Annotated in this window: 28 protein-coding genes and 3 pseudogenes; 15 read left to right on the plus strand and 16 right to left on the minus strand. The window is 50.6% G+C overall.

The features are described 5' to 3' along the window. Positions 1 to 232, minus strand: a 232-nt coding sequence (locus tag K2G43_RS08225; protein ID WP_300154077.1) for a hypothetical protein, incomplete at its 3' end; no start/stop codon positions are given. A 163-nt stretch (positions 233 to 395) separates the two neighbouring features. On the opposite strand from K2G43_RS08225, the gene K2G43_RS08230 reads away from it, so the two are divergent. Both K2G43_RS08230 and K2G43_RS08235 read left to right on the plus strand, forming a co-directional pair. Beyond that, entirely contained in the window at positions 396 to 2,549 is a 2,154-nt protein-coding gene (locus K2G43_RS08230) for an alpha-galactosidase (RefSeq protein ID WP_297641496.1), read from the plus strand. Between the two features lie 89 nt (positions 2,550 to 2,638). Next, on the plus strand, positions 2,639 to 4,312 hold the full coding sequence (locus tag K2G43_RS08235; RefSeq protein ID WP_297641494.1) for a glycoside hydrolase domain-containing protein: 1,674 nt from the start codon (positions 2,639 to 2,641) through the stop codon (positions 4,310 to 4,312). Positions 4,313 to 4,511: 199 nt separating this feature from the next. Here K2G43_RS08235 and K2G43_RS08240 read toward each other — a convergent pair whose 3' ends face one another. Genes K2G43_RS08240 through K2G43_RS08250 form a run of 3 tightly spaced genes read right to left on the minus strand, consistent with a single transcriptional unit; the run spans position 4,512 to position 10,363 of the window. Continuing rightward, positions 4,512 to 6,758: a glycoside hydrolase family 95-like protein gene (locus tag K2G43_RS08240; protein WP_300154081.1), complete on the minus strand. Its 2,247-nt coding sequence runs from the start codon at positions 6,756 to 6,758 to the stop codon at positions 4,512 to 4,514. A 31-nt stretch (positions 6,759 to 6,789) separates the two neighbouring features. Continuing rightward, positions 6,790 to 8,241, minus strand: a complete 1,452-nt coding sequence (locus K2G43_RS08245) for a sialate O-acetylesterase (RefSeq protein ID WP_300154083.1) — start codon at positions 8,239 to 8,241, stop codon at positions 6,790 to 6,792. A 52-nt stretch (positions 8,242 to 8,293) separates the two neighbouring features. Continuing rightward, positions 8,294 to 10,363: a S9 family peptidase gene (locus K2G43_RS08250; RefSeq protein WP_300154123.1), complete on the minus strand. Its 2,070-nt coding sequence runs from the start codon at positions 10,361 to 10,363 to the stop codon at positions 8,294 to 8,296. A gap of 224 nt (positions 10,364 to 10,587) precedes the next feature. Between K2G43_RS08250 and K2G43_RS08255 the strand changes: the two genes are divergently transcribed. Then, entirely contained in the window at positions 10,588 to 12,615 is a 2,028-nt protein-coding gene (locus K2G43_RS08255; protein ID WP_300154085.1) for a polysaccharide lyase family 8 super-sandwich domain-containing protein, read from the plus strand. 6 nt (positions 12,616 to 12,621) lie between these two features. Here K2G43_RS08255 and K2G43_RS08260 read toward each other — a convergent pair whose 3' ends face one another. Both K2G43_RS08260 and K2G43_RS08265 read right to left on the minus strand, forming a co-directional pair. Beyond that, positions 12,622 to 14,415, minus strand: a complete 1,794-nt coding sequence (locus K2G43_RS08260; RefSeq protein WP_300154087.1) for a heparinase II/III family protein — start codon at positions 14,413 to 14,415, stop codon at positions 12,622 to 12,624. 592 nt (positions 14,416 to 15,007) lie between these two features. After that, positions 15,008 to 15,181 (minus strand): annotated as a pseudogene (locus K2G43_RS08265) (ATPase); the annotation flags it as partial. Between the two features lie 361 nt (positions 15,182 to 15,542). On the opposite strand from K2G43_RS08265, the gene K2G43_RS08270 reads away from it, so the two are divergent. Continuing rightward, a complete protein-coding gene (locus K2G43_RS08270; protein WP_300154135.1) occupies positions 15,543 to 15,713 on the plus strand; it encodes a hypothetical protein in 171 nt (56 codons plus the stop codon). A 203-nt stretch (positions 15,714 to 15,916) separates the two neighbouring features. Continuing rightward, positions 15,917 to 16,117 carry a DUF5053 domain-containing protein gene (locus K2G43_RS08275; RefSeq protein WP_366525013.1) on the plus strand — a complete coding sequence of 67 codons (201 nt, stop codon included), beginning with the start codon at positions 15,917 to 15,919 and terminating at the stop codon, positions 16,115 to 16,117. Between the two features lie 116 nt (positions 16,118 to 16,233). On the opposite strand, the pseudogene K2G43_RS08280 reads toward K2G43_RS08275, so the two are convergent. After that, positions 16,234 to 16,587: pseudogene (locus K2G43_RS08280) on the minus strand (Abi family protein); the annotation flags it as partial. Positions 16,588 to 17,162: 575 nt separating this feature from the next. Between K2G43_RS08280 and K2G43_RS08285 the strand changes: the two are divergent. From K2G43_RS08285 to K2G43_RS08330, 10 genes are all read left to right on the plus strand, one after another. Further along, the gene (locus K2G43_RS08285) at positions 17,163 to 20,360 is read left to right on the plus strand and encodes a TonB-dependent receptor (protein ID WP_300154090.1); all 3,198 of its coding nucleotides are present in this window, start codon (positions 17,163 to 17,165) and stop codon (positions 20,358 to 20,360) included. Between the two features lie 18 nt (positions 20,361 to 20,378). Further along, entirely contained in the window at positions 20,379 to 22,097 is a 1,719-nt protein-coding gene (locus tag K2G43_RS08290; RefSeq protein WP_300154093.1) for a RagB/SusD family nutrient uptake outer membrane protein, read from the plus strand. A 112-nt stretch (positions 22,098 to 22,209) separates the two neighbouring features. Then, a complete protein-coding gene (locus tag K2G43_RS08295) occupies positions 22,210 to 23,481 on the plus strand; it encodes a glycoside hydrolase family 88 protein (RefSeq protein ID WP_300154129.1) in 1,272 nt (423 codons plus the stop codon). A 107-nt stretch (positions 23,482 to 23,588) separates the two neighbouring features. Then, positions 23,589 to 24,851 carry a DUF2264 domain-containing protein gene (locus tag K2G43_RS08300; RefSeq protein WP_300154096.1) on the plus strand — a complete coding sequence of 421 codons (1,263 nt, stop codon included), beginning with the start codon at positions 23,589 to 23,591 and terminating at the stop codon, positions 24,849 to 24,851. A gap of 637 nt (positions 24,852 to 25,488) precedes the next feature. Then, complete coding sequence (locus K2G43_RS08305; protein WP_300154099.1) at positions 25,489 to 29,493, plus strand: two-component regulator propeller domain-containing protein; 4,005 nt, start codon at positions 25,489 to 25,491, stop codon at positions 29,491 to 29,493. A 182-nt stretch (positions 29,494 to 29,675) separates the two neighbouring features. Continuing rightward, a complete protein-coding gene (locus tag K2G43_RS08310) occupies positions 29,676 to 30,761 on the plus strand; it encodes an aminoglycoside phosphotransferase family protein (RefSeq protein WP_297641478.1) in 1,086 nt (361 codons plus the stop codon). Then, complete coding sequence (locus K2G43_RS08315) at positions 30,752 to 31,483, plus strand: carbohydrate-binding family 9-like protein (RefSeq protein WP_300154132.1); 732 nt, start codon at positions 30,752 to 30,754, stop codon at positions 31,481 to 31,483. The genes K2G43_RS08310 and K2G43_RS08315 overlap by 10 nt, the downstream gene beginning before the upstream one ends. Before the next feature lie 301 nt (positions 31,484 to 31,784). Beyond that, positions 31,785 to 33,287 carry a glutamine synthetase family protein gene (locus tag K2G43_RS08320; protein WP_300154102.1) on the plus strand — a complete coding sequence of 501 codons (1,503 nt, stop codon included), beginning with the start codon at positions 31,785 to 31,787 and terminating at the stop codon, positions 33,285 to 33,287. A 246-nt stretch (positions 33,288 to 33,533) separates the two neighbouring features. Next, positions 33,534 to 35,465 carry an Ig-like domain-containing protein gene (locus K2G43_RS08325; RefSeq protein WP_297641474.1) on the plus strand — a complete coding sequence of 644 codons (1,932 nt, stop codon included), beginning with the start codon at positions 33,534 to 33,536 and terminating at the stop codon, positions 35,463 to 35,465. Positions 35,466 to 35,490: 25 nt separating this feature from the next. Then, positions 35,491 to 36,279 (plus strand): DUF3108 domain-containing protein, encoded by a 789-nt coding sequence (locus K2G43_RS08330; RefSeq protein WP_363316927.1) that lies wholly within the window; start codon positions 35,491 to 35,493, stop codon positions 36,277 to 36,279. A gap of 106 nt (positions 36,280 to 36,385) precedes the next feature. Here K2G43_RS08330 and cysS read toward each other — a convergent pair whose 3' ends face one another. The 9 genes and pseudogenes from cysS to K2G43_RS08375 all read right to left on the minus strand — a co-directional run. Next, positions 36,386 to 37,861, minus strand: coding sequence for a cysteine--tRNA ligase (cysS, locus tag K2G43_RS08335; RefSeq protein WP_297641469.1), 1,476 nt, complete (start codon positions 37,859 to 37,861; stop codon positions 36,386 to 36,388). A gap of 120 nt (positions 37,862 to 37,981) precedes the next feature. Further along, positions 37,982 to 38,728 (minus strand): glycosyltransferase family 2 protein, encoded by a 747-nt coding sequence (locus tag K2G43_RS08340; RefSeq protein ID WP_300154107.1) that lies wholly within the window; start codon positions 38,726 to 38,728, stop codon positions 37,982 to 37,984. Beyond that, positions 38,721 to 39,986: a glycosyltransferase family 4 protein gene (locus K2G43_RS08345; RefSeq protein ID WP_297641465.1), complete on the minus strand. Its 1,266-nt coding sequence runs from the start codon at positions 39,984 to 39,986 to the stop codon at positions 38,721 to 38,723. Before K2G43_RS08345 ends, K2G43_RS08340 begins: the two co-directional genes overlap by 8 nt. Beyond that, entirely contained in the window at positions 39,983 to 40,564 is a 582-nt protein-coding gene (locus tag K2G43_RS08350; protein ID WP_297641463.1) for an ORF6N domain-containing protein, read from the minus strand. Before K2G43_RS08350 ends, K2G43_RS08345 begins: the two co-directional genes overlap by 4 nt. Positions 40,565 to 40,624: 60 nt before the next feature. Next, entirely contained in the window at positions 40,625 to 41,536 is a 912-nt protein-coding gene (locus K2G43_RS08355) for a glycosyltransferase (RefSeq protein WP_297641461.1), read from the minus strand. 15 nt (positions 41,537 to 41,551) lie between these two features. After that, positions 41,552 to 42,487 (minus strand): glycosyltransferase family 2 protein, encoded by a 936-nt coding sequence (locus K2G43_RS08360; RefSeq protein WP_300154112.1) that lies wholly within the window; start codon positions 42,485 to 42,487, stop codon positions 41,552 to 41,554. Next, positions 42,484 to 43,398 (minus strand): beta-1,6-N-acetylglucosaminyltransferase, encoded by a 915-nt coding sequence (locus K2G43_RS08365; RefSeq protein ID WP_300154115.1) that lies wholly within the window; start codon positions 43,396 to 43,398, stop codon positions 42,484 to 42,486. Before K2G43_RS08365 ends, K2G43_RS08360 begins: the two co-directional genes overlap by 4 nt. Beyond that, positions 43,395 to 44,840, minus strand: a complete 1,446-nt coding sequence (locus K2G43_RS08370; RefSeq protein WP_300154118.1) for a lipopolysaccharide biosynthesis protein — start codon at positions 44,838 to 44,840, stop codon at positions 43,395 to 43,397. The genes K2G43_RS08365 and K2G43_RS08370 overlap by 4 nt, the downstream gene beginning before the upstream one ends. Before the next feature lie 102 nt (positions 44,841 to 44,942). After that, positions 44,943 to 45,203: pseudogene (locus K2G43_RS08375) on the minus strand (methionine--tRNA ligase); the annotation flags it as partial.

The following is a 45,203-nucleotide window of genomic DNA, read 5'->3' on the forward strand; positions in this document are numbered from 1 at the left end:
GGGAGTGGAGTTTGTCCGAAGAACGTCCGAAGCCGAATAGGCCCTGGTAGGGGTGGGATAGGATGCAGATAGGAAGAACCGCGGTGGGGAGGGAAAAGGACGTTTTTTCGGCGGAACACGCCGGCTGCGAAAAGAAGAAGGAAAAATAGTTTACATTCGAAGAGGGGTGGGGTGTACGGTTCGTGCCACTCTTATGCCTGTTGGCAATTGGGCATTCCGATTGCGGAATCAAACGTGTTCTTTTTTAAAAAGTTTCGCAAGCATTTTGTCTTTGCTCATTTGTTTTTCGTATCTTTGCAACAAATGTTGGTTGACCGGTTATTCTGATTTCCTTTTATAGTTGTCAACATAGAAAAACAATCGCGTGAAAATCTATATCAAATAATGAACTAAACATGAAGAAAGTACTACTCTTGCAATGCCTTTTCTGCCTGTTGTGTATCGTGAAGGCAACCGCTGATCCGGTTGTCAAAATCCAGACAAATGCCGTTGAACTGATTTATAAAGTTGCCGATGACGGCCGTTTGTATCAATGCTATCTGGGCAAGCGGCTGCACCACGATTCGGACATCGCCTATCTGCCGCAGGGTGGGGAGGCATACATCACGCACGGAATGGAGGACTATTTTGAGCCTGCCCTTCATATCGTGCACAACGATAAGAACCCCTCTACGCTGCTGAGATACGTCAATCATACGGAGAACGCTCCTGAGGCGGGTGTCAAAGAAACGGTCATCACGCTGCGCGACGACCAATATCCGGTCACGGTGAAGCTGCATTATGTGGCGTACGAGCAAGAAAACATCATCAAGACATTCACCGAAATCAGCCATCAGGAGAAGAAACCCGTGTCGTTGGAGAAGTATGCTTCCTCTATGCTGCACCTGAACCGTTCCCGATACTTCCTTACGGAGTTCTCAGGCGACTGGGCAAGCGAAGTGCGTGCCACGGAGCGCGAGCTTGATTTCGGCAAGAAGGTGGTCGATACGAAACTGGGAACACGCGGCAATATGTTCTGCTCTCCGTTCTTCCAGCTTGCCATGGACGGGAAGTCCCGGGAGAATGAGGGCGAGGTCTTGGTAGGCACACTGGGATGGACGGGCAATTTCCGTTTCGTTTTCGAGGTGGACAATGCCGGGTGCCTGCGCGTCATCTCGGGCATCAATCCTTATGCTTCGCAATACAGCTTGAAGCCGTACGACATCTTCCGCACGCCCGATTTCTACTTCACTTACAGCTTCGACGGTAAGGGTGAGGCGAGCCGCAACTTCCACAACTGGGCACGTAAGTATCAGGTGAAGGACGGCGACCGGTCGCGCATGACATTGCTCAACAATTGGGAAGCCACTTACTTCGACTTTGATGAAGAGAAGCTGATAGGGCTGATGGATGATGCCGTGACTCTGGGCGTGGACATGTTTCTGCTGGATGATGGTTGGTTTGGCAACAAGCATCCCCGCAGCAGCGACCATCAGGGACTTGGCGACTGGACCGAGACCCAAGACAAGTTGCCCAACGGTATCGGCCGCCTGACACATGCAGCCAAGGAGAAAGGCATCAAGTTCGGTCTCTGGATTGAACCGGAGATGGTGAATCCCAAGAGCGAGCTGTATGAGCGGCACAAAGATTGGGTGATACATTTGCCCAACCGCAAGGAGTATTACTTCCGCAACCAGATGGTGCTTGACCTGAGCAATCCGAAGGTACAGGACTACGTGTTCGGCATTGTGGACGGACTGATGACGAAGTATCCCGACATCGCTTTCTTCAAATGGGACTGCAACAGCCCTATCACCAACATCTATTCCGCATACCTGAAGGAGAATCAGACGCATCTCTATATCGACTATGTGCGCGGACTCTACAAGGTGTTGGAGCGTGTGAAGGCTAAATATCCTAAGCTGCCGATGATGCTTTGTGCCGGTGGCGGCGGCCGTTCGGACTACGAGGCACTGAAATACTTTACAGAGTTCTGGTGCAGCGACAATACCGATCCGGTGGAGCGGCTTTACATCCAATGGGGATTCTCGCAGGTGTTCCCGTCCAAAGTGATGTGCGCCCATGTCACGACCTGGAACAGCAGCAGTAGTGTGAAGTTCCGCACCGATGTCGCCATGATGTGTAAGTTGGGATTCGACATCAAACTGACGGATATGAACCGTGACGAGGTGGCCTATTGCCGCGAGGCTGTGAAGAATTACAATAGCCTGAAAGGCGTTGTGCTGGATGGTGACCAGTATCGCCTGGTTTCTCCGTACGATGGCAACCACACCTCTACGATGTATGTGGCTAAGGACAAGGCGCGTGCGGTGCTGTTTGCCTTCGACCTCTTCCCCCGCTATGCCGAGAAGATGCAGCCGGTACGCTTGCAGGGACTGGAGGCGGACCGCATGTATCGTGTCAAGGAAACCAATCTGATGCCCGGCACCCGTTCTTCCCTCAGAGGAAACGAACAGCTCTTTTCCGGTGAGTATCTGATGAACGTCGGGTTGCAGGTGTTCACAGGAAGAAAGATGAACAGTCGTGTGATTGAGGTTGTGGCGGAATAACGGGAATGACTTTTTTTTGATAGTCTTAGAAATAGAATGTATCTTTGCAACATTCAAGATGTTTCACTTAATAATTATTTAGGAATACCATGAAGAAATTATTCTCATTTTCTCTATTCGTATTTTTTCTCTCCCTCTGTCTGAATGTGACGGCCGGAGAACCTCCATTCAAAGTAGCTTGGAGCACTACCGACTATCTGGTGGACAGAACCGCATGCCCGTCTCCCTTCGGAACAGGCAAGTCGCAACAATTTACGGCATGGCGTGGCGAACGCCTGCATGGCAAGATTCTGGTCTGGTCTTCCGAAAAGGACGGTGAGATCAGCTTCTCCGTGGAAGAGCCGCAGCAGAACCATTGGGTGGACGACTCCACCACCGGCTTCCTGCGTTACGTGATGACTGATGAACTGAACAAGGACGGGAAAGGCGGTTGCGGATACCGTCCGGACAAGACGCAATATGACTCGTCGCTGGTTGCCGACCGCATAGAGCCGATACGTGCGATGCGCTATGAGGCCAAGACCGTGCAGCCGGTGTGGATTACGTTCGACGTGCCCCATGATGCCGCTCCCGGTCTCTATCGGGGAACCGTTTCGGTGAAGCATGATGGCCAAGTGTGCGCCGTGCTGCCTTACTCCATTCGTGTCATCAACCGCACCATGCCTGCGGCATCGAAGCGGAAGTTCCATCTGGACCTCTGGCAGAATCCGTTCGCTGTGGCACGTATGGCAGGTGTCCCCTTGTGGAGTAAGGAACATTTTGACGCGATGCGTCCGCTGATGGAACGGCTGGCAAAGGCCGGACAACGGGGCATCACCGCCTCCATCACCCATAAGCCGTGGAACGGACAGACGTATGACTACTTCGTAAACATGATTACCGAGATAAAGCGTGCGGACGGCACGTGGATGTACGACTATACGGTGTTCGACCGTTGGGTGGAGTTCATGCGCTCTTGCGGTGTAGGCCCTTACATCTATTGCTATTCCGTCATCCCCTGGGAACTGACTTTCCGCTACTATGACCAGAAGAGCAACGCGATGGTGGATCGCAAGCTGGCTGTGAACAATCCCGAGTTCGACGAATACTGGGTCAGCAAGCTGAAAGCTTTTGCCGCCCACTTGAAGGAAAAAGGCTGGTTCAACCAGACCATCATCGCCATGGACGAGCGTCCCAAGGAGAGCATGGAGGCTGCCTTGCGCGTGATTCGCAAAGCCGATGCCGACTACAAGATTTCCTTGGCGGGTAATTACCACAAAGAGCTGGAGGACGAGCTGTTCGACCTCTGCATCCCTTACGACAGCAAATACCCCGAAGGAGTGGTGGACGCACGCCGGGCGGCAGGGAAGATTACCACTTTCTACACCTGCTGTAGCGAGGCGTTCCCCAATACATTCACTTTCTCACAGCCCATCGAGGCTTCCACCTTCGGATTGATAGCCGCCGAACGCAACCTGGACGGCTACCTGCGTTGGGCATACAACAGCTGGGTAGCTTCGCCCAATGAGGATACCCGTTTCACGGCTTGGGCAGGCGGTGATACCTACATTGTCTATGCGCTGAACCAGTCGTCCGTCCGCTTCGAGAAGCTGATAGAGGGCATACAGATGTTTGAGAAGATACAGGTGCTGAAGTCTGAGCGGGGTAAGGCGCGTGCCATCGGCAAGCTGTTGGAACCGTTCGCTTACGACAAGCTGAAGAAGGGCGACGCTTCGTTGCAGAAGAACGTTCAGAAGATGAACGCTTATTTGAACAGTAAATAACGCCGGTCCGATATCGCATCAGTAACATTACAAGTGGCCCGTCATTGATAAAACTTCTATCAATGGCGGGCTTTCTTTTTGTTGCTGATTGAGTTCCACCAACAGGTATTATGAATGTCATGATAGGCGAATAGTCACTCTCAAAATGCCGGATGGCACGCAGACGATGCGCTTCATCTGCGTGCCATTCGTTTCTGTTTCAGCCTAAAGCAATTGTCTCTCCGGCTTTCATCTCTTTCTCCTCCACCTTGTTCGTAAAAGGATTAAAGATTTTCAGTTTTCCTCCCTTTTCGGAGCGGACTACTATCTTGCTTACTTTGCCCTTTTTGTAGTCGGCACTGACGATGAAAGCCCCCATGGCCCTCATGTTGCGGAACGAGGCATTCTGCCATGATTCGGGAATGGCAGGAAACACGTTGATGATGCCGGTGTGACTCTGCAAAAGCATCTCCTGGATGGCGGAAGCAAATGCAAAATTACCCTCCAGCGTGAAGGGACGGTACGTGAAGCCGGAATACCCTTTCTTCAGCTGGTCGCCGTTCAGGTGGAAGCTGTTAGGCGAGCAGAATGCCTTCGCAAAGATGTGCAACGCACGTGCCGCCGCATCCCCGTCAAAGACTCTGGCGTGCAGGTTGGCAAGCCAGGTATAGGTGTAGCCTACCCATCCGCCTACACCCACCTCTTCAAAATGGTGGATGGAACGCTTGATAAGCCGCTCCGCCTCTTTGCCTTGCGATACATCCAGCAAACCAAGAGGATGAATGGCCAACATGTTGGAAAGGTGGCGATGTGTGTATGGCAACGGATAATGGGGAGCGATGGTCAGTCCGGTAGCGTCTTTGGCAAAATCGGGCCATTCGGAGAGTTGCTGCTGCCAGTACTCCGCTTCCTCAGTCAAGCCTAAACTTTCGGCCATTTCGGCGGCAGCCTTATAAGTAAACCGGATGCAGGCCAGATCATAGTTCGTAGTCTCCTTGAACCAAGCATTTATGCCGTTGTCGTTGATTTCCGGCGAGCTGGATAGCGGCAACTTGCGTTTCCCGTCCTTCCCCTTCACCGAAACATGCTCAAAATAGCGTGCCACCTCTTTCACCCAAGGATAAGCCCTCTCTTCGAGAAACAGCTTGTCTGCCGAATACTTCCATTGCAGGTAAAAGTGATGCGCCAACCAGCCGCCTGCCGTGGGCGAGTGGGAGTATTGGTTCCAGCCACCGAGATTCTTCCCTTCGAGCGTGGCAATGCAGGGCACATTCATGCCTTCCACGCCAAAGAACTGGCGGGTAAACGCCTCGCTGTTCTCTTTTATTTTCCAAAGCCAGTCCGTAAAGACTTCCGATTCCTCCAGGTGATTGGACGCATAGCCGGGCCAATAACTGAGCTGGGTATTGAGGTCGTTGTGGAAGTCGCCCCGCCAAGGCGGTGTTTGTCCGTTGTCGGCAGTCCATACAGCTTGCAGGCAGATGGGAGGCGCGTCCTTGCGGGAAGCGGAACCGAATTTATACATTTCCAGGTACCATTGGCGTTCCAGCACCGGGTCGGGCAGGCTGATTTCGCATTGCTCCCAATAATTCTTCCACCAGTCCGTGTGTTCGCGCAGGGCGGTGGCGAAGTCTTTCACACCGGCTTTCATCGCTTTTCCGGCAGGCGTCGGTTCGCTGTACCAAGTGCCGGTGGTGGTCAGGCAGTAGCTCCCTTCCAGGGTTTGCACGTCCGGCGTGCTCCATCGCAGGGCGACCTCATACGAAACATCTCCGTATGCTTTTTGCCGGTAGCCGATTTCTCCTGCCTTGCGTACAATCTTCCCATTCTTATATCCCAGACGGGAGAGGGAGTTCTGATTCTCTTTTTCCCCTTCGGGCAGTTCAAATTGAGGCGATTGCAGATGGACGGATAACGTGTCTGGCAGGTGGGAGAAGCGGAAATAGCCCCTCTTGTCCACCGCGTTGTTGAAGAAGCGCCCTACAACGCCATTCTTCCAAGTGATGGTACATACGGCGGTATGTACATCCAGATGCACGCTTGCCACCTCTCCCAGCTTGGCGACAGGTATTTCGATAGCCCCGGCAGGAATTTTGGTCGGAGCGATGTCCTTGCCTGTGCGTGCGTCGATGATGTCATATATAGGCTGCATGTCTCCTTTCTCCACCGCATCGCAGACGAATTTATAGCTATAGTCAGGGCCGCTGAACTCTTTCACCGGGCGCAAGTCCCACAAATCGGCACGGTCCAGTGCCAGGCGCAAGTTGCCGTCCTTCTGCCAAATCAGTGTGCCCGAAATGCCGTTGCCCAGCGGAATAGCCTCGTCCCAACGGGTAGGTATCTGTGAGAAGTCCAAACCATGCTTGCGGTTCGGTTGTTGCCCGTTTGCTTGACTCACCGCAAACAGCACAAACAAAAGTATTGCCAGGCGGTGTATTCCGTTCGTTTTCAAAAAAGATTTTTTCATGTTTGATTGATTGAGATTGATGTTAGATTATTTATTCACCACATAAGTCCACACGCTCTATCCACATATCCGCCATGCGGCTGTGTCCGGCCGGCGTTGGATGAATCCCATCCCAAATCCAATACGTGTTTTGGGAGGTAGGCCGATTCTTCAAGAGCTCATCGAACATGGTATGGTAGGGAAGGTATATCGCCTGATAATCATGCGCAATCCGCTCTACGATAGCCGCACAATGGCGCACCATATTGTCTCGTTCTGCAAAGTTCTTGCTGTTTCGCATAGTGCCGGTATTGGCTACAAAAGGTGCTGCCAATACAATCTTCAGCTTCGGATTCGCTTTCAACGAGCTGTCCAGCAAAACACGATAGCGCCTTTCCCAAGCCTCAAAATCAAAAGGTTCTTTCTTTCCGCTTCTCAGATAATGATGTATGTCATTCGTGCCAATCAAGACAGAGAGGACATCCGGATGCATCTCAATCGCATCTTCTTTCCATCTCTTCTCCAAATCCGACAATGTATTTCCACTGATACCCCGGTTAAAGAAACGATACTCTTTCTCCGGATAATTCCCTTGATAATGGCTGGCGCACAAATACATATAACCGCTTCCATAGATGTGGTTCATATCCCACAGGTTGCGTTGGGATGAAGGCTTCGGACCACCTGCAGCTCCCCAGTTGCCATCCGTAATGGAGTCGCCGATGAACAATATCCGAGGTCCGCTTGCATGTTCCAGCACCTTCTGCGCATACCGTTCTCCTAAAATGATTTGACTGCTTGTACAGAAATGAGGGTCCGATTGGTCAATCAAGGGCAACAAGCCTTCCGAAGAGACACAAACGGCATTCGGAATAAAATCACTGATACGCCGAATCATGTCGTTGAAAGTGCGATTCCTTTCAGCTGCCTGCTCATCGGGTGCCCAAGACGCAATCTCTCCCACCACAAAGAAGAGGTCGGGCATATTCAGGTCTTTACGGAAATTGGCTACCAATTCTTTGATGGTTTCTTTATAGATTTCCGGTTGGGCGCAGTCTGTTTCTCCTTGATGCCAAAGAACGGCCTTCAACGTCCCGTGTTTCATGGCCGACCGGATGCGCGACAAAGCTTCTTCGTAGTAGCCGTCTTTTGCTCCCTTCTTCCACGAATGGATAGAAGAGCCGCCACGCGCATTGACTACCAGCCCTATTGGGCGTCCTGTCTTAGCCACCATTGTTTTGGCAAAGCTGTAAGCAGGCCCCACACCTTGCATCTTTATATCCTTCCGGATGGTGGAATAGCGGTTCAGCGGATTTGCCGCCTTCTCAAATTCGTTGCGGGCATTGAACAGATAGACATCTGTAAGGGTGTCAGATACTTCTTCTGTCAAGGTTCCCCGACCGGCCATATTGGATTGGCCGATGCAGAGGTACAAATCATAGTCTTGTGCCCATATTCCTTGGGACAATAGAAGGAATAGGAATGCATTGATAATTCTTTTCATGTGTTTTTTATTTATTAGTTTTTTCTATCTAAGTTATCCTATTGGTAAGCTATCACCATTCCGGCACCTCCTGCCCCAAAAGGTTTTCTACAAAAAAGTCGTGAATCTTGTGCATTTCGAATGCGCCGCCCAGACTGTGCGATTTTCCCGGCAGATAAAGCTGGTCGAAGTTCTTGTTGGCTTTCATCAGTTCACTGACTACCTGCAAGGTGGAGGCCGGGTCCACATTGTCATCCAGTTCGCCGTTAATCAGCAGCAGTTTGCCTTTCAGCCGCCAGGCGTTGTCCACGTTGGACGAGGCGCTGTACGATTCGTCTATCGGATAGCCCATCCATTGCTCGTTCCACCAGATTTTGTCCATCCGGTTGTCGTGGCAACCGCACAACGACACGGCGACTTTATAAAAATCGTTGTGGAAGAGTAAGGCGGCCATTGCGTTCTGTCCTCCGGCAGACCAGCCGTAGATGCCCACACGGTTGATGTCCATGTAGGGATATTGCTTGGCAGCCGCCTTTATCCAGGCTATGCGGTCGGGGAATCCGGCATCCTTCAGGTTCTTCCAGCAGACATCGTGGAAGGCCTTGGAGCGGTTATAGGTTCCCATGCCGTCGATTTTCACCACAATAAATCCCAACTCCACCAATCGCGAACAGAGGTGGTCGGTAGCGCGGAAGTATTTCTCCACGTGAGAGTCGTGAGGACCGGCGTAAATCATCTCGACCACCGGATAGGACTTGGAAGCGTCGAAGTGGGAGGGGCGAAGAATTTTCCCCCAGATATCCGTCTTGCCATCTCTGCCTTTGGCATGGAACACTTCCGGCATCTGCCAACCTGTACTTTCCAGTTCACTGATGTCGCATCTTTCCAGTTCTGTCACCACAGAGCCGTCTGTCGCTTTCCGCAACACGGACAGATAGGGCATGTCTGCCCGCGAATAGGCATCCACCAGATAGCGGCGGTCGGCAGAAGCGGTCACTTGGTGGTTGGCAGGTTCGGGAGTCAGATCCTTGAAACCTGTGCCGTCTATGTTGATGCGGCAATAGTGCAGATGATAAGGGTCTTCGCCGGCATTGAATCCGGAGGCGTTGAAGTAGATGACTCCGTTTGCCTCATCCACAAAGTCCACATTGCGGACCACCCACTCGCCTTTGGTAATCTGACGCTTCACCTGCCCGTCGTTTCCAAACAGGTATAAGTGCCGCCAGCCGTCGCGTTCGGACATCCAGAGCATCTCTTTACCATCCTTGAGGTCGTGACGGTAGCACTGGTAGTAATAGATGAACGTGGAAGAACGTTCATCCACCAGATGGGTGATTTTCCCGTCAAGGGCATTGACCTCGCCGACGATGTATCGCTGATGTCCCCGTTGGTTGAACTCGAAAGTAAAGGCACGGCTGTCAGCCCGCCAGCCGGTAAGGTAAAGTTCGTACTGACGGGTGTACAGGTCTGTATCCAGTGGAATCTGCTTCCGGGCGCTCCAGTCGAAAAGGACGGGCAACGATACAGGCAGCACATCTCCTGGTTTCGCATAATCGCGCCATTGCAACACAGGCTGCACTTGCGTGCCGGGACGAGATTCCAACAAGGGGATGCGTCGCACCTGTGCATCGCGCACCTTCATGGTGGCAAGCTTGCGCGAATCGGGCGACCACATCAGCCGGTCGCTGTAATATTCCCCTTGTGTGCCGTCCATCGTAAGGGCAACCACGCTGTCCGGTTCTGTCCGCTTGCGGACAAACACATTGTTGTCTTGTATATAAGCCTCCCAAAGGCTGTCGGGAGAGGCGACCGTCCGCGGACGTTTATCTTCCGGCTTCCATGCTCTTTCTGTCTGTTGTTTCTGTGTCAGTTCTTCGGCCAACGCTCTGTCTTTTCCTTTCAGGAAGGTGGAAAGCGTTTCCTTGTCCGGGGCTTTCCTCTTTTTTCCGGTCCCGGCATCTACCAGATAATAGGCAGTACCTGTTTTTTCCCGATTCTGATACCAGAAGTAATGTGAGTCACGAAGCCAGACAGGACGCACTCTCGATGAATAGACATGATTTTCCAGTTGCAGGATAGTGTCGGCCCGTTGGTAGTCTGCTTTTGTAAGCTGTGCTCCAGCCGTGTTTGGCAAGGCCAGCATTCCCAGGCACAAAGCCCGGAGTAGAAGTTTTTTGTATTCTCTTTTCATAGCATTTCAAAAAAATCTTTTGCAAGCAAAAATAAGCAAAAAGTAGGGAAGGATAGGGGAAGTATTGTCTATTTTAGGAGTATTTTGCGTCTTGCATTTGAAATTTAGGTGCTGCTTCACTCGCAGTTCGCTTTTAATATCTAATTTTGCAGACATAATCCATAACCGTGCAATCCATGAAGACATTCATTCAAACACTGTATCTCGTTCTCTTTTTCTGCTTATATAGTCCGATGTCACTTCAGGCGCAAGCTGCCGATAATCCGATAGCCTTTATCAAACAGAACTATCGGAACGCCCTTGTCAACAAGAGCCCGGACAAAGCCCCCCTGATAAAAACATTGTCGGCTATTCCTCCCGAGGAAGAGGTTAGCGACCAAAGTGTTATCGAACTGCAACAGCAATATCCCATCTCTCCCGAAGAGGTCGCTCTTCTGGTGCAAACCCTTGACAAAAACGGTTCTTGGACAGATATCAACTACAATGACACCAAACGCTCAGGCTGGGAACCCAAGAAACATGCCGAACGCATCCTGAAACTAACCAAGTATTACTATCAAAAGAAGGAAACATTACCGGCTGCCGAGCTTTCTCAAATCAAGGACGGCATCCACCGGGCAATGGGTTTCTGGTTTGACAACCGACTGGTATGCAAGAACTGGTGGTATAATGAAATAGGCATACCATTGACCTTGGGGTCTGCTTTCTTACTATTCGAGCAAGAGATGAACGAACAAGAACGGCAGGCAGCCATCGAAGTCATGCAGAACGCCAAGTTCGGCAGAACCGGACAGAACAAGGTATGGCTGGCAGGCAATGTCCTGATGAGGGCTTTGCTGCAAAACGATTGGGAGTTGGTGAAGGAGGCACAGGCGGCCATCAGCTCGGAAATTGTATTGGGACGGGAAGAGGGCATCAAGACAGACTGGAGCTTTCACCAGCACGGACCTCAGCAACAATTCGGCAATTATGGGCTGGCATATATCTCCAACATGAGTTTCTATTCGGAAGTGTTCGCCGGTACGCCGCTTGCCTTCTCGCAAGAGCAGCAAAAGATTCTCACTTCGCTGCTGCTCGAAGGCTTCCAGTGGATTGTATGGCGAGGCTATTGGGATGTCAATGCCATGAACAGGCAGTTGTTCAAGAATGCGGACATCGACAAGACTTTCTACCTGTCTTTTGCGGCAAGTTCGTTGCTGAAGGGCAGCGACCCCATAACCGCCGGGAAAATAAGGGAAATGATTCAACGCAACTCCCTGTCGAACACCGCTCCCAACTCCTTTGTCGGGAACAAACACTTCAGCGAATCGGACTACACCCTTCACCGCACCCCTCGCTGGATGGCCTCCTTGCGCATGGCCTCCGACCGCGTCATCGGTACCGAACTGATAAACGAAGACAACCTGAAGGGCTATTACATGGCGGACGGTGCCCTGTACACCTACATACGCGGCGATGAATACCACAACATCTTCCCCTTCTGGAACTGGCGAAGAATTCCCGGCATCACGACCTACGAAAGCGACGCCCCCATTCCCGACCCTTATCACTGCGATGCCCGCAACAGAAGTTCCTATGTAGGCGGAACAAGCGGCGGAAACAACGGCATCACCGCCATGCAGCTGAACAGGAACGGACTGACAGCCCATAAGGCCTGGATATTCACCGAAAACTATGTGCTCTGCATCGGAGGGAATATCCATTCCGACAGCACCGCCACCCTTATGACCTCCATCGACCAACGGTTCAGACGCGGCAAAGTATGGTCTTGCTCCGACAAACGCTTTTTTCATGACAACACCGGATATATCCTGTTGCAAGCTGATACCTGTGTGGCTCTGACAGAGCGGAAACAGGGGCAATGGCACGACTTCATGGGTATGTACAAGCCGATGATGCTTGAAGATGACATATTCTCCATCTACATCAAGCACCGCAAGGACAAGCCTGCCGGCTATGCCTATCTCGTCCTGCCCGGAAGCAGCAAAAAGCAGACCCAAGACTTCCGGATAGATGACATCCGCATCCTTCAGAACGACGAAAAGATGCAGGTCGTCATCATCGGGAAATGGTGCTATGCCGCTGTTTACAAAGAGGCAAGCATAAGGATATCCGAGAAGGAAGAGATAGACATCGCACAGCCGGGAACTTATATCATAGATATGGAGAGCGGGGAGTGCAAGGGCGAGCCGTTCATTCTATAAAAGCAATCACAGCTTTCTGCTACTCATCCGTACCGTCACCTTTCCTTCTGCCTTTTCAAACGGGCATTCCGCTTCGAGCATCGTGATGCCCTTGATGGTTTTCTCTCCCTCATACGTATTCTTGGCGGGATAGGTCTTGAATACGGCACCGGCGGGAGCGACAATCTGTATATAGAAGTGCTTGCCGTCCCTCGTCAGGTGGGCTTTGTTGCCTTTCACCTCCACCTGCGCTTTCGTGCCGGCTACCCACGACACGATGGAGTTCGCATCAAGCAGTTCCACTTCGTCCTCCACTTCCATCGTGCGGTCATCCAGCAGCGTAAACTTGCGATAGGCGCTCTTCGCTTTCTCCTTATATACTTCACACAGGTTCAGCTTGGCGGAAGGCTGCTTGGCTTCGGGATGTTCTTCACAGACAAAGGCGTGTCCGGCAGCATACTGCAAGCTGTGGTCTATGTTGATGACATTGTGCGAGAAGTTGTTGTTGCGGAAATACTTCCAGCGCTGTCCGCCGGGCTTTCCGTCCCAGAATCCGGGCAGGTCGTAGTCATCAGCACCGAGGTCTTCCGTCCAGAGCACCCCGTCGCTCTCAATGATAAACGTGCCGCAATCCATCTGCTGGTGCGCCTGGTTGGGCAGTCCGCCTTTCGCCGCCAGATAGACGGAACCTTTCTTGCTACGGTCGCCATTGAACACCACAATGTCGTTTATCTTGTTGTGATATACTTCCAGGACAGGCACGGCACTTGCTCCTTTGGAAGATGCTGCATCAAACCAAGGCAGGGAGAGGAAGAAAAGCTGGTCGAACATTCTGGCTCCATGCAGCGCTTTTGCCACTTCGTTGCGGTTCCATGCTGCCACTTCGGGCTGACCGAACAACTTGCTATAAAAGAAATAGGCGGGACCGCCGAAGGACTCATGTCCGATGCCTGCATTGCCGAAGTAGAACGGATGTCCCGATGGTGTCAGTGTCCGAATCTGGTAAAGCGCCGTTCGCGAGATGCCCGGCAACTCCGCGATTTTTCCCTTATCGCCTCCGTTGTCCATCACGGCTTTCAGATACATGGAAAGATAGCGGTTGGTATATCCCCAATAGGCCGGTCCCTCGTAGCAGACACCGTCCGGTGCGAACAGTTTCAGGCAGTTGGGCATGTACTTGGCAGCGTTCTCCAAGATGGTCTCGGTTTCCTGCGGATAGTCCTCTGCTACGGCCAGCGCACCCAGCACCATGCCGGTGTTACACACCACGTTCCAGTTGGTCTCACGCTTTGCCCAGCTTCCCGGACCTCCCTTTTCATATTCACGCAGCACGCGGTAGATGGCGTTCTTATAGATGCTTGCCTTGACCAGTTGCTTGGTGGTATGCGGAAGCTCGGCGAAAAGCCAGTCGTAGGCGATGGCTACGGCGGCGGTCATCTCTGCGGTGTCCAGGTAGTGGGCGGGATGCCAGTCGGGAAAGCTGCACACCCACACTAACGTCTCGTTGGCAGCATTCAGGTATTTGCGGTCGCCATAGAGCCGATAGGCTAGTGACAAGGTTCCCAGCCGATAGACGTATGCACGCGAGGTCCACAACAGGGCACCATATTTATCCAGTTCGTAAGGCAATTGTGGTGCTTCCATGATAGAGTCGGCTTGCTGCTTCAGGTAAGAAGCCAGGTCGCCCGCCAGCGGGTCGGTTTCCATAAGACGCTTCACTTCGGAAGTCTCGGCTTCGGTAAACAATAGACGCGGATGCTCCGGCAAGAAACGTTGTTGGCCATAGACCACGCAAGCGGCAAACAACATCCACAGAAACATCAGACTTTTCCTCCAGAGCAAGGAAGTCAAAAATACATGTTTTAATGCAACAGGGATAAATTTATAATTCATGATATAAATAAATTAGGTATATTCAATAGCACAAAAATAGGCATATAATATGGATTCCACGGACATATATCATCTATTTGAGGGGAGTTTTTGTACAATCTGTGAGTTTTAAGGGGATTCTTACCTTGATTTGGGCCTGTTTTTACCTTCCTGCTCCTACAGAAATAATCACTAAAGTAGCGACTTTAATTCGTTAGACAGATGTTGACCGTTCGTTATGAATCCGTTTTCCGTTCGTTAGACAGCTGTTTAACGAACAGGAAATAGTTATATAACGAATTAAAAAAGGCATTTTCACTGCTTAAAAAAGGCGATAGGGATAGATAATGAAGCTGTTTTGGAGGTAAGTTTACGTACATTCTATGAAATGCAAGGCATGTTTTGCAGGTGCATTTCATGAATTTGCACTGTGGATAGTGCAAATATTGCGATAAATTGCACTATTCATAGTGCAAATGAGCCTATTTATATCTATAAATGATAAATCATGGAAAAAATTTCCTGGTACATCGGAAGTCAGTTAAAGCCTGCTCCTTTGCAGCCAAAGCAGAAAGAATTGGTCGTAAACCTGATAGACCCCTTTGTCATACGTGATGAAATCCTTTTCCAACAACCCTTTGGCTGCTGAGGAGGCGGAGCTTGCAGATTGCAGCTTGTATTTGCGTACAAAATCACCGCCTGATATGGCTTTGGCTTAAATATAGGGGAAATTTCATGATTATCATAAAATGACGATTGTGCGCAGCCCGATTTCATTCTATTCAATTTTAAACAGCTCTTTTCTTCATAATCTATACGTTTACCTTCACAAAAATGTGGAAAATCTTTCAGTATATTGAAAGATTTTCCGGAATATTCCTTGTGTATGGGTATATTTTCGCAAATGCAATTGTCAAAGTAGTACCTGTATGAAATGTGATGAGGTGGTCGTGATTCTTACTTCTGTTGAATCTTTATTTTATTAAAAAATGAGTCGATTCCTTGTATAATTACGGAGGAACACTCCTATTTGCAACCACGGTTGAATCAACCGCCGTTGCAAATAAGGAGATGATATGAAATTCTATGACAGAGAAAACGAAACAGCCGAGTTGAAGCGTATCTGCAACCTGTCGTTTACGCGTAACTCACGTATGACGGTGCTGACGGGGCGTCGGCGTATCGGAAAGACGAGCCTTATAAGTGGAATACATAAATCTTTATTCATGGAATTTACGTATAAATAAAATTTTATGCATATTGCGTTGCCGTTAAAACGAAGAGATACACCGGATGCCATGGAGAAATATGCTGCACTCTCTGACGAAATAACCGGCAAGTACACGAACCAGAAAGATGTTGATGCAATAGCCGATTTTTTAATTAATGGCTACAAAGAAATAGATCAGAAGCGGAAGAACAGATTAACTATGTTACATTAAAACAGCAAATAGCTCCTTATACAGAGATTATTCCGTTAGGAAACATTGCAAAAAAATATTTTGGTAAAAGTACTGCATGGCTCAGTCAGCGTATCAACGGAAGTAAAGTAAGAGGTAAAGTTTATACGCTTAGCAAAAAAGACTTGGAAACATTCAACTTTGCTCTTCAGGACATCAGCAAATTGTTAGGTTCACTCTCCATATCTTGAGAGACGTTTTATAGACACTTATCCCCGCAGCATGAACCGCTGTGGGGATTTTTTATGGCTCATCCTATAACTAACGTATTTGCATCACTAACTTTTGTGCAGATAATCAGAATTTTTCATTTCCAAAATAATTCTTCTTTCCAATTTTCAGGGAATCCCATAGCGGCAGTATCTATGTCAGGGAATGCTTGCATCAAATAGCTAAAATCTTGCACTAATGTATTTTGAGGCTCTATAGCATTGAACCAATAAATTAGACAACAAAAAACCGCATAAAAGCGATTTGAATGTTGAGGCTTAGTTGTTATCCATAAGTTACGTAAAGTATCAGGTAGTTGTGGTGTGACCGGCATTATTCGGTTCCAAATGCGTTCATGATGAGCACAAGCATTTCTTAATGCATTAACTGATTTCATCCAGCTTTCAAGTATCTCATGTTGCGGAACACTATACGAACGGGCAATTTTCTTCTTAACGTTTGGATTAAATCAAGGACTTCAAGAGGAGAATTAGTATAGTCCATAATGTATATATAAAAAAAAGTTCCGCCCTGGTACGCTGTTCAATGGGAAGCGTGGCGGATTCTAGCACTGCAAAAATACAACTTTCTTTTAAGATTTCCAAAATCTTTGGACAAATAAATTTGATAATGATAGTTTTAACCTCTTTTGTAGCATAGAGAACAAAAAATTGTCAGTTTCGTATAATCCGTGTCTGGACGAAAATATAGCAGAAGTTCGCAAATGGTGTAGGGAAGAGAGTCTGGGAGAAAAATCATCCACTTTGTGACTGGAAGCATGATTTGAAAGAAGGAATGATATAAGGTGGTGATTATCAGTAATAAAAAGGAGTGGTATGTACTTTTTTAACACCTGTTCATTGGACGATTTTTCCTCTTTTTACACTTGAATGCACCTTAAAGGATAAATGTTAAATATTCGATTCTGTAGTCATTTTCCCTTTAATGGGACAAATGCGGTCCGTCAGTAATGATACGTTGTTATACTTTTGTCACAGCAAAAAAACCTTAAAAAAGTAGTAAGCTATGTATCAACAAAAAAAAGAAAAACGTATGCTTCATGCCAAGTTATCTAAACTTTTAGTTGGAGGAGCCATCTTGTTGGCTACCGGTCCGACGTATGCAGCCGGAAACAATTATTCCGATGCCGTAAATTCCTCACTCATCGTACAGCAACAGGGACGTACCATTACGGGTACCGTGGTAGATGACAAAGGAGAGACTATTATTGGTGCCAATGTGATGGTGAAAGGAACGACGAACGGTTCTATAACCAACATCGATGGCCAATTTACCCTGAATAATGTGCCCCAAGGTGCAACGCTTATTATTAGTTTTGTAGGCTATAAGGAACAAAGTGTAAAGGTTGGTACGCAAAGCAACCTCCACATTACGCTAAAAGAAGACAGCGAACTGATTGACGAAGTGGTAGTCGTAGGTTATGCCTCACAGAAGAAGGTGAACCTTTCCGGTTCTGTATCTTCCGTCAATATGGCTGACATTGCCGAAAAGCGTCCCGTTACGAACCTTTCTTCCGGTCTGGCAGGTATGGCTGCCGGTGTTTCGGTTACTTCAAGCAGCAATGTGCCGGGCAATGACAATGCTTCCATTTTGGTGCGTGGACAAGGCTCGCTGAACAACTCAGCTCCGCTTATCATTATCGATGGTGTGGAAAGTAATATCAACACCGTGTCTCCGCAGGATGTGGAGAGCATGACCGTGCTGAAAGATGCCGCTTCGGCTTCTATCTACGGTAGCCGTGCTGCCAACGGCGTTATCTTGATTACCACCAAGAAGGGTAAGCAAGGAAAGATTTCAGTAGATTATACAGGTTATGTCTCTTTGGAGTCTATCGGAAAAACAGTGGAGCCTGTCACCAACTATGCCGACTTTATGGAATTGAAGAACGAAGCCCGCTACAACTCCGGACAGGGTGAATATGCACAATATTCAAAGGAGACCATTGACGCATGGCGCAACGACAACGGAAAAAATCCGTTGCTCTACCCTAATTCTAACTGGGTGGACGAAATTTTCCAGACCGCTGTGGCAACCAACCACAACCTTTCGTTGAGTGGCGGTACGGATAAACTCTCGTTCTTCACCTCCTTCGGTTATCTCAACAATCCGGGAATCATTGACAAATCCGGTTACGAAAAATATAGTTTCCGTTCCAATGTGGAAGCAAAGGTAGCCCCCTGGTTGACTTTAGGTGCCAAGTTGAACGGTTATCTCTCTAACAACGGTATCGCATCCGATAACATGAGCAACATCTTTACGTATGGTTACGGAAGTGTGCCGGGTATTGTATTCCGTCATCCCGACGGACGATTTGGAGGTGCGCAAGCTCCGGGAGAAGACATTCAGGCCAACAGCCCGTTATATTATATTTACAATAAAATCGGAAACAAAGAGGTGCGCAACTTCCGTAGTGCATTCAACGGAACGCTGACTCCTCTTAAGGGATTGACTATCCAAGGCTCTTATTCTTACGAATTTACGGATAAAGCCAATTCGTACAGAACAAATCCGATTGATGTTTGGAACTTTGTTACCGAGACAATCGTAAGAGCTGATGCCAACCGACAATCCATCTCCAATTACAACCGCAAGGAAGAGCGTATGTTTATGGACGGTGTCATCCGCTACGAAAACAAGTTCTTCAACAAACATCTTGACTTGAATGCCATGGTGGGTGCCAGTCAGGAGATGTTCCGCGACCGCAAAATCAATGCCAGCAAATATGATCCGGTGGATGGAAACGTGGATGTGATTGACGGTGCCACCGGAGATGCGCTTGCTTCAGGCGGACATACCGAATGGGCCATGCGTTCCTTCTTCGGTCGTGTTAATCTGGGATGGGACAACAAATACTTGCTGGAAGTTAACTTGCGTTCTGACGGCTCCTCACGCTTCCTGAAAGGTAATCGTTGGGGGTACTTCCCCTCTTTATCTGCCGCTTGGCGTATCGACCAAGAGAAATTCATGGAAAGAACCCATAGTTGGCTGGATGCCTTGAAACTGCGTGCGTCCTACGGTGAACTGGGTAACAACTATCTGGGTGATGATGGTTACACAGCCAATTATATGGCCATCTCTTCCTACAGCGACGTACAATATCCTTTTGGAAATGTAGCCCAAAACGGTATGACTTTGACTTCCATCGCTAATGGTGCCCTGACTTGGGAAAGCACAGCCGTTACCAACTTCGCCGTTGACTTCACCACATTGAACAACCGCCTGTCCGGTACCGTGGAATACTTCATCAAGAACACCAAAGACATCTTGATAAGCTTGCCTGCTCCGCTGGTACACGGTAATGCCAGCATCCCCCGCCAAAATAGTGCCAAAGTACGCAATAAAGGTTTTGAATTGACTTTGAACTGGGCAGACCATATCAATGACTTTCACTACAGCATCGGTACTAACTTTACTTTTGTGGAAAACAAGGTGACGAAGTTCAAAGGCAATGAGCCAAGTATCAATGGAAGCCTTATCATTAAGGAGGGGCTCCCCATCAATACAGAATATGTATTGCTGGTAGACCGCATTATTGAGACACAAGAGGACTTGGACTTGGTAGAAGAGTTGTCAAAAAAATACATAGAATACATAGACGATAAAGGGGATACCAAACGCAAGTATTACTTTGACGAATACAAAAAGCCTCAATTGGGTGATGTGCTCTACAAGAATACCAACGGCGACAATCTCTTGAATGACGATGACCGCGTGGCCAGAGGACATGGCAACAAACCGCGTTTGTATTACGGCATCAACTTAGGTTGCGAATATAAAGGCTTTGATTTCTCCATGCTGATGTCTGGTACAGGTAGCTACAAAATTCAATATCAGTCCATGCATACTACTAACATCCCTGCCAGCGGCTACCAAATCGGGAAGGAAGTGGCAGAAGGACGCTGGTATGAGGGACGTACCACGCCTGCCAAATATCCCCGGCTCTTGACCAATGACGGACGTAATACCCGAAGCAGTGATATGTGGGAAACTGACAAGGCCTATCTGAAAATAAAGAATATCCAATTGGGATATACGTTGCCCAAGAAGTGGATGGACGCTGCTTCGCTTAGTCGTGTACGCCTGTTCTGCAGTTTAGAGAACTTCTTTACCTTCAGCAACTATGTAGGTATGGACCCCGAAACAAGCGGTTTGACTTATCCTGCCATCCGCCAGGCTTCCTTCGGTCTTAACGTTTCATTCTAAAAAAACCAAAATAACATTATGAAAAAATATATCTTACTTTTGGTGGCAGCAGGACTGATGAGCAGCTGCTACGATTTGGACCAACATCCGCATGACAAAATACACTCCGGAACATTCTGGAAAACGGAAACACACGCTTATCAGGGCATGGTAGCCATGTATGAGACTTTACGGAATGAAAATGTATTCGGAGCCTACTACAATCTGGATGCTTTGGGGGAAATAGCCATGGACATCAACAACTGGCAGATGCCTACTCTTATAGACGGTCGCTACACGGCACGTACCGGATTTATCCAAAGCAAATGGCAAAGCGCCTACAACGGCATTTTCCGCGCCAATCTGTTGTTGCAGAACATTGACGGAGTAGATACAAGTGACGAACAAAAAGCACTTTACAAGGCAGAGGCCAAATTCATGCGTGCCCTCTACTATTTCCATTTGCTGGATTTTTATGGTGGTGTGCCCCTCTATGATGAAACTACCATTGTGGACCAGGAATTCATGAACATGAAGAAGCCTCGTTCCACTGCAGAAGAAACCAAAAAGTTCATTTTGGACGATTTGGACGAAGCGGTACGTGTACTGCCCGTGAAATGGGAAAGCAGTCAGTATGGCCGCGCTACACGCGGTGCGGCTGTAGCCTTGCGAGGCAAAGTAAAACTTTATACAAAGGACTATAGTGGCGCGAAAGACGATTTTGAGGAAATCGTGAAAGACCCCGAAAAGCGTGGATACGGCTATCGTTTGAATGACAGCTATCCCGACCTTTTCACATTGGAAGCCGACCAATCAGCCGAAATGATTTTCAGCATTCAGTGTGTGAACGGAGCCAACAACAATTATGGTCTGCCCTATTGCCTTCGTCTGGGTACCCGTGCCGCTTTCGGCGGTTGTTGGAACAACAATATGCCGACCGACATCCTTGCCGATATGTATGAGTACAAAGACGGACGTCCCTTCAGCTGGGACGAGATTTATCCCGGATTCTCTGCTGACAGAGCTTTGCAGAAGAGCATTTTCCAGGCCCAATTAAGTGCCGATAAGAAAAGCGTTGCCGAATATCCTGTTGACAAGGACAAAATACGTGCCATCTATGAAAGCCGTGACCCGCGTCTGGAACAGACGCTGATTACTCCGTATGCACATTTCTTAGGTTGCAACGGACGTACCCCCAAAGAGATGGAATATGTATTGGCAGTAGGTGTGAACGAAGCCAACGGGTTCCTGCGCGACAACTTGGGTCATTGCAACTACTACTGGCGTAAGTTTGTGCCCGAAGGCGATATGAACGGCATATTGGAAGACCGTTCCTACTCACCGGTGGATTTCCCGTTGATTCGTTATGCCGATGTGTTGTTGATGCTTGCCGAGTGCTACAACGAAGCCAGCCGGCAAGACGATGCCATCGCCCTGATTAACCAAGTGCGTCAACGTCCGTCCACCAATATGCCTGCCCTGAACAGCGGTGCCGCTTGGCTGGAAGCACATAGCAAGGAAGAAGTGTTTGAACGCATCATGCACGAGAGAGCCGTAGAGCTGGCATGCGAAGGCCACCGCTTCAGCGACCTCAGACGTTGGGGACTTGCCGAAGAGAAACTGAACTTTGAATATGATGATATTTTGGGTACATTTAGATACAAGCGCATTTTTAAAGAGCGTGACAATCTCTTCCCCGTTCCGGCTGTTGAGTTTGAACGTAATGCGAATTTGGGCAACCAAAACCCCGGTTGGTAACCATTGCATATTAAGGTAAAAAGAGTGATAACAATTATTCCCCATATCGGATGAATAAATAAATTTGGTATGGGGAATTATTATTTAATACAGAAATATTGAAATGAAAATGATGAAGCACAAATTAATGATTGCCACTCTCTCGTGTGCTTTGTGTCTGCCGGCTTTCGGACAGAGCAAAGAAGAAGAAAAGACATTTATCAAAGAGAACATGGAATTTGCCGTCAACCAGTACCACCTGATGCTCCAGACTCCTCCACAAGGAAAAGAGGGGAAAGGCGTGATGCCTCACAGCATGCGTAAGGACGGAACCGTTTCCAAAGGTAGTATCTATTTATGGACATCCGGCTTCTTCCCGGGTTCCCTGTGGTACCTGTCCGACTATACGGGAAACCGTGAAATGAAGGATGCCGCTTTGGAATATACCCAAAAGATGGAGCCGGTGAAGACCTTCACCGACAACCACGACATCGGCTTCATGATGTATTGCAGCTACGGCAACGCCAAGCGCTTTGCGCCGAAGGCGGAATATGATGACATCCTGATTGAGTCGGCAAAGTCGTTGTGCACCCGTTTCAGTCCCGTGACCGGTGTCATCAAGTCCTGGAACTCCTGGCGCTCGTGGAACGACGAGACCCGCTTTGAATATCCCGTCATCATCGACAACATGATGAACCTGGAGCTGCTGTTTGCCGCTTCCCGCATTTCAGGCGATGAGTCCTATAAGAACGTAGCCGTGTCTCATGCGCTCAAGACGAGCAAGTACCATATACGCAAGGATGGCAGTTTCTATCACATCGCCATGTATGACCCCAAAACCGGCGACTTCATCAAGGGAGAGACTTCGCAAGGCTATTCCGACAACTCGGCCTGGTCCAGGGGACAAGGATGGGCCATTTACGGCTTCACCGTGGTCTATCGCGAGACCGGCGACAAGCGTTTCCTCGCTACGGCGGAGAAGGCTGCCGATTACTACATCAACCACCCCAATCTGCCTGCCGACAAGGTGGCGTGGTGGGACTTCAACGCCCATCAGGAAGGCTTTACGCCGGGCATCCGCTCCAACGCACGCAAGCTGACAGCCAACTACCGTGACGCTTCGGCCGCAGCATTGGTAGCTTCCGCCCTCTTCGAACTGAGCGGCTACGTGAAGGGCAAGAAGAGTGAACTCTACCTGGAGACAGCCAAGAAGATTCTCCACTCGTTGGGTGGCGAGAAGTATCGTGCCAAGCTGGGCGAGAACGCCAACTTCATCATCATGCACTGCACCGGCGCCATCCCGCAGAACAGTGAAATCGATGTGCCTCTGACGTACGCGGACTACTATTTTATTGAAGCATTGCATCGCTACAATAAATTGCTGAATAACGAACCGCTATTCTAATCTAATCTTATTAAATCTAACAGAAATCTCTATATCTTTGCTTCTGCCAGTCCTCGTTTTGCATGAGGGGTGGCGGAAGCAAAGTTAAACAAAGCTAAGAAAGAACCATGAAACGATTCAATTATCTTATCCTGCTGCTGATTGCAGCCATGCTATTGCCCGCATCTTCCATGCAGGCCAAGAGTAAAAAAGAAAAGTCTGCCAAAGAGCAAGTGACCACTGGCGCGCAAGACCGCGAGACTTGGGTGAAACTGCTGTGGAAAATTTCTTACCCTGTCATCCATAACCTTGCCGAGAATACGCTGCGCCAGAACATGCCGATAGAGTCGCCAAGCGGGAATCCGAAAGGATATGACGAAATCACGCACTTGGAAGCCGTAGGCCGCACACTGGCGGGCGTGGCTCCCTGGCTGGCACTGCCCGATGACGATACGGAAGAGGGAAAGCTGCGCAAGCAGATGCGCGAAGAGGTGCTGAAAGGGCTGAAGAACGCCGTTGACCCGAACTCACCCGACCGCCTGAACTTCACCAAGCAGCCGCAGCCCATCGTGGATGCGGCCTATCTGGTACACGCTTTCCTGCGTGCCCCCAAAGCGCTGTGGGAACCGCTGGACGACACCACCAAGCAACGCTATATAGAATCACTGAAAGCCCTGCGCAACCGCACGGGCGCCTACAACAACTGGCTCATCTTCACCGGACTGAACGAATCATTCATCAACTGGGCCGGAGGCGAGTGCGACCCCTTCCGCCTGAAAATAGCCAAGAACAAAATCAGAGAATGGTACGTGGGCGACGGCTGGTATAGCGACGGTCCCAAATTCAGCATGGACTATTATAACTCCTACGTGCTGAATCCCATGTACGTGGCCATGCTGGAAACCCTGGCCGCCAAGAAGAGAGCCGGCCAGAAGGAAGTGGACGAAGCCATGAACCGCATGATTCGTCACGCCGAATACTGCGAGCGCATCATCGGCCCTGACGGTACTTATCCTGCCTTCGGTCGTTCGGTCACTTACCGTACGGCTGCCTTCCAGTCGCTTGCCGATGTGGCCTTGCGTGAGAAGCTGCCCGCACACGTGACTCCTGCACAAGTGCGTTGCGCCCTGACCGCCGTACACCGCAACATGTACGAGGGCAACCAGAACTTCGACGAGAACGGCTGGTTGGTACTCGGCTTCAACGGACACCAGCCCGAAGCTGCCGACGGCTACACCTCTACAGGCAGCCTCTACATGGCTACGTTGAGCTTCCTCCCCTTGGGACTTCCGGCAGACAATAAGTTCTGGACCGATGCTCCCGCCGACTGGACTACCAAAAAGGCCTGGAAGGGAGAAAAATTGCCGAAGGACTACAAGGTAGAGTATTGATAGGAGCAGATCGGGGATGTAAACAATTTTTTATTCTCCGGTCGCCGCCTGCATTTTCTTCTAAAGAAATTGCCTTTCCCTTCCTTTTCCCCTGTTCTTCCTGTCTGCGCCTAATCCTACCCCTACCAGGGCCTATTCGGCTTCGGACGTTCTTCGGACAAACTCCACTCCCTAGGACCGAAGAATGTCCGAAGAACGTCCGAAGAAACACCGAAGAAACTATGGAGCAGGCAAGGGCCGGATAAGAGGCGGGCGGGAAGAGCCGTGGCAGACGGAATTTTCGGGAAGGAGATATCGCATGTAAATAATTGTGATTTTTGATATGTTCTTTTCAGGCACGGATTACACGAATTTCACGGTTTTCTGATTTATCTTATCCGTGAAATCTGTGTAATCCGTGCCTGAATTCATGACATTATGCAAGCAACAACCAGGTTTTCGGACAATCCCCTCTTAGATGCTTTTGGAGGCTTTCAGCCCGATTGCTACATGCAAGAACCGTGCACTTTCTGTGCAAAACGCAACTCTGGAACCTTTTCCCTTGCTGATTCAATACTTTCTTGCTAATATTGCCGTCTATTTGAATGAAGCCATTGCGAAGAGGCTTCTTGCTTCACGAAAGAAACGATACCATGCTATGAGAAAAGGGCTGTTGCTATATCTATGTTTACTCCTCTCACTTGCGCTTCGAGGGAACGTCTATTTCAAGCACTTGGGCAAGCCGGACGGACTGCCTCAGATTTCGGTCATGTCGATCTGCCAGGATGAGCTGGGCAGGATGTGGTTTGGAACCTTGGAAGGGGTGTGCAGTTACGACGGCAACTCCATCACCGTTTACAAACCCTCTGAAGAGGGCACGAGAAGCGTGCTTGGAAATGAATCGAAAGACTTGGTCAGTGACAAACAGGGAAACATCTTCTTCCTTTCGGACGGCATGCTTATCCGTTACGACCTGCGTAAGGAGCAGTTCTCCTCCTTGCAGAGGAAAGCGGGATGCCTTCATGCGCAAGGGCATGACGTGTGGACGGCTACGCGGGATTCGGTCTTCAAATGGGACTCGGCCAAGGAGCAATTTTCATTTGTCTATCGGCTGAAGACCGACCAACGCATATCCGCCCTTCATACGGACGACGACAACGGCTTATGGATGGCTACCGTAAAAGGGTTGTATCACATAGACAATCTGGAGAACCCCGTTCCGACTTGTGTCATTCCTCAAGTCAACATCTCCTCGCTCTATGGAGACAGCAGGGGCCGTATATGGGTGGCCGCTTATCGTCAGGGCATGTACAGAGTGGAGAAAAAGGCCGGCGGGCAATTCGACATTGAAACGGACTTTGCCCTGTCCAACAACGATGTGCGTTGCTTTGTGGAGGACAATGAAGGCTCCGTCTGGATAGGAACTTTCAAAGGACTGGACAAGATAGACGCCACCGGAGCGGTTTTCCACTATCAGAAAGACACAAAGCCCGGCAGCCTGCTGCACTCTTCCGTCTTTTCGCTCTATAAAGACTCGCAAGGCACCATCTGGGCGGGAACCTACTACGGAGGCGTGCACTATTGTAACCCGAAGATGGATTACTTCAAGCACTATTCCGAGAATGCCGACAGAGCGGATTGCCTCAGCTTCTTTTTTGTGAGCAATATGGTGGAGGACAAACGGGGAGATATCTGGATTTGTACAGAAGGAGGCGGCTTGAACTATTTCAATCGGAACACCCGGCGATTTATCCATTACCTGACCGAGAAAGAGGCGCTCGTCTCGTCGTTCTACAACCTGAAGTGCATCGAATATGACTCTATCCGCAACTGCATTTATGTAGGAACCCACAAGCAGGGCTTTTTCTGTTTCGACATTTCCTCCAGGAAGGTGAAATATCATACGGAAGAGGCGGGAGCATCGTTGGCGAAGATAACGTTGCGAGGTGACAGCCTCTATATGCTCTCTGAAAAAGGCATGTTCGTGAAGAACCTGAAAACCGGAACCATCGGTCATCTGTATCCCTCCATCCGTGACACCCACGGTGGAGGCTCTTCGTTCCTGATCGACTCGAAAGGGTATATCTGGATTGCCCAGTTCCACCAGATAGTAAGGGTCAACATGAGGAATCCCGAAGAGAGAACCGTCTATCGCTGCGGCGAAAACGGATTGGGAAAGTGGCAAGTATTGAAATTGGTGGAGTATGCCGATGGCACCATTTACTTCGGGACATGCGGCAGCGGCCTGTTTCGATTCAATCCGCAAACGGACGCTTTTGAGCAATGCCCAATCCACGATATCCGCTATTGCTACAACATGGCGGTCACTCCGCATGGCAGCCTGGTCATATCCAACGAGAAAGGCCTGCTCATCTACCATCCCCAGACCCGGGAGACACGGATAATCAGTGCGAACGACAACCTGCACCTGTCTGCCATCAACGATGGATGCGGCCTGCTGATTTGCCGGAATGGAGAGACTTTTGTCGGAGGAACCTCGGGAATGACCTCTTTCAGGGATGAGTATCTGAACGCTCCTTCATCGCCCTACAACCTGTTCTTCTCTGCCTTATCGGTGAACGACAAGCCGGTTTCGTGCGAAATTCCCAATGACATCCTGGACGTGGCGCTGCCTTTTGCCCGCCGGATAAACCTGCGGCATAATGAGAACAACCTGTCCGTCACCGTGGCTTCCAACAACTACATAGGCAATGCCGACAGAAGAATCTACGAGTATAAGCTGGAGGGCTTCAACCGGGAGTGGAGCACCATCTACGGCAATACGATTGTATATACCAACCTGGATCCGGGCACATACAAGCTTATCGTGCGTGAGAAGCAGTCCGCCTCTTCCGGGGAGGTGCATTCCATCGAACTGCCCATCGTGATTCGTTCGCCTTGGTGGGCCACTTGGCTGGCCTATCTGATTTATATCACCCTTGCCGGCACCGTCGTTTACATGCTCTTGAAGAACTGGCAGACCCGGATGCGGCTGCGTGCCTCGCTGACGCAGGAGAAAATGGAGAAGAAGAAGCACGAAGAGCTTACGCAAGCCAAGCTGCAATTCTTCGCCAACGTCTCGCATGAGTTCCGCACCCCTTTGACGTTGATTATCTCGCAGATAGAAGCCCTGTTGCAATCGAGGAACCTGTCGCCCTATCTGCAGGTGCGCTTGCAGAAGATCTACAAGAACACTTTCCAGTTCAGGGAGTTGATTTCCGAATTGCTCGACTTCCGTAAGATGGAACGGGGCAAGTTGCATCTGAACGTGTGCCAACTGGATATCATCGCTTATCTGAGGCAGATTTATCAGGATTTTAGGGACCAGGCGCAGCTTCAAAACATCGATTTGGAATTTCATACGGAGACCGAAAGCCTGCTCTGCTGGTTTGATGAACGGCAGCTGAGAAAGGTGTTCTCCAATTTGCTGTCGAACGCCTTCAAGCATACGCCGGAGCGGGGCAAGATAGAGCTGGATATCCATGAAAAAGAGACGGTCATTGAGATAAAAGTAATTGATACGGGCGAAGGCATTCCGCAAGATGCCTTGCCCTATATCTTCGACCGTTTCTATCAGGTGGATACCGCCGTGTCATCGCCAAGCAGCGGCATCGGATTGGCGTTGTCCAAAGGACTGGTGGAGCTGCATCACGGCACAATCGGCGTACAGAGCGCCGTGCAATACGGCAGCATCTTCACCGTGACCCTGCCCAAGGAGAATCCGTTCCGGAATGATGCGGACGTCAGGTTTGTGGCTCCGGAGGCGACGGACTACAATACCTTCATCTTGCATGAGGAGAATGACGAGACGGAAGGCGACCGGACAGAAGCGGGGACGGAAGAGACGGCCCTGCCGGAGAACCCGGACAAGGACTGCATATTGGTGGTGGAAGACAATGAGGAGCTGTTGCAGATACTGACATCCGTGTTGTCGCCCTTGTATAGGGTCATTCTGGCCATGAACGGCAAAGAGGGACTGCTGAAAGCGGCGGAAGAACGGCCCGACCTTATCTTGAGCGACATCATGATGCCGGAAATGTCGGGCATCGAGATGTGTGCCAAAATCAAGAGCAACTTCGACCTGTGCCACATCCCCGTCATCTTGCTGACCGCCCTGACCTCCGACGACAAAAAGATGGAAGGCCTGCAATGCGGTGCCGACGACTATCTGGAGAAGCCTTTCAACAACAAGATGCTGCTGGGGCATATCGCCAATATCCTGCGCAACCGCAAGCTGCTGAAGCAGAAGTTCAGGAAAGAGATGTCCGTCGGCACTCCGATAGAGACGGAAATACAGGCGCTGGCCTTGAACCCCATCGACAGCCGGTTCTTGGCGAAACTGGAAGGCATCATCAAGGCGCATTTGGCAGATTCCGATTTCAATGTCAACCAATTGGCGCAGGAGTTGGCGGTCAGTCGCAGTTCGCTTTACAATAAGTTGAAGGCGCTCAGCAGCACAACGCCCAATGAATTTATATTGAATACCCGCCTGAAGTATGCCGCCGAATTGCTGAGAAACAATCCCGACCTACAGATAACAGAAATAGCCTATCGGACCGGCTTCAATTCGTTGCGCTATTTCAGGCATTGTTTCAAGGCCTGCTTCAATCAAACGCCTCAGGAGTATAGGAGGGGGAAAGAGGACGATGCACAAGTGCCTTAAGAGCTATTTGGGAAGTTTATGTGATAAATATAGAGGCATTCTTTACAAAAAAACTTATTTATGCCGGTGTTTTTGTGGTTATCTCTGCCGAAATGCCTATTTTTGGATGCTCATCGGACGATACCCGCCACGGGTACGAGACGAGAAGCTGTATATAATAAACAAATTAATTCATATTCATCATGAAAGACCTTTTATCTATTGTATCTCATTTTCAGCTGGAAGGTACAATCCGCGAAATCAAACCGTTGGGCGCAGGCCTGATTAATGACACCTATAAAGTGACGACCGTGTCGGAAGATACGCCGGACTATGTGTTGCAACGCATCAACCATGCCATTTTCCAGAACGTGGAGATGTTGCAGGCCAACATTGAAGCTGTGACCGGACATATCCGCAAGAAACTGGAGGCGAAGGGCGAGACAGACGTTGACCGCAAGGTGCTCCATTTCCTTCCTACTGTTGCCGATGGAAAGACGTTCTGGCACGACGGTGAGAACTACTGGCGCGTGATGACCTTCATCCCCCGTGCCAAGACCTACGAGACGGTCAATCCCGAGTATTCCTACTATGCGGGAGCCGCTTTCGGTAATTTCCAGGCGATGCTGGCCGACATTCCCGATACGCTGGGCGAGACGATTCCCGATTTCCACAACATGGAGTTCCGCCTGAAGCAGTTGCGTGAGGCGGTTGCCGCCGATGCCGCCGGACGCGTGAAGGAAGTGCAGTATTTTCTGGACGAGATAGAGAAGCGTGCCGACGAGATGTGCAAGGCAGAACGCCTGTATCGCGAAGGCAAGCTGCCCAAACGTGTATGCCACTGCGACACGAAGGTGAACAACATGATGTTCGATGAAGACGGCACGGTGCTTTGCGTCATCGACCTCGATACCGTAATGCCCAGCTTCATCTTCTCCGACTTCGGCGATTTCCTCCGTTCGGGAGCCAATACAGGTCTGGAAGACGACAAGAACCTGGACAACGTGAACTTCAACATGGAAATCTTCAAGGCGTTCGCCAAGGGATATCTGGAGTCGGCGAAGTCTTTCCTGTTGCCGATAGAGATAGAGAACCTGCCGTATGCCGCCGCCCTGTTCCCCTACATGCAGTGCGTGCGCTTCCTGGCCGACTACATCAACGGCGACACCTACTACAAGATTCAATATCCGGAGCACAACTTGGTACGTACTAAGGCGCAGTTCAAGCTGTTGCAGAGCGTAGAAGAGCATACGCCGGAAATGAAGGAGTTCATTGCTTCCTGCATTTGAGAAAACTTTTGGTGCTGATGGCGGCAGTATGTCTTATACTGCCGCTGTCTGCAATTAATCCTCAAAACAACAAGATGAAAGAATTAAGTGTAAAGAAGGTGAGCGCGGAGAATGTTTCCGCCGAATCGGTTCCCGCGCTGCTCGATAAAGAGAATGTGGCGTTTCAGCCTGTCAATACGGTGAATTGGGCAGACTTTCCTTATGCGCCCGACGTGCAGTTCCGCATGGCCCATACTTCCGATGCCATTCTGCTTCATTACAAGGTGAAGGAGGCAAGCGTGCGCGCGGTGGCCGGACACGACAACGGTCCGGTGTGGAAAGATGCCTGCGTGGAGTTCTTCTCCGTTCCTGCCGGCGACGATGTCTATTACAACATGGAGTGCAATTGTGCCGGTGCGCTGCTCATCGGTGGCGGTGCCAAAGGCGACCGCCGGCATGCGCCGCAAGAGGTGCTCGACAAGGTGCGGCGTTGGGCCTCTCTGGGGCGTGAGCCGTTTGAAGAAAGAGTAGGGGCGTGCAGCTGGGAAGTGGCGCTGGTCATTCCCTGTTCCGCATTCTTCCTGCACGACATCACCTCGCTGGACGGCAAACAGGTGCGTGCCAATTTCTATAAGTGCGGCGACGACTTGCAGACTCCCCATTTCCTCTCCTGGAATCCGATAGAGCTGCCGAAGCCGAACTTCCATTGTCCTGAGTTCTTCGGGATGCTCCGGTTCGAGTGATGAATTGTAATTCGCTGATTATTAGTTGTTAATAGTAGCCTTGACAGACTCTTGTGTCCAACGTGACAGACACTTGTGTCTGACTTCTCAAAGTCCAGTGTTCAACGTGACAGACACAAGTGTCTGTCAAATCAGGATATATTGGTGAAGAATCCACTCGCTTGCCATGCGTAAGCGAGTGGATTCTTCGCTTTGTTTTTGAAGGACGGGAACTGAAATTTTATTGGATATGGTGGAGAACAATACTTGATTTTTTTGTACTTTTGGAGCAACCTTATTTAAAAACGAAAAGCAACCAATTATGAATCAGGAATTAGCAATGAATGCCAATAAGTTGGTGGCATTCCTTCAGAAGCCGTCTTCCGAATTCACGAAGGAAGACATCATCTCTTTTATCCGTCAGAACGAAATCCGTATGGTCAATTTCATGTATCCCGCAGGTGACGGGCGGCTGAAGACATTGAACTTTGTCATCACCGATTTGGCCTATCTGAACGCCATCCTCACGTGTGGCGAGCGGGTGGACGGCTCCAGTCTTTTCTCTTTCATCGAGGCGGGCAGCAGCGACCTCTATGTCGTTCCCCGTTTCCGTACGGCGTTTGTCGATCCGTTTGCGGAGATTCCTACGCTTTCGATGCTGTGCTCCTTCTTCAACAAGGACGGCGAACCGCTGGAGAGCGCTCCCGAGCATACCCTTCGCAAGGCGGCCCGTGCCTTTACCGAAGTGACCGGCATGCAGTTTCAGGCAATGGGCGAACTGGAGTACTACGTCATCGCTCCCGATGCGGGCATGTATGAGGCTACCGACCAGCGCGGCTATCACGAGTCGGGGCCTTACGCCAAGTTCAACGAATTCCGCACCCGGTGCATGGCCTACATCGCACAGGCGGGCGGACAGATAAAGTACGGTCATTCCGAAGTGGGCAATTTCACGTTGGACGGCTACATCTACGAACAGAATGAGATAGAGTTTCTGCCGGTGGATGTGGAGCAGGCTGCCGACCAGCTGATGATTGCCAAATGGGTCATCCGCAACCTGGGCTGCCGGTTGGGATATAACGTGACCTTCGCTCCCAAGATTACGGCAGGAAAGGCGGGATCGGGACTGCACATCCATATACGCATGCTGAAGGACGGCAAGAACATGATGCTGGAGAACGGCGTGCTCTCCGAAACAGCCCGCAAGGCGATTGCCGGAATGATGGAGCTGGCTCCTTCCATTACCGCCTTCGGCAACACGAATCCCACTTCTTACTTCCGCCTGGTTCCCCATCAGGAGGCGCCTACCAATGTCTGTTGGGGCGACCGCAACCGTTCGGTGCTGGTGCGCGTGCCTTTGGGATGGTCTGCCAAGACCGATATGTGCAGGCTGGCCAATCCGCTGGAGGCGGAAAGCCGCTACGACACCAGTGTGAAGCAGACCGTGGAGATGCGTTCGCCGGACGGTTCGGCAGACCTGTACCAGTTGCTGGCGGGGCTTGCCGTGGCGTGCCGCTATGGCTTTGAGCTGGCCAATGCGCTGGAGATAGCCGAAAAGACCTACGTCAATGTGAATATCCATCAGAAGGAGAACGAAGAGAAGTTGAAGGCATTGGCGCAGTTGCCCGACAGTTGCGAAGCCTCCGCCGACTGCCTGGAGAAGCAGCGTGCCATTTTTGAGCGCCACAACGTATTCAGCCCGGCTATGATTGACGGCATCATCCGCCGACTGCGCGGCTACAAGGACCGCACGTTGCGTGCCGACCTGGAAGGCAAGCCGGAAGAGATGCTGAAACTGGTGCGTACTTACTTCCACTGCGGATAATAGGGTAGGTGACGCCCCCTCTCTTAGGCACGGATTTCACGGATTAACACGGTTTTTCTTTAAAAATCATCCATGCAATCCGTGCCTGATTGATATCCATTGATTCTTTACGTCCTGATTTTGCATCCTCCTTCTGTTTTTTGTTCTCTTTCCCTCTGTTTTTGATTAAAATACTGTAAAGCATACTGCTAATTGGCGGATAACCTTTATTTTTGCAGCATGTTAGAACGTAAACGCCATACAGAGATGAAACCGTTTTTCCGCAGGTTGTTGGGGGGCGTTGCCATTGCTGCCGCACTCTACTCCTGTGCCAGCGTGGGACGCATCGAGGGGGGACCTTACGATGAGACCCCGCCCCGTTTTCTTTCCGCTACCCCGACACAGGGCGCACTTCATAGTAAAAAACGCAAGATATCAATCGAGTTCGATGAGTTCATCAAGCTTGAAAAGCCGAACGAGAAGGTCGTGATATCTCCTCCGCAGGTGCAGCAGCCCGAAATAAAGGCGAGCGGGAAGAAGGTGGTCATCACCCTGCAAGACACGCTGAAAGCCAATACCACCTATACGTTCGACTTCGGAGACGCCATCCAAGACAACAACGAAGGCAATCCGCTGGAGAACTTCTTCTACTCCTTCTCTACAGGCGGGCGGCTGGACTCCATGAGCGTGTCCGGCACACTGCTGAATGCCGCCAACCTGGAGCCGGTGAAGGGCTTGCTGGTGGGACTGCACGCCAATCTGGCGGATTCCGCTTTTACGAAACTGCCTTTCGAACGGGTGGGGCGCACCGATAGCCGGGGACACTTCTCCATCCGGGGCGTGGCTCCCGGCACTTACCGCATCTATGCGTTGCAGGATGCCGACCAGAACTTCGCCTATTCGCAACCTACGGAAATCATCGCTTTCAGCGACTCGCTGATTATCCCCTCGATGGAGGAACATACCCGCCAGGACACGACGTGGGTCGATTCACTGACGGTCGATACGGTTGTGACACGACCATATATCCGTTACCTGCCCGACGACATCTTGCTGCGCTGCTTCAAGGAGCAATACTTCTCGCAGCGGTTTGTCAAGGCGGAACGTCTGACCCCTGAGAAGTTCACCTTCTACTTCACGGCACCGGCGGACAGCCTGCCTGTGCTGAAAGGATTGAACTTTAACGAAGAAGATGCGTTTATAGTAGAACAGCCTACCGGGCGGAACGATACGATTCATTATTGGATAAAGGATTCGCTGCTCTACCGGCAAGACTCTTTGCGAATGAGCATCACCTACCTTTGTGCGGACAGCCTGAAACAGCTGGTTCCACGCACCGATACGTTGAATGTGTTGCCGAAGCTGAGTTATGCCAAACAGCAGAAACAGAAGCAGGAGGCCAAGGAGAAGGAAGCGAAGGAACGCGAGAAGCGGAAGAAGAAAAACAATGAGGCAGACGACAAGAAGCCTGTGGAGTTTCTGCCGGTGGAAGTCTATGCCCCTTCTACCTTGGATGTGTACGACTACCTGACACTCGCTTTCAAGGAGCCGGTGGTGCGCATAGATACCACCGCCTTCCACGTGAGGCAGAAGGTGGATTCGTTGTGGCAGGATATCCCGTTCGACTTTGAGCGCGACTCGTTGGACCTGAAACGTTACAACCTGTACGGAGACTGGAAGCCCGGCGAAAGCTATGCGCTTGAGGTGGACTCCACCGCCATACAGGGGTTGTACGGACTCTTCTCCGACAAAATAAAGAAGGAGTTCAAGATAAAACAACTGGAGGAGTACGGACAGATATTCTTCAATGTGCACGGAACCGATTCGACAGCCTTTGTCGAACTGCTGGACGGGCAGGACAAGGTGCTGCGTACCGTGCCGGTGACAGACGGGAAGGCGGACTTCTACTTCCTCAATCCGGGCAAGTACGGAGCAAGGCTGATAGACGACGCGAACGGCAACGGCGTTTGGGACACTGGCAACTATGAGGAGAAACGCCAACCGGAAATGGTCTATTACTATCCGATGGTGCTGGAACTGAAGGCGAACTTCGACTTGACGCAGGAGTGGGACATCCATGCCAAGCCGTTGGACAAGCAAAAACCGGAAGAACTTAAAAAGCAAAAGCCAGATGAAGACAAAAAGAAGAAAAGAGAAAGCAGGAACAACAACAATCGCAACAAGGGTAGAGGCTATTAGGCTGCGGTTGTTGCTCCTATGGCTGATGGGGGTAGCCTGCTGCCTGTCTGTTCAAGCTCAGTGTACGGCGAAGAACGACGCGTTTCAGTCGGGCGAGCACATTACGTACGACCTGTACTTCAATTGGAAGTTTATCTGGAAAAAGGTGGGGACGGCAAGCCTCACCACCCATGCCACGACCTACCAATCCAATCCCGCCTATCGTTTCGACCTGCTCTGCGTGGGCAGCAAGAAAGCGGATTTCTTCTTCAAGATGCGCGACACGCTGACCTGCTACGTCAGCAACCGGTTGGAGCCGCTTTATTTCCGCAAGGCGGCGGAGGAGGGAAGCCGGCATACGGTGGACGAGGCGTGGTTCTCTTATACCGACGGTGTGGCGAACGTAAAGCAGCGGCGCACTTGGCACAACCCTGTCCGCGAGGCACAGGAGATGGAGCACAGCGACAGCCGTTGCATCTTCGATATGCTGAGTATCTTGTCGCAGGCACGCTCCTACGACCCGAAGGATTACAAGGTGGGCGATAAGATACTCTTCCCGATGGCAACCGGACGACGGGTGGAGGAACAGACGCTGATTTATCGGGGTAAGCAGGAGGTCAAGGCGAACAATGACACCATCTATCGCTGCCTGGTATTCTCCTTTGTGGAGTATAAGAAAGGCAAGGAGAAAGAGGTCATCACCTTTTTTGTCTCCGATGACAAGAACCACCTTCCCATCCGTCTGGACATGTACCTGAACTTCGGTTCGGCAAAGGCTTTCTTCAAGAGTGTCCGCGGCAATCGTCATCCGATGGAGGCGGCGTTGCGGAAGTAAAGTTTGACTTTTCAGCTATAGATAAAAAGCCCGTTCCAACGATAGTTCTCGCTATCAGTCGGAACGGGCTTTTGGCTTGACGGGTTTATGAAAACGGATGTCGCTGTTATTTATTCAGTTTCCAGCTGCTTCCGTCTTTTCCGTCTTTAATCTCGAAGCCGATGGCGGTAAGTTCGTTGCGAATCTTGTCCGACGTGGCCCAGTCTTTGTTGGCTTTTGCTTTAGCACGCTCTTCGAGCAGCATATCCACTACTTTGCCGAAGGCGGTTTCGCGCTCTGCATTGGAGGTGTTGTCCTCTTTCAGTCCTAAGATATCGAAGCAGAAGCGGTGGAATGTCTCTTTCAGGGCATCCAGGTCTGCAGCGGTGATGGTGTCGTTTCCGGCAAGGATGTTGTTCACCATTTTGGAGCCGTCGAAAAGGTGGGCGATGACAATCGGCGAGTTCAGGTCGTCGTTCATGGCCTCGTAGCACTTCTCGCGCAGTGACTTTACGTCAACGGTAGAGGCGTTTGCAGGCGTAATCTTGTCCAGGCCGTGGATGGCGTCCATCAGTCGCGACAGTCCTTTTTCGGCTGCTTGCAGTGCCTCGTTGCTGAAGTCCACCGTGCTGCGGTAGTGCGCTTGCAGGGTGAAGAACCGGATAGTCATCGGGCTATAAGGCTGTTCCAGCAAGGAGTGTGTGCCGTTGAACAGCTCCTCCAGGGTGATGAAGTTGCCGTAGGACTTGCCCATCTTCTGTCCGTTGATGGTCAGCATGTTGTTGTGCATCCAGTAGTGTACCATGTCGTCGCCTTGCGATGCCACAGACTGGGCTATCTCGCATTCGTGGTGAGGGAAGATGAGGTCCATTCCGCCGCCATGTATGTCGAAGTGTTCACCAAGGTACTTCTTTCCCATAGCGGTGCATTCGGCGTGCCAGCCGGGGAAACCGTCGCTCCACGGGCTGGGCCAGCGCATGATGTGTTCGGGCTGTGCGCATTTCCAGAGGGCGAAGTCGGCGGGATTCCGCTTCTCGTTCTGTCCGTCCAGTTCGCGGGTGGTGTTCAGCACGTCGTCCAGGTTGCGGCCTGAGAGTTTGCCGTAATGGTGGTCCTTGTTGTATTTTGCCACGTCGAAGTAAACGGAGCCTTCGCTTTCGTAGGCGTATCCGTTCTTCAATATCTCTTTCACCAGTTCTATCTGTTCGATGATGTGTCCGCTGGCATGCGGTTCGATGCTTGGCGGAAGCACGTTCAATGCCTCCATCGCCTTGTGGTAGCGGTTGATGTAGTATTGCGCCACTTCCATCGGTTCCAGTTGTTCCAGACGCGCTTTTTTGGCAATCTTGTCTTCGCCGTCGTCGGCATCGTGCTCCAGGTGTCCCACGTCGGTGATGTTGCGCACGTAGCGCACCTTGTAGCCGATGTGCTTGAGGTAGCGGAACAGTAAGTCGAAAGTGATGGCGGGTCGTGCGTGTCCCAGATGCGGGTCGCCGTAAACGGTGGGACCGCAGACGTACATGCCTACATGCGGCGCATGCAAGGGCTTGAAGAGTTCTTTCCTTCTATTTAAGGTGTTGTAGATGGTCAGTTGTTGTTCCATAATGTTTTGCTATATGTTTCCTTTGAGTGTACAAAAATAGGGATTTGTAATTGAATACGGTGCTTTCTTAAAGTGATTTATAGAGATTTCGATGTATTTTCATCGGGAACACTTGTTTCCTCATCTCTTCAGGACCGCACGCAGCACGAACCAGGCGTGATGGGCAACGGTGCTGACCCATCCGTAATGATGTGCCATGATGCGGAAACGCTCTTTGAGCGAGGCGTGGCGGTTGCGGGTGGTCATTCCTTCGTCCAGATAGTCGATGAGGATGAGGTGGGTATTGTGCAGGACACGTGCTTTTTTCATGATTCGGATACACCAGTCGAAGTCGGCGGAGAAGCGGTAGCGCAGGTCGTAGGGCTCCACCAGCGAGGCTTTGGCGAAGAAGGCCTGATGGCAGACCAGCATGCCTTGCTTGAAGCTGCGCCACGTCAGCGCTTCGGGGGCGGAGAGGCGGCGCATGCGGACGAAGTGTCTCTCCTTATCTACCAGTTCTGTTTCGCCGTACAACACGTCGGGCAGTTCGTTGCCGCAGATGGAGTGTGCCATTTGTTGCAGGGTGTCGTCTTTGTGGAAGCTGTCGCCGGCGTTGAGGAAACAGAGGTAATCGCCCGTGGCCAGCTTGATGCCCTTGTTCATCGCATCGTACAGGCCTTTGTCGGGCTCGCTCACCACACGGGTGATGCGTCCCTTGTAGCGGTCGATGACGGCAAGTGTTCCGTCTTTCGACGCGCCGTCCACGATGATGTACTCCACGTGGTGATAAGTTTGCGAGATAACGCTTTGGATGGTGTCTTCCAACACCGATTCGGCGTTATAAGTCACGGTGATGACGCTGAACTTCGGTGTAAGGTGGTTATGCATTGTTTCCGGTTACTTTGTTGTAGAGGTCGATGTACTTTTTGGCGATGATGTTTTCCGAATAATGGGTGACGGCTTTCCGGCAGGCTTGTTCGGACAGCTCTGTATAGTCGGGTTCGTTCAGAATCCAATAGATGCCGTTGGCGAAGTCTTCGGATGACTTGTATTGCGCCACGTAGCCGTTGTGCAGGTGGTCAATCATTTCCGGAATGCCACCCACGTTGAAGCCCACGCAGGGGATGCCGCATGCCATGGCTTCCATGAGGGTGTTTGGCAGGTTTTCTTCCAGCGAGGGAGTGACGAAGATGTCCACGGCGTTGTAGATGTCCACCAGCCGGTGTTCGTTGTTCACGAAGTTCTGCGGATAGACCTTGAAGGGAAGCAGATTCTCTAATTGTTGCGATTGGTTGCCGAAGACGACCACGCCCAGCTGTTCCCGTAGTTCGGGATGCCTGTCGGCAAGCAGCTTGCACGATTCTATCAGGTAGTCTATGCCTTTCCGCTTGTCTGTAATTTTCACCGATCCGAACAGCATCAGTTTTTTGTCTTGCGGAAGCAGGCATTTCTCTCTTGCCTCCTGTTTGTTGCGGGGCTTGAATAGGTTGGTGTTGATGGGGTTGGGGATGCTTGTCACGCTATGGCCGCTCAGCAGGGCGCTCTTCTTCGCTTGTTCTTCCAGCCAGTGGCTGCATGCCACAAAATTGATGCGGCGGTTCCGATAGAGTTGCTGTTTCTTTTGGAAGGTGCTGTAAGAGAGGTCTTTCTTGCTTCCTCCCCCATAGAGGAAGGGGCAGTGGTGGCACTCTTTTTGATACTTGTCGCAAGTGCGTGCGTGGTGGCAGATGCTTGTGCAGGGCCACATGTCGTGCATTGTCCAGACAACGGGTTTGCCCGAAGCGAGTATTTTCTCTATGTTTTTCAGCGAGAGCATTCCCTGGTTTATCCAGTGCAGGTGGATGACGTCGGCCTGCTGGAATTCGGGCAGCGAGGTGATGTCTGTGCCTGTGTTGGCTATATCAACGGCAAAGAGGCTGTTCTTCTTGAAGCGGTTGGCGCTCCAGATGACGACTCGTTCCCACACGAACTTCCACACCATGCGCCAGTTGTGTTCCAGCGACACTACGGAGATTTGGTCAGTCTGTTTGTTGCGCACCAGCAGTTTGGCTTTGATGCCGTGGTTCTTGAGTGACTCCATCAGTCGGCTGGCGGCAATGGCGGCTCCGCCGATGCGTTCGGAGGTATTGATAAGTAGTACTCTCATTGCTTCTGTTCTCTTCGTTCTTGAATAGCTTTGTAGCCGATGGTTGATTGCTGTGTTTCTTTCTTCTTTTTCTGTGCTAATTGGGAAAGTGCCAGATAGATGTCATCGAATTCTTTGCGGCTCTCTTCGGACAAGTCGTTAAGGGCGGAGAGGGTCTCTTCGCTAACAGCTTCTAGTGTCTTTATCCGTTCCTTCAAATCCTCCAACTCTTGATGGCTGTTCACGGCGGGAAGTCCTTGTCTGATGGTAACAAAGGCGCGCATGATGGCGATGTTTACGTAGATGGCGATGTCGCTGTTCAAGATGCCGGACAGCATGGCAAGTCCTTGTTCGGTAAAGGCGAAAGGTAGTTTGCGGATGCCACCCCAACTTGAAGTCACAAATTGTGACTTCAAGTTATCCCATTCTTCTTTTGTCAGTTGAAACATGAAGTCGGAAGGAAATCTTTTGATATTTCTTTTCACTGCTTGATTCAGCACTTTTACTTCTACTTGGTAAAGCTCTGCCAAATCTTTATCCAGCATCACTCTTGTACCTCTGACCTCATAGATTTTCTTTTGAATGATTTCCTGTTCCATAGTTTGGGGATTTCAGAATGTTTTGGCAAAAGTAATGCTTTTCGTGAACAAATGGCATTATCAGGCTCCAAAATCTCCTTTCAGCGTACGTTTTATTCTTCGGATGGCCTTTGCCCAGAAGTTGTTGGTGCGGTGATAGTAGCGGGCGAAGCAACGGCGTGCTTCTTGGTTCTCTTCTATCGGACTGATGAGGCTGACGGGGAGTGGTTCCATCCATAAGGACGAGTCGTAGAGTCCGCCACCGCCGCAGTTGGTGCCGCTGCCGTCGAAGCCGGTGTTCTGCACCAACGAACGGCCTGTGTTCAGTGAGAGTATATCGTCTAAGAAGAGGCTGGCGTTCCAGCGTATGGCCCACGAATTGTTCTTTCCCTCAATCTGTCTGCGCAGCATGCGGGTGAACCGGTAGGTGCCGTTGAAGTCGAAGCGGCGGGTCAGCTTGCGTCTTTCCAGTTGTTCCAGCAGATAGCTCCCGTTGGGATTGAAGTGTTTCCAGGCTCTTTCCCACGTTGCCCATCCCCAGCTTCCTGTCCACTTGATGAGAAAGGTGTCAGGCAGGGAGGCATCTTTGGTGAAGTCGCACGCCTGTATGTGGCCTATGCGCGGTTCGTCTTTGTAGAGTTCGAGGGCATCGTTCATGAAGCGCAAGAAGTAGGGAGCCACCACCAAATCATCTTCCAGTACGATGACGCGTCTGTATCGGCCGATTTGTGTGGTTACACCGTCGATGATGTTGCGGGCCAACCCTTGATTTTCCTTCCTTTCGATGATTTCGATGGAACCGAAGCCATCGATAGAACGGATAATCCGGCGCACTTCCTCCACGGCGGATTGTGCGGCATCATCACGTGCGGCATCAGAATAGACAATCAGCGGACTTGTTGCGGCTTCCGCATTGGCTTGAAGACTCTCTATCAGCCGACGGGTGTGAGTCGGACGGTTATAGACAAAGAGGAGGATAGGGGAGTGGGACATGATGTTTTCGGGGGATTAATCGGTTAAGTAAATGGCGGTTCCTTTGCCGTGCAGGTTCTTGCGGCGGTAGTCTATCACTTCTCGGGTGCGGCCTAAAAGGTGAAGCGCTATCCGGAGGTAGGTGAGGCACCCATGGCTGTCTCTTTGCAATAACGCTTTCCCGGCTTTTTTGATTCCTGCCAATATTCCATAGCCGAAAGCCTTGTAGAACGGGTAGTTGATGTTGGCATATTCTGCCAGCAGATAGACCCGTTCGGAGCGGAACCATGCTTGCCGTGTCACCTCACGGTGCTCGCGATCGTGGCAACCGAAGACGGCAGGAGAATAACCGGCGCGATAGCCATGACGGTGCAGGCGATGGATGTAGTCCACATCTTCTCCGTAGTGGTAGAATAGCGGGCAGAAACCGCCTATTTGTTGCAGTACCAGGACGGGTATCAGCCAGAATGCCGCATTGATGAAGGGAATGGGTGTCAGTAGCTTGTCTTCATCGCTGCCTTCATGTCTGGGAATCGTGCTCTTTTTCAACTCTTTCAGGTTCTTCAAACCTGCATAGCAGGCAAATCCGTGTTCCAGTTCGTTGCCGCCGCCTGTCAGGTGGGTGGGCGACAGGATGCCGAATGCGGGCTGTTGCCGGCTCAGTTGCACCAGTGTGCCCAGTGTATTCTTGTCAATCCACGCATCCTGGTTCAGCAGAAACACCGCTTCGTACCCTTCTTCTAAGGCAATCTTCATGCCGATGTTGTTGGCACGTCCGAATCCAAGGTTCTCTTTGCTTTGGATGAGCCGCACTTGGGGGTAATGCTTTTTTATCCGTTGGACGGTATGGTCTTGCGAGGCGTTATCCACTACCAACACGTCTGCCGGAAGCTCCGATTGGCACAAGCTGCCCAGACAACGGTCCATCCAACGCTCGAAATTGTAGGAAACGATAATAATCAGTAGTTTCATGGCTTTTCTTGTTCTCTTTCTTTATCAATGGCTTCTACCAGCGAATCCGACATGCCGCTTACTACCTTCCGGCAAAACATCTTGCCCGAATCATGCAGCATGGGCAGATGTTCCAAAGTCATTGTATGGATGAATCTGTTATATATGATAAGGTGTAGGGGAGTCAGTGCATAGAGTCCTTTATATGTTCCTTCGTAAAGCAGCGCGTGCGGAGCGAAGGGGGAGTTGAAGACGATGGTCTGTATGCAAAGTTCGCTTGGGACGAAACTGTTCTTGAAGTAGTGTGCCATCTTCTTTTCCGTGCATAGCTGTTGATAGACATAGCGGGTACAAGGCAGGGTGATGGCCCAATAGTCGGAGCCGAAAAAGACATCTCTCTCTTTGCCATTGAGTCTTGTTGTCGGTTTTTTGCGCAAGGGAAGCAGTCTCATCAGTTGACGGGAGGCTACAATCAGTTTGTTTTTCCACCAAAGATTTTTCCATTTCAGGTCGCGGAAGAAGTGGTAAATTTTTATTCTGGAAAGCTGTGGCTTGTTGCCGGAGCGGGTGAGGTTCATTCCCATGATGAATTCGGTCTCCTTGTGTTCCTCAAAATAGCGATGGATGGCGGCATTGCTCCACAGCGGATAGTCCTGTCCGCTCAGGCATACCACGCGGCTGTAGGGCACATTGCTGTGCAGTACGGCAGCGAGCAACTCTTTTTGATACTCTACCTGTTCCCATCCTCCCCAACTCACCCAATGACGGGGTACGAAGGTCACTTTATCTTTCAGCAACTCTTCAAAAGGACGGCTGTCTGCCTTGAGGTCGATATGCACGTAGAAGTCGGCATCATCGTCCAATGCGTCAATCAAGCGTGCCAGATGCGGCGCGTCCTTGTAAGCGGATATGATGTAGGCGAGGCGGCTCATGTTTTCTTCTTCTTTAAAAGGAATTCGATGCTTTCCCTGAAAATGACGGATTGCAGTTTCCAGAGTATCAGTGCATAGAGGGAGGCTACCATGACTATCTTTATTGCCATGCTCAAGTAGAGGTTTTCGATGGGCCGGGTTGTATAGGCGGCGGCGGCCGTCAGTACGGCGGACAACAGCAGGTAGGGCGAAATGTCTTTCAGCATATCAATTAGCTGTAGCCCTATCTCTTTCTGTACGAAATGAAACCAGACAAACAGCCAGCAGATATGGATGATCACAAAGACCCGTAGCATCCATTCCAATCCGTAGGGATACATTGCGCATACGGCTATCAGTTGCAACAGACTCAGGCTGATAGTGCTCCACATGTAGATGGAAGAGTGCCCGCGGCTGATAATCAGGTTGGAGAACAGATTGATGACAGGAATAAACGCCCCCCAGACGCAGAGCGCCTGCAAGAGAACCGCACTGGAGAGCCACTTCTCCGTGATGGTGATGACAATCAGCTCCTTTGCCACCAGACTCAGTCCCAGCATGGCGGGGAAAGAGATAAAGGCAGTGAAGCGCAGCAGTTTTCTGAAGATGGCAAGTTGCCGTGTCTTGTCATCGGCAACGCTGGTGAAGACCGGTTGTGCGATGCCGTTTATCATGCCTGTAATGGTGGTATGCCCCATGCTGTTCCACTTGTTGGCTTGTGTGAAGTTTCCTACTTCGCGGGCGGAGTAGAACTTGCCCAACAGCACCGTGAACAGGTTGTTGTTGATGATGGTGAAGATGTTCGTGATGATGATCTTGCTGCTGAACCCTATCATCTCCCTGATGGGGGTAAAGTCAAATTGCAGGCGGGGCCTCCAACGCGAGAAGTAGAAATTGAGCGCCGTCATTACCGTGATGAACGTAATGCTTTGCAAGGCGATGCCCCAATAAGTGAATCCGTTTGCAGCCAACGTAATGCCTGCAATGCCTGAGATAGTCAGACTGGAGAGGGATATGATGGTGGTCTCCTTGATGCACAGGTTCTTGAACAGGTAGGCCCGTGGCGCGATGCTCAGACTGGAGATGACGAATCCCAAGAAGACGAGGCGTGAAAGAGGTATCAGCTCCGGAGTGTCATAGAAGTCGGCAATCAGCGGAGCGGCAAGAAACAACAGGATATAGATGGCGACACTGCACAGAAAACTGAACCAGAACACAGCGTTATAGTCCTTGTGTGCCGCTTCCTTCCGGTTGGTCAGTGCCGATATGAAACCACCTTCTTGCAATGCGGCGGCAATGGCGGAGAAGATGGTCAGCATTCCCACCATACCATAATCCGAAACATCCAGCAACCGGGCGAGAATGATTCCGAACACCAGGTTCAACAACTGCTGCATGCCGTTGCTGAATCCTCCCCAGAGGAGTCCTTTGGCGGTTTTTTCTTTGAGTGATGTTTCGGGCATATCTTGTTTTGGGGGGATTGAGCACAGAGACACGGAGGCACAGAGTTTTCTTTGTTCCCTTTGATTTCCGACTCTGTGTCCCTGTGTCTCCGTGTTGTTATCTTATTTCACCTCGCTGCCCGGCTTCACTTCTCTCAGTAGCGAAGTTACAGCAAGCGAACCGTCGTAGTTTTCGGCAGAAAGAATCATGCCTTCGCTCACCAGGCCGTTCTTGAATTGGCGCGGAGCGAGGTTGGCGATGAAGAGCACCTGCTTGCCTACCAGCTCTTCCGGTTTGTAGTGCTGGGCGATGCCGCTCACGATGGTGCGGTTCTCCAGTCCGTCGGCAATCTTGAACTTCAGCAGTTTCTTCATCTTGGGCAC

The sequence above is a fragment of the Bacteroides sp. genome, assembly GCF_029057325.1.
In the GTDB taxonomy this organism is placed as follows: domain Bacteria; phylum Bacteroidota; class Bacteroidia; order Bacteroidales; family Bacteroidaceae; genus Bacteroides.

Coding starts and splice junctions, on each gene's coding strand:
- K2G43_RS08235 (WP_297641494.1), top strand. CDS start 2,639: ATGAAGAAATTATTCTCATTTTCTCTATTCGTATTTTTTCTCTCCCTC.
- K2G43_RS08350 (WP_297641463.1), bottom strand. CDS start 40,564: ATGGAACAGGAAATCATTCAAAAGAAAATCTATGAGGTCAGAGGTACA.
- K2G43_RS08285 (WP_300154090.1), top strand. CDS start 17,163: ATGTATCAACAAAAAAAAGAAAAACGTATGCTTCATGCCAAGTTATCT.
- K2G43_RS08330 (WP_363316927.1), top strand. CDS start 35,491: ATGGGGGTAGCCTGCTGCCTGTCTGTTCAAGCTCAGTGTACGGCGAAG.
- K2G43_RS08345 (WP_297641465.1), bottom strand. CDS start 39,986: ATGAGAGTACTACTTATCAATACCTCCGAACGCATCGGCGGAGCCGCC.
- K2G43_RS08370 (WP_300154118.1), bottom strand. CDS start 44,840: ATGCCCGAAACATCACTCAAAGAAAAAACCGCCAAAGGACTCCTCTGG.
- K2G43_RS08365 (WP_300154115.1), bottom strand. CDS start 43,398: ATGAGCCGCCTCGCCTACATCATATCCGCTTACAAGGACGCGCCGCAT.
- K2G43_RS08295 (WP_300154129.1), top strand. CDS start 22,210: ATGAAGCACAAATTAATGATTGCCACTCTCTCGTGTGCTTTGTGTCTG.
- cysS (WP_297641469.1), bottom strand. CDS start 37,861: ATGGAACAACAACTGACCATCTACAACACCTTAAATAGAAGGAAAGAA.
- K2G43_RS08325 (WP_297641474.1), top strand. CDS start 33,534: ATGAAACCGTTTTTCCGCAGGTTGTTGGGGGGCGTTGCCATTGCTGCC.
- K2G43_RS08245 (WP_300154083.1), bottom strand. CDS start 8,241: ATGAAAAGAATTATCAATGCATTCCTATTCCTTCTATTGTCCCAAGGA.
- K2G43_RS08305 (WP_300154099.1), top strand. CDS start 25,489: ATGAGAAAAGGGCTGTTGCTATATCTATGTTTACTCCTCTCACTTGCG.
- K2G43_RS08260 (WP_300154087.1), bottom strand. CDS start 14,415: ATGTTTCTGTGGATGTTGTTTGCCGCTTGCGTGGTCTATGGCCAACAA.
- K2G43_RS08250 (WP_300154123.1), bottom strand. CDS start 10,363: ATGCTGGCCTTGCCAAACACGGCTGGAGCACAGCTTACAAAAGCAGAC.
- K2G43_RS08355 (WP_297641461.1), bottom strand. CDS start 41,536: ATGTCCCACTCCCCTATCCTCCTCTTTGTCTATAACCGTCCGACTCAC.
- K2G43_RS08340 (WP_300154107.1), bottom strand. CDS start 38,728: ATGCATAACCACCTTACACCGAAGTTCAGCGTCATCACCGTGACTTAT.
- K2G43_RS08270 (WP_300154135.1), top strand. CDS start 15,543: ATGAAATTCTATGACAGAGAAAACGAAACAGCCGAGTTGAAGCGTATC.
- K2G43_RS08255 (WP_300154085.1), top strand. CDS start 10,588: ATGAAGACATTCATTCAAACACTGTATCTCGTTCTCTTTTTCTGCTTA.
- K2G43_RS08360 (WP_300154112.1), bottom strand. CDS start 42,487: ATGAAACTACTGATTATTATCGTTTCCTACAATTTCGAGCGTTGGATG.
- K2G43_RS08240 (WP_300154081.1), bottom strand. CDS start 6,758: ATGAAAAAATCTTTTTTGAAAACGAACGGAATACACCGCCTGGCAATA.
- K2G43_RS08290 (WP_300154093.1), top strand. CDS start 20,379: ATGAAAAAATATATCTTACTTTTGGTGGCAGCAGGACTGATGAGCAGC.
- K2G43_RS08230 (WP_297641496.1), top strand. CDS start 396: ATGAAGAAAGTACTACTCTTGCAATGCCTTTTCTGCCTGTTGTGTATC.
- K2G43_RS08310 (WP_297641478.1), top strand. CDS start 29,676: ATGAAAGACCTTTTATCTATTGTATCTCATTTTCAGCTGGAAGGTACA.
- K2G43_RS08300 (WP_300154096.1), top strand. CDS start 23,589: ATGAAACGATTCAATTATCTTATCCTGCTGCTGATTGCAGCCATGCTA.
- K2G43_RS08320 (WP_300154102.1), top strand. CDS start 31,785: ATGAATCAGGAATTAGCAATGAATGCCAATAAGTTGGTGGCATTCCTT.